The 57,671-nt window shown below is 44.3% G+C and carries 45 protein-coding genes and 2 tRNA genes (2 of these 47 running past the window's edge); 18 read left to right on the top strand and 29 right to left on the bottom strand.

What is annotated here, in order from left to right; translation table 11 throughout:
• From DXD78_RS07455 to DXD78_RS07440, 4 genes are all read left to right on the top strand, one after another.
• Window positions 1-181, top strand: partial view of an efflux transporter outer membrane subunit gene (locus DXD78_RS07455; protein WP_009038382.1) — the 3' end only. 1,253 nt of this gene lie to the left of the window's left edge; the window shows 181 of its 1,434 coding nt (coding positions 1,254-1,434); its start codon lies beyond the left edge, outside the window; its stop codon occupies window positions 179-181.
• Between the two features lie 25 nt (window positions 182-206).
• Window positions 207-1,310, top strand: coding sequence for an efflux RND transporter periplasmic adaptor subunit (locus DXD78_RS07450; RefSeq protein WP_009038381.1), 1,104 nt, complete (start codon window positions 207-209; stop codon window positions 1,308-1,310).
• 25 nt (window positions 1,311-1,335) lie between these two features.
• A complete protein-coding gene (locus tag DXD78_RS07445) occupies window positions 1,336-4,449 on the top strand; it encodes an efflux RND transporter permease subunit (protein WP_005827794.1) in 3,114 nt (1,037 codons plus the stop codon).
• Window positions 4,450-4,586: 137 nt separating this feature from the next.
• The gene (locus DXD78_RS07440; protein ID WP_005827792.1) at window positions 4,587-5,477 is read left to right on the top strand and encodes a CblA family class A beta-lactamase; all 891 of its coding nucleotides are present in this window, start codon (window positions 4,587-4,589) and stop codon (window positions 5,475-5,477) included.
• Between the two features lie 30 nt (window positions 5,478-5,507).
• On the opposite strand, the gene DXD78_RS07435 is transcribed toward DXD78_RS07440, so the two are convergent.
• Window positions 5,508-5,957, bottom strand: coding sequence for a type I restriction enzyme HsdR N-terminal domain-containing protein (locus tag DXD78_RS07435; protein WP_005827787.1), 450 nt, complete (start codon window positions 5,955-5,957; stop codon window positions 5,508-5,510).
• A 64-nt stretch (window positions 5,958-6,021) separates the two neighbouring features.
• Here DXD78_RS07435 and DXD78_RS07430 point away from each other — a divergent pair, with 64 nt between their 5' ends.
• The 5 genes from DXD78_RS07430 (at window position 6,022) to DXD78_RS07410 (ending at window position 11,023) form a co-directional block, all read left to right on the top strand.
• A complete protein-coding gene (locus DXD78_RS07430) occupies window positions 6,022-6,798 on the top strand; it encodes an AMP nucleosidase (protein ID WP_005827785.1) in 777 nt (258 codons plus the stop codon).
• Window positions 6,799-6,839: 41 nt separating this feature from the next.
• A complete protein-coding gene (holA, locus tag DXD78_RS07425) occupies window positions 6,840-7,859 on the top strand; it encodes a DNA polymerase III subunit delta (protein WP_005837183.1) in 1,020 nt (339 codons plus the stop codon).
• Window positions 7,860-8,768: 909 nt separating this feature from the next.
• Window positions 8,769-9,230 (top strand): helix-turn-helix domain-containing protein, encoded by a 462-nt coding sequence (locus DXD78_RS07420; RefSeq protein WP_005827779.1) that lies wholly within the window; start codon window positions 8,769-8,771, stop codon window positions 9,228-9,230.
• A gap of 117 nt (window positions 9,231-9,347) precedes the next feature.
• Window positions 9,348-10,124 carry a dihydroorotate dehydrogenase electron transfer subunit gene (locus tag DXD78_RS07415; RefSeq protein ID WP_005827777.1) on the top strand — a complete coding sequence of 259 codons (777 nt, stop codon included), beginning with the start codon at window positions 9,348-9,350 and terminating at the stop codon, window positions 10,122-10,124.
• Complete coding sequence (locus tag DXD78_RS07410) at window positions 10,112-11,023, top strand: dihydroorotate dehydrogenase (protein ID WP_009038379.1); 912 nt, start codon at window positions 10,112-10,114, stop codon at window positions 11,021-11,023. The genes DXD78_RS07415 and DXD78_RS07410 overlap by 13 nt, the downstream gene beginning before the upstream one ends.
• Window positions 11,024-11,116: 93 nt before the next feature.
• Here DXD78_RS07410 and trmD read toward each other — a convergent pair whose 3' ends face one another.
• On the bottom strand, window positions 11,117-11,794 hold the full coding sequence (gene trmD / locus DXD78_RS07405) for a tRNA (guanosine(37)-N1)-methyltransferase TrmD (RefSeq protein ID WP_005827773.1): 678 nt from the start codon (window positions 11,792-11,794) through the stop codon (window positions 11,117-11,119).
• Window positions 11,795-11,883: 89 nt separating this feature from the next.
• Between trmD and ligA the strand changes: the two genes are divergently transcribed.
• Window positions 11,884-13,881: an NAD-dependent DNA ligase LigA gene (gene ligA / locus DXD78_RS07400; RefSeq protein ID WP_009038378.1), complete on the top strand. Its 1,998-nt coding sequence runs from the start codon at window positions 11,884-11,886 to the stop codon at window positions 13,879-13,881.
• 103 nt (window positions 13,882-13,984) lie between these two features.
• Window positions 13,985-14,878, top strand: a complete 894-nt coding sequence (gene dapA, locus DXD78_RS07395; protein WP_005827769.1) for a 4-hydroxy-tetrahydrodipicolinate synthase — start codon at window positions 13,985-13,987, stop codon at window positions 14,876-14,878.
• Between the two features lie 494 nt (window positions 14,879-15,372).
• On the opposite strand, the gene DXD78_RS07390 is transcribed toward dapA, so the two are convergent.
• From DXD78_RS07390 to DXD78_RS07370, 5 genes are all read right to left on the bottom strand, one after another.
• Window positions 15,373-15,446 (bottom strand) — tRNA-Arg (locus DXD78_RS07390).
• A 23-nt stretch (window positions 15,447-15,469) separates the two neighbouring features.
• Window positions 15,470-15,543 (bottom strand) — tRNA-Arg (locus tag DXD78_RS07385).
• A gap of 75 nt (window positions 15,544-15,618) precedes the next feature.
• Window positions 15,619-17,916 (bottom strand): patatin-like phospholipase family protein, encoded by a 2,298-nt coding sequence (locus tag DXD78_RS07380; RefSeq protein ID WP_008664510.1) that lies wholly within the window; start codon window positions 17,914-17,916, stop codon window positions 15,619-15,621.
• Window positions 17,917-18,097: 181 nt separating this feature from the next.
• Window positions 18,098-20,146 (bottom strand): molecular chaperone HtpG, encoded by a 2,049-nt coding sequence (gene htpG, locus DXD78_RS07375; protein ID WP_009038377.1) that lies wholly within the window; start codon window positions 20,144-20,146, stop codon window positions 18,098-18,100.
• A 111-nt stretch (window positions 20,147-20,257) separates the two neighbouring features.
• A complete protein-coding gene (locus DXD78_RS07370; RefSeq protein ID WP_009038376.1) occupies window positions 20,258-22,786 on the bottom strand; it encodes an ATP-dependent Clp protease ATP-binding subunit in 2,529 nt (842 codons plus the stop codon).
• Between the two features lie 301 nt (window positions 22,787-23,087).
• Here DXD78_RS07370 and gyrA point away from each other — a divergent pair, with 301 nt between their 5' ends.
• Both gyrA and DXD78_RS07360 read left to right on the top strand, forming a co-directional pair.
• Window positions 23,088-25,616 (top strand): DNA gyrase subunit A, encoded by a 2,529-nt coding sequence (gene gyrA, locus DXD78_RS07365; RefSeq protein WP_005827761.1) that lies wholly within the window; start codon window positions 23,088-23,090, stop codon window positions 25,614-25,616.
• Between the two features lie 30 nt (window positions 25,617-25,646).
• Complete coding sequence (locus DXD78_RS07360) at window positions 25,647-26,888, top strand: M48 family metallopeptidase (protein WP_005837195.1); 1,242 nt, start codon at window positions 25,647-25,649, stop codon at window positions 26,886-26,888.
• A gap of 184 nt (window positions 26,889-27,072) precedes the next feature.
• Here the strand turns inward: DXD78_RS07360 and DXD78_RS07355 are convergent, their stop codons facing one another.
• From DXD78_RS07355 to tsaD, 19 genes are all read right to left on the bottom strand, one after another.
• Window positions 27,073-28,203, bottom strand: a complete 1,131-nt coding sequence (locus DXD78_RS07355) for a universal stress protein (protein ID WP_005827758.1) — start codon at window positions 28,201-28,203, stop codon at window positions 27,073-27,075.
• Between the two features lie 80 nt (window positions 28,204-28,283).
• Complete coding sequence (locus tag DXD78_RS07350) at window positions 28,284-28,559, bottom strand: DNA-binding protein (RefSeq protein WP_085929906.1); 276 nt, start codon at window positions 28,557-28,559, stop codon at window positions 28,284-28,286.
• Between the two features lie 249 nt (window positions 28,560-28,808).
• Entirely contained in the window at window positions 28,809-29,654 is an 846-nt protein-coding gene (locus DXD78_RS07345) for a tetratricopeptide repeat protein (protein WP_005827754.1), read from the bottom strand.
• Window positions 29,655-29,664: 10 nt separating this feature from the next.
• Window positions 29,665-31,509: a BatD family protein gene (locus tag DXD78_RS07340; protein WP_009038374.1), complete on the bottom strand. Its 1,845-nt coding sequence runs from the start codon at window positions 31,507-31,509 to the stop codon at window positions 29,665-29,667.
• 22 nt (window positions 31,510-31,531) lie between these two features.
• Complete coding sequence (locus DXD78_RS07335; protein WP_008664501.1) at window positions 31,532-32,242, bottom strand: tetratricopeptide repeat protein; 711 nt, start codon at window positions 32,240-32,242, stop codon at window positions 31,532-31,534.
• Window positions 32,239-33,267, bottom strand: a complete 1,029-nt coding sequence (locus tag DXD78_RS07330; protein WP_005827751.1) for a VWA domain-containing protein — start codon at window positions 33,265-33,267, stop codon at window positions 32,239-32,241. Before DXD78_RS07330 ends, DXD78_RS07335 begins: the two co-directional genes overlap by 4 nt.
• An 80-nt stretch (window positions 33,268-33,347) precedes the next feature.
• Entirely contained in the window at window positions 33,348-34,331 is a 984-nt protein-coding gene (locus DXD78_RS07325) for a VWA domain-containing protein (RefSeq protein ID WP_009038373.1), read from the bottom strand.
• Window positions 34,332-34,426: 95 nt separating this feature from the next.
• Window positions 34,427-35,506, bottom strand: a complete 1,080-nt coding sequence (locus DXD78_RS07320; RefSeq protein ID WP_009038372.1) for a hypothetical protein — start codon at window positions 35,504-35,506, stop codon at window positions 34,427-34,429.
• A gap of 7 nt (window positions 35,507-35,513) precedes the next feature.
• Complete coding sequence (locus DXD78_RS07315) at window positions 35,514-36,383, bottom strand: DUF58 domain-containing protein (protein WP_005827747.1); 870 nt, start codon at window positions 36,381-36,383, stop codon at window positions 35,514-35,516.
• A gap of 168 nt (window positions 36,384-36,551) precedes the next feature.
• Complete coding sequence (locus DXD78_RS07310) at window positions 36,552-37,547, bottom strand: MoxR family ATPase (RefSeq protein ID WP_005827745.1); 996 nt, start codon at window positions 37,545-37,547, stop codon at window positions 36,552-36,554.
• 193 nt (window positions 37,548-37,740) lie between these two features.
• A complete protein-coding gene (locus tag DXD78_RS07305) occupies window positions 37,741-38,922 on the bottom strand; it encodes an HU family DNA-binding protein (RefSeq protein WP_009038371.1) in 1,182 nt (393 codons plus the stop codon).
• A gap of 27 nt (window positions 38,923-38,949) precedes the next feature.
• On the bottom strand, window positions 38,950-39,222 hold the full coding sequence (locus tag DXD78_RS07300; RefSeq protein WP_005827742.1) for an HU family DNA-binding protein: 273 nt from the start codon (window positions 39,220-39,222) through the stop codon (window positions 38,950-38,952).
• A gap of 78 nt (window positions 39,223-39,300) precedes the next feature.
• Window positions 39,301-40,599: a 30S ribosomal protein S12 methylthiotransferase RimO gene (gene rimO / locus DXD78_RS07295; protein ID WP_009038370.1), complete on the bottom strand. Its 1,299-nt coding sequence runs from the start codon at window positions 40,597-40,599 to the stop codon at window positions 39,301-39,303.
• Window positions 40,596-41,555, bottom strand: coding sequence for a signal recognition particle-docking protein FtsY (gene ftsY / locus DXD78_RS07290; protein ID WP_005827738.1), 960 nt, complete (start codon window positions 41,553-41,555; stop codon window positions 40,596-40,598). Before ftsY ends, rimO begins: the two co-directional genes overlap by 4 nt.
• Window positions 41,556-41,806: 251 nt before the next feature.
• On the bottom strand, window positions 41,807-41,965 hold the full coding sequence (locus tag DXD78_RS07285; protein WP_005827735.1) for a DUF4295 domain-containing protein: 159 nt from the start codon (window positions 41,963-41,965) through the stop codon (window positions 41,807-41,809).
• 14 nt (window positions 41,966-41,979) lie between these two features.
• Window positions 41,980-42,168 carry a 50S ribosomal protein L33 gene (gene rpmG, locus DXD78_RS07280; protein WP_002560155.1) on the bottom strand — a complete coding sequence of 63 codons (189 nt, stop codon included), beginning with the start codon at window positions 42,166-42,168 and terminating at the stop codon, window positions 41,980-41,982.
• 20 nt (window positions 42,169-42,188) lie between these two features.
• The gene (gene rpmB / locus DXD78_RS07275; RefSeq protein ID WP_004291052.1) at window positions 42,189-42,449 is read right to left on the bottom strand and encodes a 50S ribosomal protein L28; all 261 of its coding nucleotides are present in this window, start codon (window positions 42,447-42,449) and stop codon (window positions 42,189-42,191) included.
• 121 nt (window positions 42,450-42,570) lie between these two features.
• On the bottom strand, window positions 42,571-43,038 hold the full coding sequence (locus tag DXD78_RS07270; protein WP_009038369.1) for a CinA family protein: 468 nt from the start codon (window positions 43,036-43,038) through the stop codon (window positions 42,571-42,573).
• A gap of 13 nt (window positions 43,039-43,051) precedes the next feature.
• The gene (gene tsaD / locus DXD78_RS07265; protein WP_005827731.1) at window positions 43,052-44,074 is read right to left on the bottom strand and encodes a tRNA (adenosine(37)-N6)-threonylcarbamoyltransferase complex transferase subunit TsaD; all 1,023 of its coding nucleotides are present in this window, start codon (window positions 44,072-44,074) and stop codon (window positions 43,052-43,054) included.
• Between the two features lie 204 nt (window positions 44,075-44,278).
• Between tsaD and DXD78_RS07260 the strand changes: the two genes are divergently transcribed.
• Window positions 44,279-48,751 (top strand): translocation/assembly module TamB domain-containing protein, encoded by a 4,473-nt coding sequence (locus DXD78_RS07260; protein WP_009038368.1) that lies wholly within the window; start codon window positions 44,279-44,281, stop codon window positions 48,749-48,751.
• Between the two features lie 157 nt (window positions 48,752-48,908).
• On the opposite strand, the gene dnaB is transcribed toward DXD78_RS07260, so the two are convergent.
• The gene (dnaB, locus tag DXD78_RS07255) at window positions 48,909-50,480 is read right to left on the bottom strand and encodes a replicative DNA helicase (RefSeq protein ID WP_008664493.1); all 1,572 of its coding nucleotides are present in this window, start codon (window positions 50,478-50,480) and stop codon (window positions 48,909-48,911) included.
• 297 nt (window positions 50,481-50,777) lie between these two features.
• On the opposite strand from dnaB, the gene ispE reads away from it, so the two are divergent.
• Window positions 50,778-51,611 (top strand): 4-(cytidine 5'-diphospho)-2-C-methyl-D-erythritol kinase, encoded by an 834-nt coding sequence (ispE, locus tag DXD78_RS07250; RefSeq protein WP_009038366.1) that lies wholly within the window; start codon window positions 50,778-50,780, stop codon window positions 51,609-51,611.
• An 83-nt stretch (window positions 51,612-51,694) separates the two neighbouring features.
• On the top strand, window positions 51,695-52,189 hold the full coding sequence (locus tag DXD78_RS07245) for a PepSY-like domain-containing protein (protein WP_005827722.1): 495 nt from the start codon (window positions 51,695-51,697) through the stop codon (window positions 52,187-52,189).
• 69 nt (window positions 52,190-52,258) lie between these two features.
• On the opposite strand, the gene purT is transcribed toward DXD78_RS07245, so the two are convergent.
• Window positions 52,259-53,425 carry a formate-dependent phosphoribosylglycinamide formyltransferase gene (gene purT / locus DXD78_RS07240; protein WP_005827720.1) on the bottom strand — a complete coding sequence of 389 codons (1,167 nt, stop codon included), beginning with the start codon at window positions 53,423-53,425 and terminating at the stop codon, window positions 52,259-52,261.
• Window positions 53,426-53,563: 138 nt separating this feature from the next.
• Window positions 53,564-55,081: a DUF4301 family protein gene (locus DXD78_RS07235; RefSeq protein ID WP_008664488.1), complete on the bottom strand. Its 1,518-nt coding sequence runs from the start codon at window positions 55,079-55,081 to the stop codon at window positions 53,564-53,566.
• Window positions 55,082-55,186: 105 nt separating this feature from the next.
• Between DXD78_RS07235 and DXD78_RS07230 the strand changes: the two genes are divergently transcribed.
• Window positions 55,187-57,406: a bifunctional (p)ppGpp synthetase/guanosine-3',5'-bis(diphosphate) 3'-pyrophosphohydrolase gene (locus tag DXD78_RS07230; RefSeq protein WP_005827714.1), complete on the top strand. Its 2,220-nt coding sequence runs from the start codon at window positions 55,187-55,189 to the stop codon at window positions 57,404-57,406.
• 16 nt (window positions 57,407-57,422) lie between these two features.
• On the top strand, window positions 57,423-57,671 hold the 5' portion of the coding sequence (locus DXD78_RS07225; protein WP_008664485.1) for a diacylglycerol kinase family protein. Its footprint extends 123 nt past the window's final position; only the first 249 of its 372 coding nucleotides appear in the window; its start codon is at window positions 57,423-57,425; the stop codon falls past the right edge of the window.

The raw sequence follows: 57,671 nt of genomic DNA, 5'->3' as shown, positions 1-57,671 counted from the left end.
TCTGAAACTCTCCCTCGATTTGTACAAACAAGGACTTACTCCCTTCCAGAACGTACTGGACGCACTACGCTCACTCCTGACATACGAAAATCAGCTGGTGCAGGCACAAGGCAGCTCCTTGCTGCATCTGATAGCCTTATACCAGGCATTGGGAGGTGGATATGAAATGAATCAGAAATAAGAATATAAACTAAACCGAACCGTATATGAAAAATCAAATGTACATCACCCTGCTCATCCTGCCATTGCTGGCAACGGGATGCGAGGGAAGGAAAGAAACGGCACAAACGATGCCCGTTCCCGAGATAAGCGTGACCCGTCCGACAGTGCAGAACATTACGCTGACGAAAGAATATCCGGGCTACCTGACTTCTGAAAAGACCGTAGACCTGGTAGGCAGAGTCAGCGGAACCTTACAGACCATCGCTTACGCTCCCGGCAGCCGGGTACGCCAGGGACAAGTACTTTTTGTCATCGAACCGACAGTCTATCAAGACAATGTGCGGCAGGCAGAAGCAGAACTCAACACTGCCCGCGCCAACCTGGAATACGCCCAAAACAACTACACACGTATGCAGGAAGCCGTGAAAAGCGATGCTGTAAGCCGTATACAAGTGCTACAAGCACAATCCAACGTGGCAACTTCGCAGGCTGCAGTGAGCAATGCGGAAGCAGCCCTGAACACAGCACGCACCAATCTGAGCTACTGCACCGTACGTGCTCCCTTCGACGGCACCGTAAGCCGTAACCTGGTGGATGCCGGAGGCTATGTAGGCGGCAGCGTGCAGCCCGTCACATTGGCAACCATCTACAAAGACGACCATTTGTACACCTACTTCAATGTGGCAGACAACCAATGGCTCTCCATGCTGATGCAGCAGGGAGACAGTATCCCCCGGCAAGTGAGTGTCAGCCTGGGTAAAGACGAACTCCTCACTTATCCCGCACAGCTGGACTATCTTTCGCCCAACGTAGACTTGAACACCGGAACTTTGAACATCCGCGCCCGTCTCGACAACCCTAAAGGACTGTTGAAAAGCGGCCTCTACGTCAGCATCACCTTGCCCTACGGAGAGCAACAGCAGGCCATCCTGCTGCCGGACGCCTCCATCGGTACCGACCAGTTGGGGAAATACATATACGTAGTCAACGATTCGAATATAGTGCGCTACCGCCATATAGAAACCGGACAACTGATAGGGGACAGCCTGCGCCAGATAAGGGCAGGCATCACTCCCCGGGAGCGCTACGTCACCAAAGCACTGATGAAGGTAAGGGATGGAATGAAAGTACATCCCATTGACAACTAATATGAATTGATTAATACCAAAGCCTATGTTTTCAAAATTCTTCATAGACCGTCCTATCTTTGCTACCGTATTGGCGCTGCTCATCGTCGTAGCAGGACTGGTCACACTGGGCATCCTGCCCATTGCCCAATATCCGGACATCACACCACCCACCGTGCAGGTCAGTGCCGTATATCCCGGAGCCAATGCGCAGACGGTGGCACAAACCGTCGGCATCCCCATCGAGCAGCAAGTCAACGGAGTGGACGGAATGCTTTACATGTCCTCCAACTCCAGCTCATCGGGCGCTTACTCTCTTACCATTACTTTTGCCGTAGGCACAGACATTGATATGGCTACCGTGCAGGTCCAGAACCGGGTAAGCGTGGCCCAGTCGTCACTGCCTACTCCCGTTGTGGTGCAAGGCGTCACTGTGCAGAAACAGTCATCGAACATCGTGATGTTCCTCACGATGACGTCGGACAGCAAAGACTACGACGGACTTTACCTCAGCAACTATGCCAAGCTGAATCTCGTAGACCAGTTAACACGCGTGCCCGGTGTAGGCGCCGTCAATGTGATGGGAGCAGGGGACTACTCCATGCGTATCTGGCTCGACCCTGCCGCCATGCGCATCCGCTATCTTTCGCCGGCCGATGTATACCAAGCTATCCAATCACAGAATGTGGAGGTCAGCGCAGGTAACGTAGGGCAACCCATCGGCACAGACAATAAAAATGCCTATCAATACAGCCTGACCGTAAAAGGGCGCCTTACCTCACCCGAAGAGTTCGGCAACATTATCCTGCGTACCGAAACCGGAGGGAAGATACTCCGTCTGCGCGACGTGGCGCATATCGACCTGGGCTCGGCCTCTTACAGCGTAGTATCCCAACTGGACGGGAAACCCACCGCTGCCATCGCTATCTATCAGCAACCTGGCAGCAACTCGCTGGACGTTTCCAAAGGAGTAAAGGCAAAAATGCAGGAACTCTCGCAAAATTTCCCTGCAGGCATACAATACAATGTAACCCTGGACACTACGGATGTCATTCATGCTTCCATAGACGAAGTGATGGTGACGTTCCTTGAAACAACCCTGCTGGTAGTTCTCGTCATCTTCCTGTTCCTGCAGAACTGGCGGGCGGTCGTCATTCCCTGCATCACTATTCCGGTATCACTCATCGGCACACTGGCCGTCATGTCCTTGTTCGGCTTCTCCATCAATACGCTGACACTATTCGGACTGATACTTGCCGTGGCCATCGTGGTAGATGATGCCATTGTGGTGGTGGAGAACTCCACGCGTCTGCTGGACACGGGGCGCTACACCTCCCGCCAGGCTGTGACCGAAGCGATGGGAGAGATTACCGGCCCCATTGTCGGGGTAGTGCTGGTGCTGCTTGCCGTATTTATCCCGACAACACTCGTCAGCGGCATATCAGGACAACTGTATAAACAGTTTGCCTTGACCATTGCAGCCAGCACCGTACTTAGCGGATTCAACTCATTGACCCTTACTCCGGCACTCTGTGCCTTGATGCTGCAACCTACCCGGCCTTCCAAAAATCCCCTATATCGGGGGTTCAACCATCTGTACGACAAGACACAAGGAGTCTACGACCGGATAGTGGAGTACCTGCTCCAACGCCCTGTCGCTTCCATCGTTTCATATGCGGTTTTCACATTGATTGCTGTCCTGCTGTTTGTCAAATGGCCGTCCACATTTGTTCCGGAAGAAGATGACGGCTATTTCCTCGCAGTGGTACAGCTTCCCCCTGCATCGAGCCTGGAGCGCACCCAAGCCGTAGGAAAGCAGATAAATAAGATTCTCGATTCTTACCCCGAAATAAAGGACTACATCGGCATATCCGGCTTCTCCGTGATGGGAGGTGGAGAGCAAAGCAATGCGGCCACTTACTTCATCGTACTGAAAAACTGGAATGAACGCAAGGGAAAGGAACATACGGCTGAAGCCGTAGTACAGCGCTTCAATATGGAAGTATATGGCATCCAGGAAGCAGAGATATTTGCCATGGTCCCGCCTGCCATCCCCGGACTGGGAGCTACCGGAGGCCTGCAACTCCAATTGGAAGACCGCCACAACCTCGGCGCCACCGAGATGCAGCGTGCTGTAGAGACCTTGATGGAGCATTACCGCAATTATCCGGCACTGGCATCGGTCAGCAGCCAGTACCAAGCCAATGTACCGCAATATTTTTTGAATATAGACCGCGACAAGGTACAGTTGATGGGTATCCCGCTGAACAGTGTATTCACCGCCTTGGGTTACTATATGGGGGAGGCCTACGTCAACGACTATGTACAGTTCGGACACATCTACCAAGTGAAATTGGGGGCGGGCGACCGTGCCCAGCGTGTCATCGACGATGTTCTGAAATTGAGCGTTCCCAATGCATCGGGAGAAATGGTACCTTTCTCTTCCTTCACCCGGGTGGAAGAGCAGTTAGGCATGGACCAGATAAACAGATATAACATGTACTCCACAGCAGCCGTGACCTGCAATGTGGCTCCGGGCAGTAGTTCGGGAGAGGGTATCCGGCAAATGGAAAGTCTAATCAAAGAGCATCTCGGAGACGAGTTCGGCTATGAATGGACTTCGGTAGCCTATCAGGAGACGCAGGCGGGAACCACGACGACTGTCGTATTCGTCATGGCACTGCTGGTTGCCTTCCTTGTACTCGCCGCACAATACGAAAGCTGGACCAGTCCGGTAGCTGCCGTAATGGGACTTCCGGTTGCACTGCTCGGTGCCATGCTGGGATGCTATGTCATGGGGACTCCGGTCAGCATCTACACACAAATTGGAATCATTCTGCTTGTCGCCTTGTCTGCCAAAAACGGTATTCTGATTGTGGAGTTTGCACGTGACTTTCGTGCACAAGGCAATTCAATCCGCGATGCGGCATTCCAGGCCGGACATATCCGCCTGCGACCTATTCTGATGACATCGCTTGCATTCGTATTCGGGGTTATGCCGCTGCTTTTTGCAACCGGAGCAGGGGCGGGAAGCCGTATTGCACTGGGAGCCGCCGTAGTGTTCGGTATGGCACTGAATACCTTGCTTGCCACGGTCTATATTCCTAATTTCTACGAATTGATGCAGAAGTTGCAGGAGAAGTTCAGTAAGAAACAATAGGGAGGATGAGCTACAAGTTATGGATTATGGGTTATAGGCTATCACACTTATAGCTCATAATCCATAACTCATTTTAGCAACTTGCTGCTAAAAGTTGTATCTTTGCGTGCGAATTGCCTCTTAAAGAAATTGAAGTTATGAAAGCATATTTCATCGCCATACTTACCTTATTCACTTGTATAGCTACCGTCGTCCGGGCGCAGCAAATGTCTGAACTTGAAAACCGGATTGACAGTCTGCTCAATGGCAAGAAAGCCACCGTTGGTATAGCCGTATGGACAGACAAAGGAGACATGCTCCGGTATAACGACCATGTACACTTCCCCTTGCTCAGTGTATTCAAATTCCATGTGGCACTGGCCGTACTGGACAAGATGGATAAGCAAAGCATCAGTCTGGACAGCATTGTTTCCATAAAGGCATCCCAAATGCCGCCCAATACCTACAGCCCCCTGCGGAAGAAGTTTCCCGACCAGGATTTCACGATTACGCTTAGGGAACTGATGCAATACAGCATTTCCCAAAGCGACAACAATGCCTGCGACATCTTGATAGAATATGCAGGAGGCATCAAACATATCAATGACTATATCCACCGGTTGAGTATCGACTCCTTCAACCTCTCGGAAACAGAAGACGGCATGCACTCCAGCTTCGAGGCTGTATACCGCAACTGGAGTACTCCTTCCGCTATGGTCCGACTACTGAGAACGGCTGATGAAAAAGAGTTGTTCTCCAACAAGGAGCTGAAAGACTTCTTGTGGCAGACCATGATAGATACTGAAACCGGTGCCAACAAACTGAAAGGTATGTTGCCAGCCAAAACCGTAGTAGGACACAAGACCGGCTCTTCCGACCGCAATGCCGACGGTATGAAAACTGCAGATAATGATGCCGGCCTCGTTATCCTTCCCGACGGCCGGAAATACTACATTGCCGCCTTCGTCATGGACTCATACGAGACGGATGAGGACAATGCGAACATCATCGCCCGCATATCACGCATGGTATATGATGCGATGAGATGAGAGAGGCAAGGGGGCTATTGGTAGCTCCTCCTATAAGTTTTGATACTCGGGTATATCCTGCAGAAAAGTATAGCTGTTGTGCTCGTAATCTATGCGGCAACAATAATGCTGAAGCCCGTTGCTGACAATCAGATAATCCACTTTCAGCACCATGTTGTAGCGGGTAATCTGGTCGAAAACCTTTTGGGTGATTTCTATTTCAGGCGCCTTGTATTCCACAATCATCCGGGCGGTAAGGTCGCGTCGATAGAGCACTGTATCACAGCGTTTCTTTGTACCGTTCAGCTGTACCTGCACCTCATTTGCCATAAGCGCCTGCGGATACCCCTTGTGAGCAAGAAGAAAGTGGACGAAGTGCTGCCGCACCCATTCTTCAGGGGTCAAGGCGACATAACGACGACGGATTACATCGAAAATAACATTTTTTCCGTTCCTTGCGGCAATTTTAGCATCGAATGCTGGTAGGTTTAACGATAACATTTACTACATTTGTAAGTTAAATAATGGTTCCCGTCTTTTGGGAACACAAATTTAATGAAATCTTATGAAAACAAAAGAAGAAATCGTAGCCAATTGGCTGCCCCGTTACACAAAGCGTAACCTGGAGGATTTTGGAGAGTACATTCTGTTGACCAACTTCAACAAGTACGTAGAGATTTTCGCAGAAAAGTTCAATGTTCCCATTCTCGGTAAAGATGCCAACATGATATCTGCCAGTGCAGAAGGAATGACCATCATTAATTTTGGTATGGGAAGTCCTAATGCCGCCATTATCATGGACTTGCTGAGTGCTATCAAGCCCAAGGCATGTCTGTTTCTGGGTAAGTGCGGCGGTATAGACAAGAAAAATAGAATAGGGGACCTCATCCTTCCCATTGCCGCCATCCGTGGCGAGGGTACCTCCAACGACTACTTCCCACCTGAAGTCCCGTCACTCCCGGCATTTATGCTGCAACGTGCCGTTTCTTCTGCCATCCGCGATTATGCCCGTGACTACTGGACCGGTACCGTATACACCACCAACCGCCGCATTTGGGAACATGACGAGGAATTCAAAGAATATCTGAAGAAAACCCGTGCCATGGCTGTCGATATGGAAACGGCAACCCTATTCAGCTGCGGTTTTGCCAATCATATTCCCACGGGAGCTCTTCTGCTGGTTTCAGACCAACCGATGATTCCGGAAGGTGTAAAAACCGATAAAAGCGACAATCTGGTGACCCAGAATTATGTAAAGGAGCATGTTGAAATCGGCATCGCATCCTTGCGCATGATTATTGATGAAAAGAAAACCGTAAAACACTTGAAGTTCGACTGGTAATCCGTTACGGGACATCCCTCGTATAGCACTTACTTTATTATATGGCAAAACAAGAAACAACCTGTGATGATATTCTAAAAGAGTTGAGAGCCAAGCAATACCGCCCCGTCTACTATCTCATGGGCGAGGAATCGTATTACATAGACCTCATCTCCGACTATATTGTAGACAACGTTCTCACTGACACCGAAAAGGAATTCAACCTGACCGTAGTCTATGGTGCAGATGTCGATATAGCCACTGTCATCAATGCGGCCAAGCGCTATCCGATGATGTCCGAACGCCAGGTCGTAGTCGTAAAGGAAGCGCAGGCCATCCGCAACATGGAGGAGCTTTCATACTACCTGCAAAAACCGTTGAACTCCACCATTCTTGTTCTATGCCACAAACATGGGGTGCTGGACAGAAGAAAGAAGCTGGCGGCCGAAATAGAGAAGGTGGGAGTTCTATTCGAATCCAAGAAGGTGAAGGATGCCCAGTTACCGGCATTCATCACCTCATACATGAAGCGCAAAGGTGTAGACTTGGATCCTAAAGCCACCTCCATGCTTGCCGATTTCGTAGGTACGGACCTCAGCCGCCTTACAGGAGAACTGGAAAAACTGATTATAACTCTTCCAAAAGGTCAGACACGCGTCACCCCCGAACAGATAGAACGTAACATCGGAATCAGTAAGGATTATAATAACTTTGAACTTCGCAGTGCCATTGTAGAAAAAGACATACTAAAGGCCAATAAAATAATAAAATATTTTGAAGAAAATCCGAAAACAAACCCTATCCAGATGACTTTATCTTTACTTTTCGGCTTCTTCTCCAACTTGATGTTGGCTTATTATGCACCCGAAAAGACGGAGCAGGGTATTGCCAGTTTCATAGGATTAAAGACTCCCTGGCAGTCGCGCGAATACCTAAGTGCCATGCGCCGTTACAGCGGAGTAAAGACCATGCAGATAATCGGAGAAATTCGATATGCAGATGCCAAATCCAAAGGAGTAGGAAATTCCTCCCTAAGCGATGGAGATATCCTCCGGGAATTGGTCTTTAAGATTCTACATTAACTTCCATACAGCATACTTTTCCATAAAAAGGGAAAAGCATAAAACAGACTGATTTGATATCATTATGTCATTTTTAGGGGGATTTATCCCCCTTTTTTCTATTTCGGCCCTTAGCATAGACAGTAAAATAGGAGATAATAATCATATTTACAGCAAATTACGTTCATTTATAAGCTCTGAGAATCGTGTTTTTATAACGAATCGACCAATTATACAGAAATAAAGCAAGGATTTAAGTCTTGAAGACTAGAAAATAAATAAAGCATCTTATTTTCTTATTTATGTCACATCTTTTCTCCTTTAGTAAAAAGAAGAGATGGAGCAATTCAGCTTTAAATCGTCATATATGAAATCTGTTACACTTTTCAAGAGTACAATAGTTGTAATACACAACTAGGATAATTGACTATTGTGAATTTAATACATTACATAAATATCTATATGACGGGTGTACTATAACATATGTGATATTATATTTGAAAACACAAATGTAATAAGTAATATTTAATATCGCAAACTGATGGTTTACAAAAATAATAGAGTAGGGGTTAACCCATGTAATTATAATCGATAAATATGTATATATCAATTATATACGATAATTAATCAAATCATTAAATTATATATTATATAAAATGAGCGACAAACAAATGTAATACAGCATTTACCATCAAAAAATAACTATATAATATGCTAATAATTAGACAAATATATTATTTTATTAAACTTACGATAAACACCTATTTTACTCGTAATTTGTATTATAGCATTTGTAATGATGAATATTGTAATAATAACATTTCATCTGTAAACTTTAAAATATCACATTTTTAATTTGCTTTTGTGATGTCGTTTTTTTACTTTTGTAATCCAATAAATAACATGTACAATTGTAATAACACATAAACCATGAGTATAAAAGACAGGTTCAAAATGGTTATGGACCGGGAGAAACTGACAGCAGGAGCTTTTGCCGAGAGTATCGGCGTGGCCCAAGCCACCATTTCTCACATCTTGGGTCCGCGTAACAAATATCCAAGTACGGAAGTCATTCTCCGATTGCATCAACGATACAACGACATAAACTTGGAGTGGCTGCTTACCGGAAAAGGTAATATGAGTAATAATCCGGATTCACCCGAAAACGATGGATTCGACTATCCTTTATTCGCCGAGAATCCGGAAAATCTGTCCAACGGGCCGGAAGAATCTAAAAATCGCAAGGAAATTGCATTAGAGACAGCCCTAAAATCGCCTAAAGAGATTGTAAAACAAGAGATTATCTACAAAGAAAGACCTCCCAGAAAAATCACAGAAATAAGAATTTTCTTTGATGACAATACCTACGAGACTTTCAAACCGGAAAATTAAGGAATGAGAATGGAAATAGACTAACGCCCCGGCATAAAAAAGAAACGGGTTCATTTTATTCTGCACTCGGTTTACACTATCTTTGCACCCGAAAGAAAAACATCCCTCTTTATAGATATGAAAAAGTATATTTTAGATCTGACAGTGACAGAGAACCTCCGCTTGCATGCCAACTACGTGTTGTTGAAGCTGACTTCTCCATCCCCACTTCCGGAAATGCTTCCGGGACAATTTGCAGAGATTCGCGTGGACGGCTCGCCTACCACTTTTTTGCGCCGCCCCATCTCCATCAATTATGTAGATAGACAACGGAACGAGGTCTGGTTCTTAATCCAACTTGTAGGCGACGGAACCAAGCGATTAGGAGAAGCAAAAGCAGGCGATATAATCAATGTAGTGCTTCCGTTGGGAAACTGCTTCACAATGCCTGAAAAGCCCTCAGACAAGCTCTTATTGGTAGGTGGAGGTGTAGGTACAGCTCCTATGTTATATTTAGGCGAACAGCTCGCCAAGAAAGGTTGCAAGCCAACATTCCTGCTGGGTGCCAGAAGTGACAAAGATTTGCTTCAATTGGAACAATTTGCCGCCTATGGCGAGGTGTATACCACCACCGAAGATGGCAGCCACGGAGAGAAGGGATACGTAACACAACACTCCATATTAAATAAGGTGTGCTTTGAGCAGATATATACTTGCGGCCCCAAACCGATGATGATGGCAGTAGCAAAGTATGCCAAAAGTAAAGGCATCAGTTGCGAAGTATCTTTGGAAAATATGATGGCGTGTGGCATAGGCGCTTGTCTATGCTGTGTAGAAAATACCACGGAAGGTCATTTGTGCGTATGTAAAGAAGGTCCGGTTTTTAATATAAACAAACTATTATGGCAGATTTAAGTGTAAATATTGGTGAATTACAAATGAATAATCCGGTGATGACTGCATCCGGAACATTCGGATATGGTGAAGAATTCGCCGATTTCATCGAACTATCGCGAATAGGCGGTATTATTGTAAAGGGAACCACTCTTCACAAACGTGAAGGCAATCCATATCCGCGCATGGCAGAGACTCCTTCGGGTATGTTAAACGCTGTGGGACTGCAAAATAAGGGTGTTCATTACTTTGTTGAACACATCTATCCCCGCATCAAGGACATTCAGACCAACATGATTGTGAATGTTTCGGGTTCTGCCATCGAAGACTATGCCGAAACAGCCGCAATCATTAATGAACTTGACAAAATTCCTGCCATAGAATTGAACATCTCTTGCCCCAACGTGAAGCAAGGAGGAATGGCATTCGGTGTTACCGCCAAGGGCGCCGAAGAAGTGGTGAAAGCCGTGCGCTCAGTTTACAAAAAGACACTTATCGTAAAGCTCTCCCCGAACGTTACCGACATCACTGAAATAGCCCGCGCAGCCGAAAATGGCGGTGCAGACAGTGTTTCCCTCATCAATACCCTGCTGGGAATGGCTATAGACGCGGAACGCAGGCGTCCGATACTCTCCACTGTAACCGGTGGCATGTCCGGTGCGGCCGTGAAACCCATTGCCTTACGTATGGTATGGCAAGTAGCCAAAGCGGTAAAAATCCCCGTCATAGGCTTGGGAGGTATCATGAACTGGAAAGATGCTGTGGAATTCATGCTTGCAGGTGCCTCTGCCATCCAGATTGGTACGGCAAACTTCATTGATCCGGCGGTTACAGTGAAAGTGGTAGAAGGAATAAATGACTATCTTGACAGACACGGTTATCAGTCTATAAAGGATATTATCGGTGCACTCGAGGTATAAAGAATAACAAGAGATTGCCATTCGCAATATATATTCATAAAAAAGGACATTCATTGACGAATGTCCTTTTTCTTTTTATTTACATCAGTAAACTTACTCTCCCAACAAATCCGGACGCAATCTACGGGTCCTTTCCAACGACTGTTGCAGCTCCCATTCCTTAATCTTGGCCTCATGTCCGGAGAGTAAAATATCCGGAACCTTCCATCCATTGTAATCAGCGGGACGTGTATAGACCGGTGCGGCCAGCAGATTGTCCTGAAAAGAATCTGAAAGTGCAGACTGCTCATCAGAAATCACTCCCGGAATGATACGGATGATGGCATCTGCCATGACAGCCGCCGCCAGTTCTCCGCCAGTCAACACATAGTCGCCGATACTGATTTCCTTGGTGATGAGATGCTCGCGAATCCGGTAATCTATCCCTTTGAAATGCCCGCAGAGAATGATGAGATTCTGGGCAAGGGAAAGAGTATTTGCCATCGGCTGATTGAACTGCTCACCATCGGGGGTCGTAAAGATAACCTCGTCGTAATCCCGCTCGGCCTTCAAGGCGTTGATACACCGCTCTATCGGCTCTATCTTCATGACCATTCCGGCAAAGCCGCCAAACGGATAATCGTCTACACGACGGTACTTATCTTCCGTATAATCACGAAGATTATGGATATGTATCTCTGCAAGCCCTTTATTTTGAGCACGTTTCATAATGGAGCAGTTAAAGAATCCCTCAATCATCTCCGGCAAAACTGTGATAATGTCAATGCGCATATAACTTTATTTTAGCTATTTCAAGCTGCAAAAGTACAAATATTCGGGGAGAAACCCGTATTTTTGCGTTCAAACAATCCGAAAACCCTATGACTGTAAAAGAAAAAATAGACCAGCTCCGTGCGGAATTACACCAGCACAACTACAATTATTATGTGCTGAATGCTCCTGAAATATCCGACAAGGAGTTTGACGACCTGATGCGCGAGCTACAAGACTTAGAGAAAGAACATCCTGAATACCAAGATGATAATTCGCCCACGATGCGTGTAGGGAGTGATTTGAATAAGAACTTCACACAAGTGGCACACAAATATCCCATGCTTTCATTGGGAAACACCTATTCTGAAAACGAAGTGACCGACTTTTACGAACGGGTAAAGAAAGCGTTGAATGAGGATTTTGAAATCTGCTGCGAGCTGAAGTATGACGGTACTTCCATCTCGCTGACTTACGAGGATGGCAAACTGGTGCGTGCCGTCACCCGTGGCGACGGCGAAAAGGGCGATGACGTGACGGACAATGTAAAGACAATCCGAACGATTCCACTGGTCCTCCATGGGGATTATCCTAAATCATTCGAAATCAGAGGGGAAATCCTGATGCCCTGGGTGGTTTTCGAAGAACTGAACCGGGAAAAAGAAGCACGTGAGGAACCGCTTTTCGCCAATCCGCGCAACGCTGCTTCCGGTACCTTGAAGTTGCAGAATTCCACCATCGTAGCATCCAGAAAGCTGGATGCTTATCTCTACTATCTATTGGGAGAGGAATTGCCCTGCGACGGCCATTACGAGAATCTGCAAGCCGCCGCCAGCTGGGGATTTAAAACATCAGAGCACACCAGAAAAGCTCACAGCCTGGAGGAAGTCTTCGAATACATCAATTATTGGGACACGGAGCGTAAGAACCTTCCGGTAGCTACTGATGGTATTGTACTAAAAATCAACAGCTTGAGACAACAAAAGAATTTGGGATTCACAGCCAAGTCCCCCCGGTGGGCCATCGCATACAAATTCCAGGCAGAACGTGCACTGACACGCTTGAATAGGGTTACCTACCAAGTAGGACGTACCGGCGCAGTCACTCCGGTTGCCAATCTGGACCCCGTACAACTGTCCGGCACCATTGTGAAACGTGCCTCCCTGCACAATGCAGATATTATCGAGGGGCTGGACCTGCATATAGGCGACATGGTGTATGTGGAAAAAGGCGGTGAAATCATCCCCAAAATAACCGGTGTCGATAAGGATGCCCGCAGTATGCTTATCGGTGAAAAAGTGAAGTTCATCACCCATTGTCCCGAATGCGGCAGCAAACTGATACGTTTTGAAGGAGAAGCAGCCCACTATTGCCCCAATGAAACCGCTTGTCCTCCGCAGATTAAAGGGAAAATAGAGCATTTCATCAGCCGCAAAGCCATGAATATAGACGGACTGGGACCTGAAACAGTAGATATGTTCTACCGATTGGGGCTGATAAAGGATACTGCAGATTTATACCAGCTCAAAACCGATGACATCAAGAACCTGGAACGGATGGGCGAAAAATCGGCAGAAAACATAGTCAACGGTATTGCGGCAAGTAAAGAAGTGCCATTCGAAAGAGTGCTCTTTGCACTGGGCATACGCTTCGTGGGAGAAACGGTTGCCAAGAAAATAGCCAAGTCCTTTACGGACATCGAAGAGCTGGAAAACGCAGACCTCGAAAAGCTGAAAAACATCGATGAAATCGGTGAAAAAATAGCGCAGAGCATTATAACCTACTTCTCCAATCCTGTCAACAGAGAGCTGGTGGAACGGCTGAAATCGAACGGTCTGCAACTCCACCGGACAGAAGAAGACCTCAGCGGATACACCGACAAACTGGCGGGCCAGTCCATCGTCATCAGCGGCGTATTCACCCACCACTCACGGGACGAATACAAAGAGATGATTGAAAAGAACGGTGGAAAAAACGTCGGCAGTATCTCCTCCAAAACCAGCTTTATCCTGGCCGGAGAAAATATGGGACCTGCCAAACTGGAGAAAGCGCAGAAACTGGGAGTAAAGATTATGAGCGAAGATGAGTTTTTGGCATTGATATCCTAACAAATTTCCACAAAAAGCTTTTTTATGGCTTATATTTGTAGGGTAAATCGAAAAAATTCGTACTTTTGCGAGTCATTTAATTAGAGATTACTTTATAATACTCATGATACAGACAAGATTGAAAGGAATGGGGGTAGCGCTGATTACTCCATTTAAAGAGGATGAAAGCGTTGATTACGATGCGTTGATGCGTTTGGTAGACTATCAACTTCAAAACAATACCGACTTTTTATGTGTGCTCGGCACCACGGCAGAAACTCCGACTCTGACTGAAGAAGAGAAAAAGAAAATCAAGAAAATGGTCATCGAGCGAGTGAACGGAAGAATTCCTATCCTGCTGGGCGTAGGTGGAAACAACACCCGGGCCATAGTGGAAACACTGAAAAATGACGATTTCACCGGAGTAGATGCCATTCTATCCGTCGTTCCATATTACAACAAGCCATCGCAAGAAGGTATATATCAGCATTATAAGGCCATTTCTGAAGCAACGGATTTGCCGATTGTGCTTTATAATGTCCCCGGTCGTACCGGCGTGAACATGAAGGCAGAAACAACCCTGCGCATTGCACGTGATTTCAAGAATGTGATAGCCGTCAAAGAAGCTTCGGGCGACATCACGCAGATGGACGACATCATCAAAAACAAACCGGCCAATTTCGACGTTATTTCGGGCGATGACGGCATCACCTTCCCTCTGATTACCCTGGGGGCCGTCGGCATTATCTCGGTCATCGGAAACGCGTTCCCACGTGAGTTCAGCCGTATGGTACGTCTGGCACTGCAAGGGGACTATGCCAATGCATTGACCATTCACCACAAATTTGCCGAATTATTCAAGCTTCTGTTTGTAGACGGCAACCCTGCCGGAGTAAAAGCCATGCTGAATGTAATGGGAATGATTGAGAACAAGCTCCGCCTGCCATTGGTGCCGACCAGAATCACTACTTTCGAAGCCATGCGCAAGATTCTGGATGAATTGAACATCAAATGCTAAGGCCTTATACCGCCCCTATAGGATATTAATTTCCAGTATACAACATATTAATATCAGATATGCAAGGAGTTAATTTTGTGGAAACACGGAATTAACTCCTTCTTTTTTTCCTATGTGACTATATTTATCAGTACAATAATCCCAAAACAGTCTACTGATTACGTTATAAAGCAAAAAGACATCTGGTTAAATCGAGAAAAAGACGTCTCTAGCTCAATCAAGACAAGACTATTATTTCAGCTAATCTATTAGTTCACAACACTGAACACTTTGTTTCAGCAGAGAAAAACACTTTGTTTTTATATGATGGAACAAAGTGTTCAGTCAAGGGAAACAAAGTGTTCTCCATAATGAAACAAAGTGTTTAGTTAAGGGAAACAGTTTGTTTCATTATGGAGAACACGCGCCAGTGCCATACAAGGGAAGAACATCAACTATATGCCATTGCTGTAAAAACAAAGAACCTCCGCAAGTTTTCTTGCGGAGGTTCTTTGTGATCGCGACAGGATTCAAACCTGTAACCGGCTGATCCGTAGTCAGCTACTCTATTCAGTTGAGCTACGCGACCCTTAAAAAAATTATGAAAACTTGTGACCGCGACAGGATTCAAACCTGTAACCGGCTGATCCGTAGTCAGCTACTCTATTCAGTTGAGCTACGCGGCCTCTTTGTTTAACGGGTGCAAAGATACGTACTTTTTCCGAATTAGCAAACGATATACAAACTTTTTTTGAAGAAATTTATTCGACAAAGCGATAATTAAACAACTGCCAGCCGATGGTCATCCCCACATTCCACTCCCTTCTCGGTGAGCTATAATGATTTACATAAGCAGAGATGGCTCCGAAGGGCAAATGACAAATAACAGAAACTTCTCCCATATACTCAAAGCGGGAGAATGCTTTTCCATAATATGCTTTATTCAATGCATTCTTTTTTATCGGAAAAATCGGTGTAAAGCCATAAAATTCTGTCCGGAACTGGAACATGTCGTTCAAAACATATATGGGTTTGATACCGGCAGCCACATACTGGTTGGCACGAAAAGCTTCATTGTACATCAGTTTACTATGCGGAGTCGGTGCAAATTCTCCTGCCTGCATCATGGTTGCCGTATAATTCTCAGAGAAATTTTTCGACGAATACAGTGCTTCTGCCATCCATCCCAGGGTGAACTTCGGCCCCATTGTGTGATATGCCTCTTTCATATAAGAAATTTGCAACCATGATTGCCGTTCTTGCGGAGAAGGACTGTACCCTTCTTGCGGATTCCCCGGTTCAAATCTTTCCCTCCCGGTAAATACCTGGGCTATCAGTTTCTCCAGATAGCCTTTTGTCGCGTATTGCCGCGTATTCAGGGTACTCCCATAGAAACCGATGGAACCTCCCAAAAGTTTGTAGGTACTTCTGTCCGAACGGTCCTTATCGAAATCTATTACGCTGGATTGAAAGTAGTTATCTTCCAGTTGGCCATATCCCAGACTGAACTCCGCACGCTTATTGGCCAAAAACGGCAAGGCAACCATCAACTTCACAAAACGTTCGTCCTTTGAATTGAATGAAGGTTTGTCATTCCTGGAAAACAGCTTGTCCTTCTTGTAGTAATCGAAGGTACTGATTGAAGCAATAAAACGAAAGGACGTAGATATGTGGGTAGGCAAATCAATCTTACCCATCAACTGGGCATTATTATAAATCTTACCCAACTGACCGTCAAAAGTGATTTCCTTGGAATAATAATTCAAGTTCTGATATCCTATTCCCAAATAGATTTGATTTGAGCTCGTGGTAGAGACACTGCCCCCCAGACGCACGGAAAAATTATCCTCCATCTTCACCTTCAAATGCAGCTCATACAAATCGGATTCCGAATCATACACAGCATGAGGAACTATTTCCGAAATCATATTATCTGCCAGCAAACGAAAATACCCGCGCTTCAAGTCTTCATAAGTAAAGACTTCATGCTCTTCATCATGGAACTCTTTTTTGATGTAGGCTTGCTGTTGGGCATTCGCCCCTTCAATAATGATATCCCGAAAACGGAATTGAGGCAGGTTACTCCGGAAGACAAGACGCCTCAAACGCACATTATCAGCATTCACCCTACGATGAACACGGCTTTTGATGGAATCCATCATATTAAGGGTACGATTGTAACCTATATCGTGCAATTCCTGCAGACGGTCAAAATCCAGCAAGTTGACATCATCATATTTGAAGGTCATGACTATACCCAACGAGTCCGGAATGGAGTAATCGGTCTTCTGCATAATCATATTCTCCAATTGGCTCATCAGGTCATTCTCCTTCGGCTTACCGGGATTGGCCGCTACCACACTGCCAATAATGACATCCGGATGAAAATCCTCCCGCATCACATCCGTAGGGAAATTATTGTAAATGCCGCCATCATAAGCAAGCGTACTGTCTATTTCTATCGGTTTGAAGACAAATGGAAAGCTCATGGAAGCACGTACCGCATCTCCCAAATCCCCTTTACTCAATACCAATGGCTTTTTATTGTACACATCGGATGCTATACAGCGAAAAGGAACAAACAGTTTGTTGAAATTACCGCCACATGCAGCCGTAGCACGTGCAAACAATTCCACAAATACCAGGTTCATCTGTATGGGGTTGACCATGCTTGTGGGAAGTATCTGGGGCTTTATATGCAGCGAGTCCCTAAAAGCAAAACGGATATTAAAAAATTCCGGTGAAGGACGATTCTTCTTAAAATAATACTCGTATTTAGGCTCCACTTTGCCCGAATACCAACGCTTAAAGTCGGGAGAGCGCAACAGCGCCTCCATATCGTCCGGGGAATACCCCATAGCATACAGAGAACCGATGATAGCTCCCATAGAGGTTCCGGTTATATAATCAATGGGGATATTATTCTCTTCCAAAGCCCGGATAATGCCTATATGAGTCATGCCTTTTGCTCCACCGCCACTCAGTACAAGCCCCACTTTCTGAGCTTGTAAAATAAAGCCACATAGAAGAAACGAAAAAAACAATAAAACTCTTTTCATAACTATGCTATTCCGAGTAAGATAAATGTTCATTGCCCCAAATATAAACAATAGTTTCTAAAAATGCCGTATTCAACGAAGAAAATCACACCCTAATTGGTGAAAATGAATAAAAAAAGGGTATTGCGACTCCGAAGAATCACAATACCCTTGCATATATTAAATGCAAATTTAAAGGGGCTTATTTTATCAGGTCAATGCTTCTCTTGACAAAGTTGTTCAAAGCTTCACCTTTCAACATACCATTCTGCAGCAGTGCCAAATCTATCAGTTGACGGACAACCTTATTCTTGGCAGCATAATCGGCGAAGATGCCTTCTTTCTGTGTTTTCAGTTCGTCCCACTTCTTATCCAGCTCATTCACTTTATCCTTTTCGGCAGTCGGTATATCCTCATCTTTCTTGCCTTCCTGCTTCTTTTTCAGGTCAGTACGCTGCTTGTTCACTTCATCCATCTCTGCCTGAACCGGAGCAACGGCAGCAGCACATTCCTTATCTTCATCTGCCAGAACTTCTTTTACCAGCTTATGGTCTGAATTCAATACCAGGTTAAACATATCCGGCATTTCGCCATAGAAGCTCATTCCAGCCTGGATATTCGCCATTTCCTTCATACGGCGCATGTACTCGCTCTGAGTTATCATGATAGGAGTGGCATTTTCGCCCAAAGCCTGCGCCGTGATGTTGAACTCCGTCTTATCCATCTTGGGCAACTGGCTCTTGAAGATGGAAGAAAGAACTTCCTGCTTGCCGGCTTCCAACGCTTCGTTCTTCTTGTCTTCCTTGACAATCAGATTATCAATAATATCGCTGTCTACACGAGTGAAGCGAACCTTTTCGAACTTCTGTTCCAACATGCTCACCACCGCAATGTCCAGCTGTCCATCCATCAACAGCACATTGTATCCTTTATTCGTAGCGGCCTCTATGTAGCTGTATTGTTCATCTTTATTGTTGGCATACAGATAAATCAGATTTCCATCCTTATCCGTCTGGTTATCTTTAATCAACGTCTTATACTCTTCGAAAGTATAATATTTGCTGTCTGTATCGGTGAAAAGGGCAAAATCCTTGGCTCTATCATAGAAATCTTCCTGCGTAAGCATTCCGTAGTTGATGAAGATTTTCAAGTCATTCCACTTTTCCTCAAACTGTTTACGGTCATTCTTGAAGATAGACTGCAAACGGTCTGACACCTTCTTCGTGATATATGTAGAAATCTTCTTCACGTTGGCATCGCTCTGCAAATAAGAACGGGAAACGTTCAATGGAATGTCCGGTGAATCGAGCACACCATGCAGCAGGGTCAAGAAGTCGGGAACAATACCTTCTACCGAATCCGTCACATATACCTGGTTGCAATAAAGCTGAATCTTATTCTTGTTCAACTCGATGTTGCTTTTCACTTTGGGGAAGTACAGAATACCGGTAAGGTGGAACGGATAATCCACATTCAGATGAATCCAGAATAAAGGTTCGTCGGACATAGGATAAAGGTCACGGTAGAACTTCTTGTAATCTTCATCTTTCAATTCGCTGGGTTTCAGCGTCCACAACGGGTTGGAGTCATTGATGATATTATCCTCGGCAGTTTCAACCTGCTTGCCGTCTTTCCATTCTTTCTTCTTGCCGAATGCAACCGGAATAGGGAGGAAGCTGCAATACTTCTTCAACAAAGAAGAAATGCGCGCTTCTTCAAGGAACTCCTTGCAGTCATCGTCTATATAGAGAACGATATCCGTACCACGTTCAGCCTTATCAGTGTCTTCAATCGTAAACTCCGGACTGCCATCGCAAGTCCACTTTACAGCCTGGGCGCCTTCCTGATAGGACTTAGTGATGATTTCGACTTTCTTGGCAACCATAAAAGCCGAATAGAACCCCAATCCAAAATGACCGATGATGGCATTGGCATCGTTTTTATATTTCTCAAGGAAGTCATTGGCACCAGAGAAAGCTATCTGGTTAATATACTTGTCTATTTCTTCAGCCGTAAGCCCAATACCATGATCGGACACCGTAATGGTATCTTTTCCCAGCGAAACATGTACGGTTAAATCGCCAACTTCACCCTTGAACTCACCGATAGAGGAGAGTGTTTTCAGCTTCTGTGTAGCATCAACCGCGTTAGAAACCAACTCACGGAGAAAAATTTCATGATCACTATACAAGAATTTTTTAATGACGGGGAAGATATTCTCAGTAGTTACCCCAATATTACCTTTTTGCATACTACATTTATATTTTTTAGATTTATATTTTTAATTATTCCGGCAGATATAGCACAAAAAAAATGCCAGCCCATAAGGACTGACATTTTGACGGTTTTTATAAAGAACAGCTTATGCCTTCCTGATGCTCAGCTCGTCTTTTTCTTTGTCTACTGATACGTTTACCGTATCACCCGGCTGTAACTCCTCCGCCACTATCAGCTCGGAAAGTCCATCCTCCAAGTGGTTCTGAATGGCGCGCTTCAATGGGCGCGCACCAAACTGTACATCGTACCCTTTCGAAGCAAGGAATGTCTTTGCATCATCCTCCACAACCAGCTTGTAACCAATTGCTTCAACCCGTTCGTACAAACCTTTCAGCTCAATGTCCACAATCTTTGTGATGGCCTCCAAAGAGAGCTGGTCGAAAGTAATGATTTCATCCAAACGATTCAAGAATTCGGGAGCAAAGGTCTTGTTCAGAGCCTTTTGTATCACGCTGCGCGAATGTTCATTGTCATCCGTGCGGTTTTGTGCCGCAAAACCTACGCCACGGCCAAACTCCTTCAACTGCCGCGTACCGATATTGGAGGTCATAATGATAACCGTATTCTTGAAATCGATGGTTCTGCCATAATTGTCAGTCAAACGACCTTCATCCAGTACCTGGAGCAAGATGTTGAACACGTCCGGATGGGCTTTCTCAATCTCATCCAGCAAGACAATGGAATACGGCTTGCGACGCACCTTTTCAGTCAACTGGCCGCCTTCCTCATAGCCCACATATCCCGGAGCGGCACCAATCATACGAGATACGGTGTATTTCTCCATATACTCGCTCATATCGATACGTATCAAGGCATCGGCAGAGCCAAACATATATTTTGCCAATTGCTTTGCCAAATGCGTCTTACCCACACCAGTAGGGCCAAGGAACATAAAAGTTCCGATGGGATGGTTCGGGTCTTTCAACCCTACACGGCTACGCAAGATTGCTTTGGTAAGTTTCTCTATCGCAGCATCTTGAGCTATCACCTTCGCCTGTAGTTCTTCCTTCATTCCGACCAGTTTAAGTCCTTCTGCCTGCGCCATGCGCTGTACGGGTACACCGGACATCATTGAAATAACATTGGCTATTTCCTCTTCACCTACCGTTTGGCGGTCATCCTTCAAACGGGCTTCCCACTCAACCTTCATCTCCTCCAAGCGGACAGAAAGTTCCTTCTCACGGTCGCGGTAGCTGGCAGCCAGCTCAAAATTCTGTGACTTTACAGCTTCAGCCTTCAGGCTACGTGCCTCTTCAATCAGCTTTTCCTGTTCCTCAATTTCTTTCGGAACATTAATATTCGTCAAATGCACACGCGAACCCGCCTCGTCCAAAGCATCAATAGCTTTATCCGGGAAGTTGCGGTCGGTTATATAGCGTGCTGACAACTTGACACATGCTTCCAAGGCTTCATCCGTGTAGCTCACGTTATGATGGTCTTCATACTTCTCCTTGATATTCTTCAATATCTGAAGCGTTTCTTCAGCTGTGGTAGGCTCTACAATCACCTTTTGGAAACGACGTTCCAAAGCACCGTCTTTCTCGATATTCTTTCTGTATTCATCGAGAGTGGTAGCTCCAATACACTGTATTTCACCACGCGCTAAAGCTGGTTTCAGCATATTGGCAGCATCCATGGAACCGGCAGCAGCACCGGCACCTACAATCGTATGGATTTCATCGATGAAAAGGATGACATTCGGATTTTTCTGCAACTCGTTGATGATAGAGCGGATACGTTCCTCAAACTGACCACGGTATTTTGTTCCCGCCACCACAGAGGCCATATCAAGCATCACCACGCGCTTTTCAAACAAAATGCGCGAAACTTTCTTTTGCACAATACGCAATGCCAAACCCTCTACGATGGCAGATTTTCCGACTCCAGGTTCACCGATAAGCACCGGATTGTTCTTCTTACGGCGGCTCAAGATTTGCGCCAGACGTTCAATCTCGCGTTCGCGACCCACAACCGGGTCCAGCTTGCCTTCTTCGGCAGCCCGCGTCATGTCTACGCCGAAATTGTCCAGCACAGGAGTATCATTGGACGGCTTTCTGGATGCAGCCTGTGCAGCCGAAGCCGAACCAGCTCCCCCAGTACGGGAGGAGCGGGACATATTCATATCTTCTTCATCCTCTTCATCATCCTCGGTGAATCCCATTCCCGCATTCGGATTGGTCGATTTCATCGAAAGCTGTTCAAATACAGCCTGATAATCCACCCGGTGTTCTTCCAAAACAGTTGCAGCAAGATTGTCGCCATCTTTCAAGATAGCCAGCAATACATGTTCCGTATCGGCAGTTGCACTTTTCAGCAAACGCGCTTCAAGCATACACATCTTCAATATCTTAGCCGTCATCGGGGACAAGGGCACTTCAGCGTCCGGCAAGAGAGTATCGTCCTCGGCATCCTTTAGGAAACCCTCCAGACGACTTTTTACTCGTTTTAAATCTATATCAAGTTTCAACAATATTTCAATAGCTTTTCCTCCGCCATCACGCAGCATGCCGAGCAGAAGGTGTTCCGGACCAATATAGCGATTTCTCAATCGATTGGCTTCTTCCTTGCTATAAGTAATTATGTCTGAAACTCTTTGTGAAAATTGATTGTTCATATTTTATAATTCTCCTCAATTAAAAAGGTTATCCACGACAAAGATACGCATTTATTAATTCAGCGTATCATATTTAACTGATTTAATAGTATACAAATCCCGTGCCATAAATTTCAAATCTGTTTTTCCACTTTATACCTTATATATTAATAGCAATTTGGTGAGGAAGGGAGGGAGTACTTCCATATTTATGTTGCAGGCAACAAAGTTTATGGAGGAAAACTTTTGTATATCGTAAAAAAGCAGTACTTTAGCGTGGTTTTTCACGAACCCGAAAATGTATAATTAATAATCTTTTTAAATGCTTGAACAAGACAGAATTATAAAGATTAACATCGAGGAGGAAATGAAGTCATCGTACATTGACTACTCTATGTCGGTCATTGTTTCACGTGCCCTTCCGGATGTTAGAGATGGTTTTAAACCCGTTCACCGAAGAATTCTTTTCGGAATGATGGGATTAGGAAATACCTCCGACAAACCTTATAAAAAATCAGCCAGAGTTGTAGGTGAAGTATTAGGTAAATATCACCCTCATGGCGACTCGTCCGTTTACGGAGCTCTTGTACGTATGGCTCAGCCTTGGGCAATGCGTTACATGTTGGTAGATGGACAAGGTAACTACGGTTCAGTAGACGGTGACAGTGCTGCTGCCATGCGTTATACAGAGTGTCGTTTGCGAAAAATTGGTGAAGACATGATGACAGACCTTGAGAAAGAGACTGTTGACATGCAGAACAATTTCGATGACTCTTTGCAAGAGCCTACCGTCATGCCGGCCCGTATTCCGAATCTTTTGGTAAATGGTGCATCTGGTATTGCCGTAGGTATGGCTACCAATATGCCGACCCATAATCTATCTGAGGTTATTGACGCTTGTATTGCATACATTGAAAACAATGACATCGATATAGAAGAGCTGATGACGTATGTCAAAGCTCCTGATTTCCCGACCGGAGGCTATATATACGGTATGAGCGGTGTTCGCGAAGCCTATCTCACGGGACGCGGACGTGTCATAATGCGTGCTAGAGCCGAAATTGAGACTGGTTCGACGCACGATAAAATCGTTGTGACAGAAATTCCCTATGGTGTCAACAAAGCTGAATTGATTAAGAATATAGCCGATCTGGCCAACGAAAAGAAAATTGAAGGTATTGCCAATGCTAATGACGAATCCGACCGTGAAGGTATGCGTATCGTTATTGATGTAAAACGTGATGCAAATGCCAGCATTGTACTCAACAAGCTCTACAAGATGACAATGCTGCAGACATCTTTTGGTGTGAACAATGTTGCATTGGTACATGGCCGTCCACGTCTGTTGAATCTGAAAGATTTGATAAAACACTTCGTTGAGCACAGACACGACGTAGTCATCCGCCGTACTCAGTATGATTTGCGCAAGGCCAAAGAACGTGCACATATTCTGGAAGGATTAATCATTGCATCTGATAATATCGACGAAGTAATCAAGATTATCCGTGCTGCTAAAACCCCGAATGATGCTATATCAGGTTTGATGGAGCGATTCCAACTCAGTGAAATTCAGTCACGTGCCATTGTTGAAATGCGTTTGCGTCAGCTCACAGGATTGATGCAAGACCAGCTGCACGCCGAATATGAGGAAATTCAGAAGCAGATTGCTTATTTGGAAGAAATCCTTGTCAATGACGAACTCTGCCGCAAAGTCATTAAAGATGAACTGATTGAAGTAAAAGAGAAGTATGGTGACGAACGTCGCTCGGAAATTGTCTATTCATCAGAAGAATTCAATCCGGAAGACTTCTATGCAGATGATGAAATGATTATCACCATCTCGCACATGGGATACATCAAACGCACACCGCTGAGCGAATTCCGTGCGCAAAACCGTGGTGGGGTAGGCTCCAAAGGTACCGAAACCCGCGATGCAGACTTTGTAGAGCATATTTATCCTGCAACCATGCATAATACCATGATGTTCTTTACACAGAAAGGTAAGTGTTACTGGCTGAAGGTATACGAAATCCCCGAAGGTACTAAGAATTCGAAAGGTCGTGCCATCCAGAATTTGTTGAATATCGACTCTGACGATGCTGTAAACGCCTATTTGCGCGTGAAGAACCTGAACGACCAAGAATTTATCAACAGCCATTATGTATTGTTCTGTACTAAGAATGGTGTCATTAAGAAAACATTGCTTGAGCAGTATTCACGTCCTCGCCAAAATGGTGTAAATGCTATCACTATCCGTGAAGACGACCGTGTAATCGAAGTGCGTATGACAAACGGCGACAATGAAATCATCATTGCCAACCGTAACGGACGTGCCATTCGTTTCCATGAAAGTGCTGTGCGCGTTATGGGACGTACTGCCACCGGTGTACGTGGTATGACATTGGATGAAGACGGTCAAGACGAAGTAGTAGGTATGATATGCATCAAAGATCCTGAAGCGGAAACAATTATGGTTGTATCGGAACAAGGATATGGCAAACGTTCGGATATTGAAGATTATCGCAAGACCAATCGTGGAGGTAAAGGTGTGAAAACAATGAATATCACCGATAAAACGGGTAAATTAGTAACTATCAAGTCTGTTACAGATGAAAATGACTTGATGATTATTAATAAATCCGGTATTACCATCCGTCTGAAAGTCGCCGATGTTCGTATCATGGGACGTGCTACACAAGGTGTGCGTCTAATCAACCTTGAGAAACGTAATGACGAAATCGGCTCTGTATGTAAAGTCACTTCAGAAAATGAAGAGGAACTTATAGAGGAGGGGGAAGAAAATACCCTTGAAAGCCCTCAGAACGAGGTAAACAATGAAAATGAAGAATAGACATAATATTAATTTAAATTTTCTACAATCATGAAAAGAGTATTATTTTCAATGGTTTTACTACTTGTCGCAAGCTTTACTTTCGCCCAAGAAAAGAACGTAAAAGAGGCTAAAAGTATTGCTAACGGAGTAAATCCTGACTTTGCCAAAGCAGAGGAACTGATAAATCAGGCTTTAACCAATCCCGAAACAAAGGACAATGCCGAAACGTGGGATGTAGCAGGTCTTATCCAAAGAAAAAGAAGTGAGAAAGAAATGGAAAATGCCTATCTGAGAAAACCTTATGACACTCTTCAGGTATATAATAGCGCATTGAACATGTGTAAATTCTACTTCAAATGTGACGAATTGGCACAAATTCCCAATGAAAAGGGCAAAATCAAGAATAAATATAGAAAATCTAATTCTGCTACAATTTTAGCAGAACGCGGTAATCTGATCAATGGCGGTATCCAATTCTTTAATTTGGCCTCACAGAAAGAAGGCGATGCAGCCAATGAAGACAATAAAAAAGCATTAGATTTCTTTGCAACATACATTGATATTGCTATCAACCCGATGTTTGAAAAGGAAAATCTATTACAAACAGATACTGTATTACCCCAAATAGCATATTATGCAAGTTTAGCAGCTGCTAAGATGGAAGATTATCCTAGTATTTTGAAGTATGCTCCTTATGCGCAAGATGATAAAGAAGTTGGGAAATACGCAATGGAATTTATCTCTACTGCATTGAAAGCTGAAGGTGATACTGTTAAATGGATTGCTTCTTTAAAAGAAGGTATCCAGAAATATCCTGAACATTCATTCTTCTTCGGTCACTTGATTGATTATTATAGCAATAACAACAAATATGACGAAGCTATGCAGTTTGCTGATGATATGTTGGCTAAAGATCCTAACAATACATTCTATTTGTATGTAAAAGGCTACCTTTATCACAATATGAAGGACTATGATAAAGCTATTGAATTCTATAAAAAAACTATAGAAGTAGATCCTAATTATGCAGAAGCATACTCTAATTTAGGCTTGATTTACTGCTTACAAGCACAAGATTTCTCAGAAAAAGCAACTACAGATATTAATGATCCGAAGTATAAAGAAGACCAGGCTACTCTGAAGACTTTCTATGAAAAGGCAAAACCTTATTATGAAAAGGCAAGAGAACTGAAACCTGATCAAAAAGATTTGTGGTTAAATGGTCTATATAGAGTGTATTATAATTTGCAAATGGGCCCTGAATTCGAAGAAATTGAAAAGTTGATGTAATACTTTATAATAAAAGCCTAATTAATAATTTAATTAGGCTTTTATTATTGTTATATCATTAAGTAAAGAATGTTATTTCTTAAGTGAGGGAGAGAAGAAATTAAAATTAGATTAAATTATTCCAGCGCCATATTAAACATAATGCTGATATTGGATAGAAACCATATATACCTATATTCAACACCTAATTCGGTCTTCCGTAAATTACCAACAATGGTGTATCAGAATGGAAAATCATCTTTCTGGCAATGCCAGGGTTAAATAAGCGCGAAAATATATTTCTTTTATAAGAAGTTAATGTTATAATATCAATATGATTACTTTTGATATAACTGTCTAAACTACTAAGCAGATTATCGTTCTTTACCACATCATAGTATATTTCCAATTGTGGATATTGTTTTTGAAAATATTCCTTAATACCAGCCAGTTTTATTTCATTCCATGTATTCTGAACATCTGAAAGATGTATCAGAGACACTGAAAACTTAAATGATTTCAGATTATTTATTAGCGAATCAAAAGCTATTAAATCACGTTGATCAAAATTAGTAATGAATGCAATACGCTTAGCCTCAGAAAATTGCTTGAATGGAGTATTTTCAGGAATGGCCAATACCGGTACACGGCTACGTTCAATCACTTCAGCCGTTACACTACCGATCAAATCAATATCCTTCTGACTTTTACCACGAGTTCCCATTATGATAATGCGTGGTCGATATTCCTTGGTATAGCGGAGTACCTCTTCTTCAGGAATACCTTCACGCAAAACACAAGTATATTTAATATCTGGAAACTCGCCGGAAGCTACCTTCTCTTTTACTTTATCAGATAATGCATTCAAATCAGCATGAACTTTTTGTAAGATACTCCTTACATTCTCCTCATCACTTAGCTGATAGTTAAATACGTCTCCGTATGGCAAAGAAGTTGCATATATAGGAGTAAAATAAACATGTAGCAAAACAACTTCTGCACCTATATTCTGAGCGAAATTGAAACCGAACTCGCAAGCCTTCAAAGAATAATTGGAAAAATCCACTGGAATCAGCACTTTATTACTAACCTTCTCCAGTTTAGGTGACTTCCCCCCCACTACCTCTTCAGATAACCACGCAGAGCTTTCAGTAATTTTCAGAGCATGAGGTAAGTCACTCTCCTTAATACGTACACGTACGCCAGAAGAAACAACCGGTTGTATCTGGTTTACATTGTGAATATAAGTCTCAATACCTTCATTTTCAAGAACATTTTTCAATATTTGAGCTTTCGCGTACGTTAAGATTGCCAAAGTAACTAATTTATCTTCCATATATCATTGATTTTGAGATTAAAACAAACAAGAAATCCCAATTGTTGTCAGCAATTGGGATTCTATCTAACTTTCTCTTCTTAAGCTCGAACAGCTTCTTCAGTCTTACCTGCCATTTCATCTAAAATTTTTAAAGCTCGCTCTAAAACAGTAGTATCATCAATCATAACCAATCCACCATCTGGTCCAGGTTCCAAGTGAATCCCAACACTTTTCCCCTCCTTAAAATTGTGTCCACCAAAAAAATTTCTTACAGTGTCAACATTCAGTCCAAGTTCATCGGCTATTCTATGCATACTACCACTAGGCAATGAGTCTTTAATCTTACGTAATTCATTAAATGTTATTGTTCTCATATTCATAAATTTAATGGTTAATACTCTGTACTTTTTATTATCACGCTATAAACTTAAGGAAAAAAAAGGATAAAACAAACTATTTCTTTATCTTTTTTCAAAAAGAATATTGCCTCTCCAAAAAATAATCATTTTCAAGTATGCAGAATTATAAGTACAGAGAAAAAGCTCCTAAAAATAGACAGAAACAGCTCGTATAAAGCAGAATTATCGGGTTTATACGAGCTGTTTTTAGAATACAGGGAAAATTTAAATACCTTCTATGGCAGAAGCTGGAACCCACCCTACTTTACCATCTTCCAAACGAATTTCTTTCCATTCACGCATAGAGTTGTCTTTTATCTCAACTTTACGTCCCTCATGAAGAATGAACAGACTTGTACCACTTTCACTGGGAGTACTACGCACTGTGACACTAGGTGCCAACACTATAGCTTCGTTACGTTCCATCAGTTCGCCTTTTTGCTGAGCAGCAAACACATTACTCAATATAACAAGAACCAGGAATACTATTCCTGCAATAAATCCCACTTTCTTTCCCGTAATCTGTTTTGAAAAGAAAAAGAGATAGAACGAAACGAGTAATAGTACAAAGAACACAATCCCCAACTTAGCCCATGCGTCTACGCTAAGACAATTAATCAACGATTTAGTCCAAGATACAAAGAAAACCTCAGGAACTGGGATTACCTTATCGATTGTCTTAGAACGTGCTATCTCCAAATTTGCACGAATATCAGCATTACCAGGTTCCAACAACAAGGCACGCTCATAATTCAATATAGCTCTTGCTATATCATCTGCCTTATAATAACTGTTGCCAAGATTATAATAGACCTCTGCAGCCTCTCCCTTCTTTAACAGATTCTCATATATTTGAATGGCAGAAGCATAATCATTCCGTATATAAGCGCTGTCACCTTCAGCCTTTGTCACATTGCTTTCTTGCCTTGCAGCAGAGAATTCCGCATGTGAACCGACGGATGTAGAGTCACTAGCAGTCTGTAATGTATCTACAGATGCAGAATTCTGCCCATAGGCAGTAATTGCCATCACTAGACTAAGAGTAAAAAACAATATTTTATTCATTACCATTTCCTCCTGATTAATGTTTTATCGAGTTTTCCATTTTACTGATAACTTCCAAAGAAGCTGAATATACCTTATCCATAGCCTGGTTATCATCACCCGGAGCAAAGCGGGCAAACTCACAGTTATTCAATGCATCGAGGAATTCCTTTATCAACGCATCATTCACACCATAATTACGAAGTTCCTCTTCGATATTATCCTTAGACAAACGGGATACCGGAATGTTCAGTTTATCACTGATATACCCCCAAAGAGCCTTCAAAACCTCATCATAAAACGCATCTTTCTTATTCTCAGCCAATAATTTACCAGCTTGCTTCATACGTTTCACCGCCACTTTATTGGCTTTCTTGGTACGCATCTTTGCTACATTTGCATTGGCTGCTATTTGCTTACGATAGATGATAAAGAATGTAATGAATGCAATACCCGGTATCAAATAAAGTAACCAATACGTCAACGAACCGAAGAAGAAATCACCTTTGGGAGACAGAGTTACGTTATTCTGCTTGATAAAACGAATATCCTCGTTCAATACTTTCAGTTCTTCCTTGCTTGTAAAGTTTGCAATAGTCTGAGCAGCATTGCCTGCTCCCTTTTCCACATGCAATTCATACTCTTCCGTAGTCAACGTTTTATACGAACGGGAATTAATATCAAAATAACTGAACTTTACGGCAGGAATCTTATAAGTTCCCGCATTACGAGGAATTGCCAGATACTCAATGACCTTACTACCGGAGAGGCCCGAATTTGTCAGACGAAATTTATTGTCCACCTTCGGATCATATACTTCAAAATCCTCGGGGAATTTAACTTCCGGATTAGAAAGCAATTTCAGATTACCAGTACCAGAAATGACAAGTTTGACAGTAACAGCATCATTGGTCTTGACATTTGTACTATTGATAGAAGAAGTTATATTGAACTCTCCCACTCCTCCCGAAAAATCGGCTGGCTTACCTGCCGGCAAGGGCTTTACGTCAATTGTCAGTTGCGGAGTCAAAATAGTCTTTTTCACCTCTACGTAATTGCTTCCTCCATTGAAAAACGCCTCGAACGGATCGGATACTTGTGTAGCCTTGGCTATAGAAGCGTCAAAACGTGCTGCATCAATTGTCAGTTTACCGGCTTGTTGCGGGAACAACACAAACTGACGATAGATTGTAGACTGATAATTTCTACCTTTATAATGCTCCAATCCCCATCTTCTGTCATTAGGCAATTCTACTTCCTGAGAATGGAATCCTTTGAAGTCGGGCAATTTCACATTATCAAACATACGTAAGTCCACCAAGGTATATATCTTGTATGTCAGCAGAAAAGCCTCTTGTTCATACACCGTCATCTTACTGGCAGTAGCTGTAATAAACAAATCACTATTCGATACAGATGTCCCGGAAGAAGCGCGGCTGGCAGTGCCCTCACTCTGTTTGCCACCATTTCCAGAAGCTCCATTAGCAGCCTGATCTGCCGGAAGAACCCTTACTTGTACAGAATTCGAAACCATTTGGTTACCATCAGCAGTGATAGTGGCTCCTGGAATAGTAAAATCACCTTCTGCAGTCGCCATTAAAATATAAGTGAATGTAATACTGCTGGTTGAAGTCGTCTGCCCATTAATCATCTGCACGCTACTCTGTTGCGAGCGGCTGGGCCCCATCAACACATCAAATTCCTTCATAGAAGGAGCACGAAAATCCCTTACCTTTTGTGTAGTCACCGTATACGACAGTCTGAACTGGTCTCCTACCGCCACAGCGTCAGGAGCAGACGCAGTAAACGATACCTTGCCATCGGCAAAGACATTCATACCGACTGCAATCAGTGCTATCCATAAGAAAACTATTTTTCTCATATATTATTTCCTATTATGTTTGTTACCAATCTTTTTCCAGACGACCTCCTTGAAGTACCTGCTGCTTTTTCACTTTATCCTGCACATCCTTCTCGTCTTGCATGACAGAGTTCAATAGCTGCTCGGCATTTTCCTTAGACATCTCATTATCTTTCTTTTCCGGCTGAGAAGGTTGTTGTTGCTGGTCTTGATTCTGTTGCTGGTCTTTCTGCTGATCCTGCTGTTTATCCTGCTCCTTCTGTTGGTCCTGTTTATCCTGATCTTGATTCTGATCCTGGTTCTGCTGCTGGTCTTGCAACTGTTTCTGTGCCAAAGCAAGGTTATAGCGCGTTTCATCATCTTTCGGATTATTACGTAACGACTCCTTATAGGCTTCTACCGCCTTTGCATAATCCTTCTGAGAATGAAAGATGACTCCCATATTATGATAAATCTGTGCTAAGTTCGATTTGTCCTTTTCTATCTTGGTAGCTCCCACATATTGCTCCATCGCTTCCTGCAGCTTGTTCTGCTGGGTCAATGTATTTCCCAGGTTGAACATGGAAACCGTTGACTTCGGGTTTACCTCCAAAGCCTTCCGATAGTTCACTTCTGCATCCACATATACGCTATCCTTAAAAAAACGGTTTCCCTTACGGATATAATCGCGTTCCGCCTTCTGTGCAGAAGCTGAAACTGCCACTAACAGCAGCAAAACTATTCCAATATATTTTTTCTGTAACATACGCATCATTTCTTATTAGAGAATAAATGAATGTTGCGGAACAGAGGATTCTTGCGCTCCAATATCAACATCTCAGCCAGTAACAACAGCAGAATAATCCATGCCACTGCCTGAAACTGTTCATTGAATTCCGTGTACACCTGTGTTTCCACATCTGCCTTTGCCATCTTGTTGATTTCCTGACTAATCGCTTTCTGTGCACCGTTGGTATTGTCTACGCGCACATAAATACCATTTCCTGCCTGAGCAATTTCCTGACACATCTGCTCATTCAAGCGAGTAACGATTACATTACCTTCACGGTCACGACGATAATCATTAGTACCCTCTATTGGAATGGGAGCACCCTCAGGCATACCTACCCCTAATACATTGACCTGGATACCTTTCTCTGCAGCAGCCTTAGCAGCTTCTACGGCACCACCTTCATGGTTTTCACCGTCGGTGATGACAATAACAGTACGTCCCACTCCTTCTTGAGGTGTAAAACTCCGGGCAGCCAGATTTATTGCAGCTCCAATTGCCGTACCTTGCTTGGAAATCAGCGAAGGATCGATGGACTCCAAAAACATCTTGGCAGAAATATAATCACTCGTAATAGGCAACTGGGTAAAAGCGTCACCTGCAAAAACAATCATACCGACCTTGTCATTCTGCATCTTATCTACCAACTGCGCCACCAGCCGTTTTGCCTTCTGCAAGCGGCTTGGCTGTACGTCTTGTGCCAGCATGGAATTGGATATATCCAACGCAATCATCACTTCCACTCCCTGGCGTTTTACCGTCTCCAGTTTGGAACCAAACTGCGGACGTGCCAGCAGTACCGTGAACAACCCGATAGCCGCAAAAACCAACCAAAACTTCACATCCGGACGGTATTTGGAAACATCCGGCATTAGCTGTGCCATCAGTATAGGGTCACCAAATTTACGAATGGCTTTCCTCCTCCGATAATTGGAGTACAAGTAGAAGGCCGCCAATAAAGGCAGCAGCAGCAACAAGTACAAATATGCAGGTTCTTCAAATCGAAACATCTTTTTATTTACAATTTAGCAATTTACAATTTACAATTTGGCTACGCAATGACTGATACACTAAAAGACATTCTCCGTTTTTACGGTATCTTCTTCAATATAGAGTTGCGTAACAGTACCTCCAGTAATACGCACAAGAAAGCAGCCAACGCAAACCAGCGGTACTCTTCCTGGCGCTTGCTGTATTCTTTTACATTCAATTTTGTTTTCTCCAGCTTGTCTATCTCTTCGTACACTTCCTTCAACTTCGAGTTGCTGGTGGCACGGAAATAGTTACCTTCCGTTGTTCCGGCAATCTGTGTCAAAGTCTTTTCATCAATTTCGACGGGCATATTGACATATTGCACTGTTCCGCCTACCGGATAAGGATAAGGAGCCATACCATTGGTTCCTACCCCAATAGTATAAACGCGAATGCCAAAACTCTTGGCTATTTCAGCAGCCGTCAAAGGAGAAATATCACCTTTATTATTGACACCGTCCGTCAGCAGAATAATGACTTTCGACTTTGCCTTGCTATCCTTCAAACGGGTAACGGCATTGGCAATACCCATACCGATTGCCGTTCCGTCTTCAATCAGCCCGCACTTCATATCTTTAAGCAAGTTCAACAATACGGCATGGTCTACTGTCAACGGACATTGCGTAAAGCTTTCTCCAGCAAACAAAGTTATACCTATATTGTCATTCGGACGTCCGTTAATAAACTCTGCCGCCACATCCTTCGCCGCTTCCAACCGGTTAGGTTTCAGGTCTTCGGCCAGCATACTGGTAGAAACGTCCATAGCAAGCATGATATCAATACCCTCAATCTCACTGTTCTGCCAGCTATCGGTGGTTTGCGGACGTGCCAAAACAAGAATAATCAGTATCAAGGCAATTATCCGCAATACAAACGGTACATGCAACAAATAGTTCTTATAGCTTTTAGGGGTATGGGCATACACACGGGCATCCGAAATCTGAAGCGTAGCTTCACTATTCGTCCGCTTCATAATATACCATACTATATAAGGTATAAGCAACAGCAGCAAAAATAAATATTCAATATTGGCAAAAACCATATTTATGTACGATTTAACGATTTACAATTCAGCTTCGCTCCAAACATCCTTCATTTTTCACTCATGTATATCCGATTGAAGTCACTTTTCCAGCATTAAGCAAAATAATTATACAACTCCAATCCGATATATATCAATGAACAGGCAAGAGCTACAGCCAACACCACAATACCCGCTCCCAGCAAAATCTTGGTACGCAAAGAACGTTTCTCGATAATGGTAATCTCAGTAGGTTGCGGCTTGGCATTCTCCTCTTCTTTCTCCTTGGTTTCATTAATAAAGTCAATGGCATTAATCAGGTTAGCGTCATTTTCGTTCATCAATGGATTATGCTTGGCAAATTTCACCAAATCAGCAGTCTGGAACAATTCACGCAAATCCGATATTGCTTCCTTATCTTTCATTTCCAGCAACTTATCTATGATTTCCGTAGAAGTCATTTCCAAAGCATTGAAACCAAAGCGGTCTTTTATATATGTACGAAGAGCATCAGTCAATTCCGTATAATATTCCTTCGGTTCCCCTTTCTGCCATACCTTCTCATTCTTGATACGTTCTATCTCCTGCATAGCCAACTGATGGGGAGGCAGCTTAGGTTCTACCTTCACCTTACGGATAATAGGCTTATTGTCGAAGAAGCGCATTATCAGATAGACAAGTAATATCCCTATCGGGATAATCAGCGCACCACAAGCCATAAGACCATACCAGTCTTCCCAGGCAAAAGGCGCTTGCATCACTGTTTTGGGACCGAAGAACTGTTCCGGATTCTCCGGGTCTAACGGGACATTCACCGAATATACTTTCAAGGCCAACGCTTTGGAGCGATACTTCTCATTATCCACTGTCACTTCCATAGGCGGCAGATAATAAAGAGCCGAGTCGAAAGAGGTAACTGTATACTCTTGAGTTATCAATGCACGCCGGCCATCATTCAGCAGTTGCGTATCCGGCTTGGCCACATCAATAATTTCAACCCCATTCACCAGCGTATCGGTATATACCGGGAATATGGCACGCTTATCGGCATCCAGAGATACTTGAAGCTTTATCTTTGCCTGCTCTCCAATAAGAATCTGCAAAGAGTCAATCGTAGCATCTACCGTTACCGACTGGGCTACTACCCTTCCCGACCATGCTATCAATAACGCTATCAGAAATAAATATCTTTTCATTTTCCGATTAATTTCGTTTCGCAAACAAATTCATCAATGCCTTGACATAATCCTGGTCGGTACGTACCGACACATTGTCGACATTACTCTTGGTAAACGTTTCATTCAATTCCGCCTGCTTGTTCACCCACCAATCATGATGGGCACGGCGCACGGCACGCGAGGAGGTGTCAATCCACTGCTCATGTCCCGTCTCGGCATCCCTAATCTTCATCAGTCCCACGGGTGGCAATTCTTCCACACGACGGTCGTACACCTGAACGGCAACCAGGTCATGCTTACGATTGGCAATGGTCATGGCGTTCTTGAAACTTTCCTGGTCGATGAAGTCGGACAAGACAAATGCCGTGCAACGGCGTTTCATCACATTCGTCAGATATTCCAATCCCAAACGGATGTTCGTCCTCCGGCTTTCCGCATGAAAATCTATCAGTTCGCGGATGATGTAAAGTATATGCTTACGTCCCTTCTTGGGCGGAATAAACTTCTCAATCCGGTCCGAAAAGAAGATGACACCAATCTTGTCATTATTCTGAATGGCAGAGAATGCCAGTGTAGCGGCAATTTCCGTCACCATATCCTTCTTCATCTGCTTTACCGTACCGAACTCCAAACTACCGGAAACATCTACCAACAACATCACTGTCAATTCGCGCTCCTCCTCAAACACCTTGACGTAAGGCTTGTTGAAGCGGGCGGTCACATTCCAGTCAATGTCGCGTATGTCATCGCCAAACTGATACTCGCGCACCTCGGAGAATGCCATACCTCTACCCTTGAAGGCAGAGTGATACTGCCCGGCAAAGATATTGTTGGACAATCCGCGCGTCTTTATCTCAATCTGACGGACTTTCTTCAAAAGTTCTGTTGTTTCCATTGATTTATTTTAATAATCTCATTTAAGCACACAAGCGCAATTTAGTTTATAACAGAAACTTCCCTATGAAAAGGGGTGAGGTTTTCGGTACTCAACCCTAAGGTTTACGACGCTAAGCCTCAGGTATAGGATTGTAAACCTCAAGTTTACGAAAACCTCTATTATGCGTTAGGGCACTTCAACCTTGTTCAGTATCTTGCTGACGATTTCATCAGATGTCATATTGCTGGCTTCCGCCTCGTAAGTCAAGCCGATACGGTGGCGAAGTACGTCATGTGCCACAGCGCGCACATCCTCCGGAATGACATAACCGCGACGCTTGATGAACGCGTAGCTACGGGCAGCCAAGGCCAAGTTGATGGAAGCACGGGGCGAACCGCCGAAACCAATCATGTCTTTCAGTTCTTTTAAATCATATTTTTCCGGATAACGGGTAGCAAATACAATATCAACAATATATTTTTCTATTTTCTCATCCAGATACACCTGGCGAACCACTTTACGAGCTTCAATAATTTCGTCTGCCTTCAAAATGGGCTTCACTTCAAATTTATCACCATTGATATTCTGACGGATAATCAGTTTCTCCTCTTCCAGCTTCGGATAGTCTATTACGACTTTCAGCATGAAACGGTCCACTTGCGCTTCGGGCAGCGGATAAGTACCTTCCTGCTCGATAGGATTCTGTGTGGCAAGCACCAGGAATGGTTTGGGCAACCCGAAAGTTTCATTGCCGATAGTAACTTGACGTTCCTGCATGGCTTCCAGCAAAGCACTCTGTACTTTGGCCGGAGCACGGTTGATTTCATCAGCCAAAACAAAGTTTGCGAAGACCGGACCTTTTTTTACTTGGAACGTTTCATCCTTCTGGCTGTAAACCATTGTACCTATTACGTCGGCAGGCAACAAGTCAGGCGTAAACTGAATGCGGCTGTATTGCGCATCAATCAACGAAGCAAGCGTCTTGATAGCTAAAGTCTTTGCCAAACCGGGCACACCTTCCAACAACACATGTCCATCGGACAACAAACCAATTAACAACGACTCTACCAGATGCTTTTGTCCTACAATGACCTGGTCCATACCTGTGGTAAGATTGGTAACGAAAGCACTTTGTCTTTCAATCCGCTCATTCAGTTCGCGGATGTCAATTGTTTCAGCCATAAATCAATCTATTTTTTAATGTTTAATTTCTTCATTTATCCGGTTTTGAACCGGCAATTATTTTTTTCGCTCCCAAAAGTACGGGAATAAATTAACCATACCAACTAATTTTTATTAAAAAACTATGCGAAACCTTTTAGATTAAACTACTTTCATAGAGTTTAGTATTTAACAAAAAAGAAGCAGTAATTTTTTACTGCTTCTTGGCTAATTTCGGTATCTTGATAGTGGTACCATAAGGTACATTATCCGGATTCTTGATTACGCCGGGATTATGCTTCACGATATAAGGCCAAAGAGCTTTTGTCCCATAAAAACGAAGCGCTACCCTAGTCAGCGTTTCCCCTTCCTTGATGGTATAAGTGGTTTCTGTTCCCACAATCGTATACCCCACAGAATCCGGTTCAAACGGTGCAACTGTCTTTTTCTGCTCTTTTTTAGGAGCGGGAGACTGTACCTGTACATTTTCCTTTGGAGTTGTTGTAAGCGCAGGAGTTGTTGTAGCAACAGTTTCTGCCACAGTATCTGTCCGGGCAGGAACTACAACATCTTTTGAAACAATGCTGTCTGTCAAGGCAATATTGTCTTGACCGGCAGGGACATCCACCTTTTCAGTAACAGATTCCTTCACATCCGAGTCTGCAACCTCTTCTACAAGAGGCTTTGCAGTAAGTTTGTCAAGCAAGTCCGGATAATACATGAAAGCTACGGCACCACCACACAACAACACTACAAATACAACGATGCCTATAAAATATTTCATAGTCGAAGAATCTGCCGTATCTTTTATCACTGGCTCAGACGGTTCCGGTTCAACAGCAACTATATTTTCAGGCATTGCTTCAGGTTCAGTTTTTTCCGGTTTCTCCTCTTCAACTTCCGGTTCGGGCTCAACTAACGGCTCTTCGACTACAGTTTCCACCAAAGGTTCTTCTATCGTGGCTTCTTCCACTAAGGCAACCTTCTCCTCCACCTCTTGTTCCGGAGTTTTGATTTCAGTATCTTCATCATCTTCACTGTCATTTTCCTGCAGGGTGTCCTCAAGCACCGTAGCGTCATTCAAAACTACAGTTTCAAAATGCGAAAATGGTCTATTGATAATATCTTTCAAAGCCGGTTCCGGTGTAAACGACACTTTTGTATGCCCTTGTATCTCAAACCTTTCCCCCGTATTCACATTAACGCTTTCACGACTCCCGACATCTATCAGCTTGAAAGTCCCCAAACCTCGTATCTTCACATACTTGTCCTTCTCCAAAGACTCCTCAATCAGCTGGAAGAATTCTTTCACAAAACTATCCGCATTCTTCTTGCTCATGCCATGCCTTTCAGCCAGCGTGTCAATCAGGTCTTGTATGTTCAGTTTCTCATTCATAATACGGGAGATTTTTTTAAAAGCCGGTTACTTAAACTTATCCTTTAACAATGTACTCGGCTTATAAGTCAACACCAATTTGGGAGGTACCAGCATACGCTGCTTTGTAGTCGGATTCACAGATATACGCTCTGCCTTCTTTTTCACTTCGAATGTACCGAACCCTTGTATAGAGATAATATTTCCCTCCTCCAACTGCCGTGTCATATCTGCCAGCAATGAAGCAACCAGTTCAGAAGTATCTTTCAATGTGTATCCTAACCTCCGCGACAATTCAGAAGTAAACTCTTTGTTATTCAAAATGTAAGCCTTTAAATTGAACTACGGTGCTATATTAGCAAATCTTCTTCACATATGCAAGAAGATAAGGAAAAATCTTTAAATTATTCGTCCAAAAAGGTCGAAATCATCGGAATTTACTATCTCTACGTGGTAAAAGTTACCTATATGCAACGCTCTGTCTCCACGCTCAATCAAAACCTCAGGATCCACTTCGGGAGAATCAAATTCTGTACGTCCAATATAATATTCGCCTTCCAGCCGGTCAATGATTACTTTCATCTGCCTGCCTACTTTCTCCGCACTCAACTCCCCTGAAATGCCTTGTTGAATAGACATTAACTCATCCAAGCGCGCTTGTTTCACTTCCTGGGGAATAGAATCCTCATATTCAGCAGCGGCATACGTCCCTTCTTCTTCCGAATACGCAAAAGCCCCCATTCTATCGAAACGCACTTTACGGACAAACTCTTTCAGCTCCTCAAAATCGGCTTCAGTTTCTCCTGGATGCCCCACCATCAGTGTAGTACGGAGATGGATACCGGGAACCTCCTCACGGAATTGTTCTATCAGCTTATACGTCTCATCCTTCGTCACATGGCGGCGCATCTTTTGCAGCATATTGTCGCTGATATGTTGCAGGGCAATATCCATATATTTGCATACATTGTCACGCTCGCGCATCACACGGAATAAATCAGTCGGAAAATGTGCCGGATAGGCATAATGCAAGCGTATCCACTCCACTCCGGGAATATCCGAAATCCGCTCAACAAGCTCGGGCAACATTTGCTTCTTATATAAATCTACTCCGTAATAGGTCAACTCCTGGGCTATAACCTGGAATTCCTTTACACCCCGTGCAACCAGATACTTCACCTCGTCAAGTATTTCCTCCATCGGGCGCGACACATGCCGTCCCGTAATGATGGGAATAGCGCAATAAGAACATTTACGGTCACACCCTTCGGATATCTTCAAATAGGCATAATGCTTGGGAGTGGTCAATGTGCGCTCTATGTGCAGCTCGTCATGATAGGCCTTTCCCAAATCCTGCAACAACTCTCTCCAATTGAATTTACCATAGAATTTATCCACCTGGGGAATTTCAACGGCCAATTCCTTCAGATAACGTTCCGAAAGGCAACCCATTACATAAAGCTTCTCCAAGTTTCCTTCCTCCTTGGCCTGCGCAAATTCCAGAATCATATTAATGGATTCCTCCTTGGCGTCACCGATGAAACCGCAAGTATTGATTACGGCAATCTGTCCCTTCGGTCTTTCCGCATCATGTGTCACATGGAATCCCACTTCCTCCAACTGACGCATCAAATGTTCCGAATCCACCAGGTTTTTAGAACATCCTAAAGTGATGATATCTATAGTCTTCCGTTTCATGCATTCTCCCCGAACAGTGAATCAACAAATTCCTTTTTACGGAACACCTGCAAATCTTCCATTCCTTCACCCAATCCAATATATTTAACCGGAATTTTAAACTGGTCTGAAATGCCGATGACTACGCCACCCTTGGCTGTTCCGTCCAACTTTGTAACAGCCATTGCCGTAACCTCCGTTGCCAGAGTGAACTGCTTGGCTTGTTCGAATGCATTCTGCCCGGTTGAGCCATCCAACACAAGCAACACCTCATTCGGAGCATCAGGAACAACCTTCTTCATCACATTCTTGATTTTCGTCAGTTCATTCATCAAACCGACTTTATTATGAAGGCGTCCTGCCGTATCTATAATTACCACATCGGCATTATTGGCAGTTGCGGAACTCAGTGTGTCAAAAGCGACAGAAGCCGGGTCAGCACCCATTTTCTGCTTTACAACAGGTACACCTACCCGTTCACCCCATATCACCAACTGCTCCACAGCAGCAGCACGGAAAGTATCGGCAGCACCCAGATAAACAGACTTTCCGGCTTTCTTGAACTGATAAGCCAGTTTGCCAATCGTAGTAGTCTTCCCTACACCATTGACGCCCACTACCATAATGACGTATGGTTTCTTCGCAATCGGTGCTTCAAAGTCATCCACATCCTCCGAATTATTCTCTGTAAGCAACGCTGCGATTTCATCACGTAAAATATGATTCAGCTCAGTGGCATTCATATATTTGTCGGCTGCTGCACGCTTTTCGATACGTTCAATAATTTTCAGTGTCGTTTCCACGCCCACATCCGAAGTTATCAACACCTCTTCCAGATTATCCAATACTTCATCATCAACTTTTGACTTTCCTGCCACGGCACGCGCAATCTTGCCAAACACACTTTCTTTGGTCTTAGATAATCCTTTATCTAATGTTTCCTTTTTTTCCTTGGAGAAAAAACTAAAAAATCCCATACACTAATTATTTTTATGCAACCTGTTTTCGCATTCCCTGCAAAGATAGTGCAAACCGGATGCAGAATAAAATGAACCCGTTCATTTTTTATGCCGAGGTGCAGCCTATCTTCGCATTTTCAGCAAAGATATAACAAAACTGACGAATATTAAAAACTTCGTCCTCTTTTTAAAAAGAAATCCCCTTACCGGAAATACCGACAAGGGGGATCTTTATAAGTCATCAGCGCTTTACAGCCACTGTATTTATCTTATTTCTTAAAGAAGTTCTGAACATCTTCATTACGGACCATCTGTTCATCAAAGATGTAAGCACCAGTCTTAGGAGACTTCACCATTTTGATAACCTTTGTATAAGAACGTCCTTCTTTGCTTCCTTCGTGCAAGGTTGCTACCGCTTTCTTTGCCATAAGTTATAGATTTATTATTTAATTTCTTTATGTACTGTCACTCTCTTCAGAATCGGATTGTATTTCTTCAACTCCAATCTCTCTGTGGTATTCTTTCTGTTCTTCGTCGTAATATAACGAGAAGTACCCGGCATACCGCTATCCTTGTGTTCTGTGCATTCCAGAATCACCTGTACTCTGTTACCTTTTGCTTTCTTTGCCATAATCAGTATTCTCCTCTACTTTAGCCAATAACTTTAATGCTTTTCCAATCACAATAACCTTTAGCTACCGCATCTTTCAAAGCAGCGTCCAGTCCTTTCTTATTAATAATGCGCAAACCATTAGCGCAAATGCTAAGGCTGATCCAGCAATCCTGCTCTACATAGTAGAACTTCTTGTTAAACAAGTTCAAATCAAAGGTTCTCTTTGTTCTTCTCTTTGAGTGTGAAACATTGTTGCCAATCATGGCCTTCTTTCCGGTAATTTGACAAATCTTTGACATTTCTATCTTAATTTTATAGTTTTCTTTTTTGCCTATTTCAAACAGAGCGCAAAGTAAGCACTTTTATCGTTACCAAACAAGTTTTTCTTAAAATAATTCACTGTATGATAGCATTTTTTCCTCATTTCAGCTTCTCACAAAGCAACAAAAGGGCATTTTGAATTGCTTTTTCCACATTTCCCTTTCTTCCCTCGTCCCCCTCCTGCTTCATGGCAACTATTTCATTTTTATAGGCAGCAGCTATCCACACCGTACCCACTGGTTTTTCCGGAGTCCCACCTCCAGGACCTGCAATACCGGAAGTAGCCACTGCACAATCTGTTTTCAGCGTTTTCATCGCACCTTTCACCATTTCTGTAACAGTTTCGCGGCTTACTGCTCCATGTTTTTCCAAAGTTTCGGCAGATACATGCAGCAAAGACATCTTTATTTCATTGGAATACGCCACTATACTACCATTAAAGTATTCCGAACTGCCGGGAACGGAAGTAATCAGAGCGGCAATCCCTCCACCCGTACAACTTTCTGCGGTGGAAAGGGACAATTTCTTTGCTTTCAGCAGCTCTCCTACCTTTTCTTCCAACTTCATACCTTATTATATATTATCCTAAAGTTACGCGTGAATAAGCAGGTGCTTCCATCGGACAAAAATCCTTATCCATATACTTGAAGTATCCGGTAATGGCAATCATGGCAGCGTTATCCGTTGTGTAGCTGAACTTCGGAATAAATATTTTCCAACCATACTTCCCGGCATGCTCACGGAAAGCATTACGCAATCCGTTATTGGCAGAAACGCCTCCTGCAACAGCCACTTCCTTTATTTTATATTGTTTGGCAGCTTTGCGCAACTTATCCATCAAGATATCTACAACGGTAGCTTCCAGTGATGCCGCCAAATCCGTCTTGTGATGTTCGATGAAATCGGGGTCGTCCTTCATCCAGTCGCGCAGAGAGTAAAGAAACGAGGTCTTAAGTCCGCTGAAACTATAATCCAACCCTGGAATATGCGGTTTGCTGAACGAGAAGGCTTTAGGATTACCTTGCCGAGCCAGTTTGTCAATAATCGGACCACCCGGATATCCCAATCCCATTACCTTCGAGCATTTGTCAATGGCTTCACCGGCGGCATCATCAATGGTCTGCCCCAAAATTTCCATATCGTTATAGGCTTTCACCAAGATAATCTGTGAGTTTCCACCGGAAACCAGCAAGCAGAGGAAAGGAAATTCCGGCTGCACATTATCTTCACCTTCTGCTTTAATGAAATGAGCTAACACATGACCAGTCAAATGATTAACATCAATCATAGGAATACCTAATGAACGGGCAAACCCTTTGGCGAAAGATACCCCCACCAACAACGACCCCATCAATCCCGGTCCACGCGTAAAGGCCACAGCACTCAATTCCTCTTTGGTTACTCCGGCGCGTTTCAATGCCTCATGCACTACCGGAACTATATTTTGTTGGTGCGCGCGGGAAGCCAGTTCAGGCACTACCCCGCCGTATGCTTCATGCACAGCTTGGCTGGCCACCACATTCGAAAGCAGATAACCATCTTTGATGACAGCTGCAGAAGTGTCATCACAAGAAGATTCTATTCCCAAGATTATTGTACTCATAATGTTTATTTACGTTTAAACGCTGCAAAAGTAGTGATAAAAGTACGATTCATAACGTATTATTTCATATTTTTGTTGGCTGATTATAAAAATTAACCGCCTATCAGAAAGCTAAAAAAAACAGTACGCTGGGTACTCGGTATTGTATTGGGATTGTATATCGGTACCATATTGTTGCTGAACATTCCATCCGTTCAGCGACAAATGTCTGTATTTGTTGCCAATGAACTGGCTTCCATACTGGACAGCAAGATTTCCATTGGGCGAATAAACATAGGATTGCTGAACCGCATCATCATCGACGACCTGCTCCTGGACGACCAGTCTGGCAAGGAAATGCTGAAGGTGACCCGTCTTTCTGCCAAATTCGATATTCTCCCCCTATTCAGCGGCAAAATATCCATCAGTAACATACAATTGTTCGGCTTTAACATCAATCTGAACAAGCAGACTCCCAAGGATAAACCTAATTTTCAGTTTGTACTCGACGCATTCGCATCCAAAGATACGGTTCAAAAGAAAAACAACCTGGATCTCCGTATCAATTCCTTACTGATACGCCGCGGAAAGGTTTCATATGATGTGCTGTCCGAGAAAGAGACTCCGGGAAAGTTCAATCCACAGCATCTCCGCTTGCGTAACATTATTGCAAACATCTCCCTAAAAGCATTGCAAAATGATTCTATCAATGCTGCCATCAAGCGTCTGAGCATCGAAGAAGAACATTCCGGATTTGAATTGAAGAAACTAAGCCTAAAGGTTATCGGCAATGACCAACGGATGAAAATCGAAAATTTCGCCATCGACCTCCCCAACACCTCTTTGGCAATGGATACTATACACATGGATTATGACAGTCTGGGGGCATTTGACAATCTTGCCCAAGATGTCCGTTTCTCATTCCATTTGCTGCCCTCTCAAATCGCCTTGCAGGATTTATCGGCTTTTGTTCCGGCTTTTGGTTCTTTCAAGGAAAAATTGCAAGTAGAGGTACAGACGGACGGCACTGTCAATCAACTGAATTGCCCGCACCTTTCCGTCTCTGTCGGAAATCATTTTTATCTGAGGGGAGACGTATCACTACAAGACCTTTCCCATCCGGAAAATGCTTATATATTCGGCAATTTGTCCAATTTGTACGCAGACCCGGAAGGAATTGCCTTCTTTGTCCGGAATTTCAGCAAGAACTATAATGGAGTACCTCCCGTCCTGCAACACTTAGGAACGGTTTCCTTCCGTGGAGAAGTATCGGGCTACTTCACAGACCTCGTAACTTACGGACAAGTACGCACTGACATCGGAACCATCCAAACTGACGTAAAACTAAGTTCTAACAAAGATAAAGGTTATTTTGCCTATTCCGGTGCAGTGAAAACCAAAGAGTTTGAGCTGGGCAAGATGCTGGGTAACAAAAAACTGGGTAAAGTAACTTTCAATCTGGATGTCAACAGCAGCCATTACGAAAACCAATACCCATCCGTACTGCTGAAAGGGCTGGTTGCCTCCATTGATTACAGCGACTACAATTACGAAAATATCACCCTGGATGGAGAATACAAGCAGGGAGGCTTCACGGGAAAAGTCGCCTTGGATGACACCAATGGTTCTGTTATTTTGAACGGTACCATCAATACCGCCAGTCGGGTACCGACTTTCAACTTTCAGGCAAGCATCGACAAATTTCGTCCTCATGCCCTACATCTGACACCCAACTATGAAGATACGGAAATATCAGTCAAAGTCAAGGCTGACTTCACCGGCGGTTCCATTGACGAGATGAACGGTGAAATCAACGTTGACAGCTTACTGTTCGCAGCTCCGGAAACACAATACTTCCTGGACAATCTGAAGATATCCGCCATCAGAGAAAGCGAAGACCAGAAACGGCTGACCATCCAATCCAACTTTCTCCAAGGTCGCATAGAAGGCGATTATTCTTATCGTACCCTGCCTGCCAGTGTACTGAATATCATGCGTCGTTATATCCCCGCCTTGATTCTGCCAGACAAGAAACCCATAGAGACGGAGAACAATTTCCATTTCGACATGCACATTTACAATACGGAACTACTCTCCACCGTCTTTCAGATTCCGGTAAAAGTATATACCCATTCCACCATTAAAGGATACTTCAATGACAAGGCACAGCGACTCCGTGTAGAAGGCTATTTTCCCCGTCTCCGCTATGAAAACAAATTCATCGAATCCGGAATGTTCCTTTGCGAGAATCCCGGTGACCAGTTCCATACACGCCTACGCTTCAGCAACCGCAAATCAAGCGGCGCTGTCAATATAGCTTTAGAAGCGCAAGCCCAGAACAACAGCATACAGACCACGCTGAACTGGGGTAACAGCAGCACTGTAACCTACAGCGGGAAACTCGCCGCCGTCGCCCACTTCATCCGTGAACAGAAAGAAGCGAATGAAAACAAGAGGAAACTTCCCCCCTTAAAAACCGTCATTGATGTCCAGCCCACCAACGTGATACTGAACGATACGCTATGGGATATACATCCCTCCCAAGTGGTACTCGACTCCGGCAAAGTGTATGTCAATGATTTCTACTTCAGCCATAAAGACCGGCACTTGCGTATCAATGGTATCGTTTCACCACAACCCGAAGATACAGTACGTCTGGATTTGAAGGAAATCAACATCGGTTATGTGTTCGACATTGCAGACCTCGGAGTCAATTTCAAAGGAGAAGCCACCGGTCCGGCTTTCGCCAGCGGAGTACTGGAAACCCCCGTCATGAGCACCGACTTGTTTATCCGCAATCTCGGATTGAACGAAGGCTTGCTGGGTGATGCCAACATACACGGAGAATGGCACCACGACGTGAAGGGCATCTATCTGGATGCCCATATCCGGGAGAAAGATATCGCCAAAAGCCATGTGTATGGCTATGTCTATCCCTTGAAGCCCACCAGTTCATTGGATCTCCAAATTGAAGCGGGCGGTACCAACTTGAAGTTTATACATCATTATATGAGCAGCATCACGCCCGAATTCAACGGACGTGCCACCGGCCATGTACATTTCTATGGCAAATTCAAGGCTCTCACCATGGAAGGGCGTGTATTCGGCGATGCTTCCATGAAGGTAGACGTGCTCAACACCACTTTCTCCGTCAAAGACAGCATCTACATCGAGCCCGGCGGGTTGACCTTCCGCAACAACCGCATTTTCGACACGCAAGGGCATCAAGGCAGCATGAGCGGCTATCTGCAATATCAGCATTTCAAGAACCTGGAGTACCGTTTCAATTTCAATGTCAACGACATGCTGGTGATGAATACCAAAGAATCACCGGACTATCCCTTCTACGGCACCGTCTACGGTACGGGGAATGCCACTATTGCCGGTAATGCCCAAGATGGCGTTAACATTGACGTTGCAATGACTACCAATCGTAACACCACCTTTACCTATATAAAGGATAACGTATCTACAGCAGTCAGCAACCAGTTCATCAAGTTTGTGGACAAGACGCCACGCCGTGCCGTACAAGACTCTGTTCGCCTTTCCGACTACGAGATTGCCCAAAAGGAAATCGAGGAAGAGAAAGAGAGCGACACTGACATCCGGCTGAATCTCTTGGTAGACGCCACCTCCGACGCTACCATGAAGATTATCATGGACCCTATCGCCGGCGACTATATCAGTGGACGGGGAACCGGAAATATCCGTACTGAGTTCTTCAATAAAGGAGATGTAAAAATGTTCGGCAGTTACCGGATAAACCAGGGAGTCTATAAATTCAGTCTGCAAGAGGTTATCCGAAAGGACTTTATTATCAGGGATGGAAGTACCATTACATTCAACGGTTCGCCGCTGGATGCCACTCTGGACATAAAAGCAGGCTATACGGTCAACTCAGCATCCTTAAATGACCTAATGCCCAACGAGGCAACCTCCGGCTACATCAGCCAGACAAATGTAAAAGTGAACTGTATGATGGACCTTACCGGACAATTGACTTCACCCGATGTAAAATTCGACATCGAGCTGCCCAACGAACGCGATGAAGTGCAGGCCATTGTCCGTAACTATATTCCTACTGACGAGCAAATGAACATGCAGATACTCTATCTGTTGGCTATCGGCAAGTTCTATACCCCGGAAAACTTGGGAGCCACCCAGAATTCGAATATGATGTCCAGTGTTGTTTCATCCACCCTTTCCGGACAGTTGAATAACGCTTTATCGAACATTCTCGATGTTAATAACTGGAACTTCGGCACCAATTTCAGTACCGGTGAAAGAGGCTGGACAGACATGGAGTTCGAGACCATGCTTTCGGGGCAATTATTGAATAACCGACTACTTATCAATGGTAATTTTGGCTATCGTGACAATCCGATGGCAAATACCAATTTTGTGGGAGACTTTGAAGCAGAATGGCTCGTCAACCGTTCCGGAGACATCCGCCTGAAAGCGTACAACGAAACGAACGACCGCTACTACACCCGGACAAATCTGACAACACAAGGTATTGGCATTATCTTCAAAAAGGATTTCAACAAATGGAGTGAGCTCCTTTTCTGGAACAGATGGAAACTCAACCGGCTGAGAAAGGAACAAAAAATAAAACAAGATACTCTATCCACTGATAAAATAAACACAGAACAGCAGATGCCCGAGACACAATCAAAACGGAAAAGGGAGCAAAAGTAAGATTGACGTTCTTACTGTCCACATTGAAGATTTTAGAATAAGTAAATAGGCTCAAATACAGTATTTAACATGGCTACACCCTTTGTACCTAAAGGTGTAGCCATCACTCTACGATGGTATAGGCATTCAAGGCAAAGGGTGTAGCCATAAAAATACATCAGAAAGGTAATGGCCCGTCCGACCCCACACCTCCAAACGGGTTGTCCGTCTGTGGCGGAAAATCAGCAGCCGATGGAGGAGGCGGTGTTGCCGTACTTCCGATAGGCGCATTCATACGTGAACCGAATGTAGCTCCTCCACCCTCCGTCGGAGGTGGGATAACCATATCATCCTCCGGATTCTGGAAACGGGTGTACTGTCCGATAAATCTCAGACGCACATCCCCCACGGCACCGTTACGGTGCTTTGCTATGATGATTTCCGCCATACCGCGCAAGTCACTGCCATCGGCAGAAGTATAAATCTTGTAATATTCGGGACGGTGGATGAAGCACACCATATCGGCATCCTGCTCGATGGCACCGGATTCACGAAGGTCACTCAACTGGGGACGCTTGCCTTCCTCGCCTTCACGGTTCTCCACACCACGGTTCAACTGCGACAAGGCGATGATAGGAATGTTCAGCTCCTTGGCCAAACCTTTCAATGAACGCGAAATGGTACTAACTTCTTCCTGACGGCTACCGAAAGACATTCCGCTTGCATTCATCAGCTGAAGGTAGTCGATGATGATAATCTTCACTCCGTGCTCACGTACCAGACGCCGTGCCTTCGTACGGAGTTCGAATACCGACAAAGAAGGCGTATCGTCCACATAAAGCGGAGCATCCAGCAAGTCACGCAGTTTGTAATCCAACTGCTGCCATTCATAGTCTGCCAACTGGCCACTCTTGATTTTCTCACTCGGAATCTCGCACACGTTGGATATCAGACGGTTCACCAGCTGCACGTTACTCATTTCAAGCGAGAACAGTGCTACGGGATTGCGGAAATTCACGGCAATGTTTTTTGCCATGGAAAGTACGAACGCCGTTTTACCCATGGCAGGACGGGCCGCAATAATGATGAGGTCGGACTTCTGCCATCCGGAAGTCATCTTGTCCAGCTTGGTATACCCACTTTCCAAGCCACTCAAACCATCGGTACGGGCAGCAGCTTTCTGAATCAAATCATAGGCTTCGGCAATGACAGGATTAATTTGTGTATAATCCTTCTTCATGTTCTGCTGGGAAATCTCGAACAGTTTTCCTTCGGCCTCCTGCATCAGGTCGTCCACATCCAGCGTCTCGTCGAAAGCCTTGCTCTGGATATTGCTGGTAAAAGTAATCAGTTCACGTGCCAAAGCTTTCTGTGCAATGATACGTGCATGGTATTCGATGTGTGCAGAAGATGCCACCTTACTGCTGAGTTGGGTAATATAGAACGGGCCGCCCACTTCCTCCAATTCTCCCCGCTTGGAAAGTTGCTCCTTCACGGTGAGGATATCGACCGGCTTCTGATTCACGGCCAAATCGGTAATAGCGGAATATATCAACTGATGTCTATGCTCATAGAATGACTCCGGACGAAGAATTTCACTTACCAGCGAATAAGCGTCCTTCTCAATCATCAAGGCTCCCAAGACAGCTTCTTCCAGCTCCGGCGCTTGCGGCTGGATACGTCCGTAGTCTGTTACGGGCTGTGGTGCCTTTCCTTTCGGAGTACGGGATGTTCTTCTTTGTTCTGCCACTTTAAGAATTAAAAATTGAAAATTAAAAATTAAATGAATTTCCCTTTTAGAAAGGGAAAGCAAAGATAGTGCAAACCGAATACATAACTTTCATGCTTGCATGAAAAAGTTATGTTGAGGTGCAGCCTATCTTCGCTCGTATGGCAAAGATAAGCGAATTTATTTATAAGCAGTAAATAAATCATTGTTAAGTTTTCAATCTACTATGAACAGAAATCACTAACTTTGTCTTCGGAAGCTGCACTCCAATAGCTTCTCCTTTTAATTTTAAATTATTAATTCTTAATTTTCAACGCCATGCTGACTTTTCCAAATGCCAAAATAAACCTGGGACTGAATATCACAGAAAAGCGTCCGGACGGATACCATAATCTGGAAACCATTTTCTATCCGGTTCCCATAGAAGATGCTTTGGAAATAAATATCTTGAACGAAGGAAACGGAAAGTTCCGTCTGCATCAAGCAGGTCTGGAAATTGAGGGAGAAGCAGAGAGTAACCTGGTAGTGAAAGCCTACAAGTTACTGGATGACCGGTTCAACCTTCCTCCGGTAGATATTCATCTCTTCAAGCATATTCCCTCGGGAGCCGGACTGGGTGGCGGTTCGGCCGATGCAGCCTTCATGCTGAAGCTTCTGAATAATAAGTTTGAACTCGGACTGCCGGATGACACTCTGGAAGAGTATGCCGCCAAGCTGGGTGCCGATTGTGCCTTCTTCATCAAAAACCGTCCGACTTACGCAGAAGGTATCGGAAACATATTTTCTCCCCTTCCCCTCTCACTGAAAGGATATCGGATATGGTTGGTGAAGCCGGACATTTTCGTCTCTACACGGGATGCCTTTGCAAAAATAAAACCGCATCATCCGGAAATGTCCCTGAAAGAAATTGCCCAACTTCCCGTAGAAGAATGGAACGGACGAATGGTCAATGACTTTGAAGAAAGCGTATTCCCCCAATTCCCGGCTATTGGAGAAATCAAGGAAGAGATGTACCGGCAAGGAGCTGTATATGCCTCCATGAGTGGTTCGGGGTCATCTGTTTACGGATTATTCAAGGAAGATGCCGTATTACCGGAAGTGGATTTCGGAGAAAAAGCTTTTGTATACAAAGGCCGGTTCACTGATATTTAAAAATGTATCAACCAATATACTGATTTCCGGAAACAAAAATACAACAAGGTTGTTCTTACAGAAAACTCAAAACAACCTTGATTATGAAAAAGTTCAAATTCTGTATTCTGGCAGGACTACTTGCCTTGCTGTCGGTGTCCGCTTTTGCGGAAGGACGTCTTCCTGCAAATATACAAACAGCTTTTCAAACGCTCTATCCTCAAGCAACGGATGTAGAATGGGAGCAAATGGCCGGTTGCTACGTGGCAGAATTTATTGCAGATGGTCAGGAAATTGATGTCTGGTTCAATAAACAAGCGGAGTGGGTTATGACTGAAACGGATGTAGAGTCACTGGAAAAAGTGCCGGCTCCCGTGGCAGAAGCATTCATGAGCAGTACAATGACCGGCATGAGATTAAGGGATATAAGAATCATCACCTTTCCCAAACATCCCACAGTGATAATAATTGAGGTGGAACAATACAATTCCGATGAAGAATTCCAACTGTTCTATGCTCCGGATGGAAAACTATTACAAAGCCTCGATGTAACAGAACTTGGAGGAGAGATTTATCCCGGACTCTTTTTCAATGATTAATACTGACGATTGGTGATTTGTTAATGATATCCATTCATCAACAAATCACCAATCATACATCACTAATCATTAATATACCTCTACCCTATCAGCAATACGCTTCGCTTTGTCGCGCAGCGTGTCAAGATCACTGTCAAGAGGTGCATAACACAGCACTACACCCATACGGCGGTTTACGCGGGTAGTAGGCTTACCAAAAATACGCAGATAAGTATCCTCTTCTTTCGTAACCTCTTCCATGCCACGATAATTGGGACGTTCCTGACTGGCTATCGGAGAAAGGATGACAGCACTGGCTCCTATACGCTCCTGCTTGATGCCAGGGATAGGCAGACCAAGCACCGCACGACAGTGCAATTCAAACTCATTCAGATTCTGGGTTCCGGCCAGGGTTACCATACCCGTATCGTGCGGACGTGGAGAGAGTTCGGAGAAATAGACACCGTTCTCATGGCTGAGAAAGAATTCCACTCCCCACAATCCGGCACCGGTCAAGGCACGGGTCACTTTCTCTGCCATATCCTGCGCCTCCCTTAGATGGGCAGGGTCAATATGGGCAGGCTGGAAGCTTTCACGATAGTCCCCACCCTTCTGTACATGGCCGATAGGCGGGCAGAACAAGGTCGGACCATTCTTCTGTGTTACGGTGAGCAGTGTTATCTCACTGTCGAACTTGATGAACTCTTCAATGATAAGTTCTTTGATGTCTCCACGGCTACCATTACAGCCATACTCCCAGGCATGCTCCAGTTCGTCGGCACTCTTTACGAGAGACTGGCCTTTACCGGAAGAGGACATCAGCGGTTTCACCACACACGGGAAACCTATCTTTTCAGCAGCAGCTTTCAGTTCATCCAAAGATTTGGCATAAAAATATTTAGCAGTCTTCAATCCCAGCTCTTTAGCTGCAAGGTCACGTATGGCTTTACGGTTCATGGTAAAGTTCACGGCGCGTGCACTGGGCACTACCTGAATGCCTTCTTTCTCGAAATCATACAGACGTTCCGTACGGATAGCCTCAATTTCCGGAACAATAATATCCGGCTGGTGTTTGCGTACTACACGTTCCAAAGCATCTCCATCGAGCATGCTGAATACCTCACATTCATCTGCCACTTGCATGGCAGGCGCTCCGGCATACGAGTCGCAAGCAATGATATACTGGCCCTTACGTTGGGCGGAAATAACAAACTCCTTGCCCAACTCACCGGAACCTAACAATAAAATCTTTTTCATCAATTCTTTTATTTACAATTTTATATATTTACGATTTGACGACGTACGATGTACGATTAGAGTTACTTTAGACAATAAACCGCCACAAGCCAAAGCAATCCCAATCGTACATCGTAAATCGTCTAATAGTAAATCCTCTTATTGGTGCTGGTCTCTCAACAAGTCATTCACCGTCTTTACCGGATTGAATGTAGTCAGAGGCACTTCTACAAATACTGTGTTCCAATCACTCATGGCTCCGTTCCACAAACCGGGAAGTTCAAGCGCTTTCAGGTCCTTGCCGTTCTTGGACTTATAGGAGATGAACCCCGTCGCTTTATCCACATACTTCACAAGATTGAACTTATGTCCTTTATAGTCACGTACGGCGCAAACCAAATCCACCGGATTGAAATGGGTACCTTTTTCAAACATTTCCTTCTTTTCCGGGTCGTCCATATCAATCTGCGAACTTTCCAGAATCTGCAGAGAGATAGTACCGTCACTGTTGTATGCCAAGAACGGACCTCCGCCCGGTTCGCCTACGTTCTTCACCATACCGCAAACACGCATCGGACGGTTCAGCTTCTCTTTCAGATATATAACCAACTCGGCATCTTCCAGATTCTTTGTCTCCGGATTCTTGCAATAGAGTTGTTTCTGCAGGAATTGCAGAACTTCAAGAATTTGCTCGTGTGTATACTTCCCGCTGTCAAGCAACTGCAGATAAGCAAACGCTCTCTGCTGTAACGCTACCAGCACACCGGCAATCAGTTTCTTATATAATACGGTGTCACCTTTCAGCTTGTCGGGTACCACATTGTCTATATTCTTTATGAAGATAATATCCGCATCAAGGTCATTCAAGTTTTCAATCAAGGCGCCATGACCGCCGGGACGGAACAACAATTTGCCATTGTCGCGGAAGGGTTTGTTTTCCATATCGGCGGCAATGGTATCGGTGCTCGGTTTCTGTTCCGAAAAAGAGATGTTATAATCCACCCCATACTTCTTTGCATAAGCGGCAGCCTTTTCGTCTACCAAAGCCTTGAACAAGGCACGATGTTCGGGCGAAACCGTGAAATGCACATTCACCTTACCGTTCTTATTGGCAGCATACAATGCTCCTTCTACCAAGTGCTCTTCCAGCGGCGTGCGGCTACCGTCTTCATACTTATGGAACTTAAGCAATCCTTTGGGCAGAGCACCATAGTTCAGTCCGGCCCCTTCGAGTAAGGCAGCAACAACCGCCTTGTAGTTTCCAGCGGCAACCAAAGTCGGTATATCCTTTCCGGCAGTCCTCTGGCAAGCGGTATTCAAGTCATCATAGAAGGCAAACTTCTCTATTTTCTCAAAGAAAGTCTTTTCAAAGTTTGTCTGGGGAGTGTCATAGTCTGCCCCGAGAAATTCAAACAAGTTCTTGAACATACGGCTGGCAGCACCCGAAGCAGGCACAAACTTCACCACCACTTTATCGGTTTGTGTATATGCCTCCCAGGCATCCAGGTATTTCTTCTGTTCATCCGTATTCGGAGCCAGTATACCCTTTTCTACAGAAGCGGCGGCAGACAGCTTCAAGTATGGAAAACCTTTTTCGAAACAAGCCAACTGTTCGGTTATTTGTTCTTCGGAGATGCCTTTATTTTCGAGCAACTCTTTGTCTTGCGGTGTTATCATAATATCTTGTTTTATTAATTCATGCCCAAAAATACAAAAAAAGCAGAACTGCCGTCAAGAAAATGAAGAAAAAACTTACCTTTGAAGCATAAAATACGGACGATTATGGAAACTGATGAATTTTTCACTATCAAAGAGAAAGATTTACTCTTCTCGCTCTACCGCAAACTGTTGCAACTTTCCGGAGAAACCCTCCAGAAGGGGGACTGCAAAAAGCTGAAAACACATCTTGTCAATACTATACAGAACAACCGTATCCAGCGTGATATATTCGGTTTGAATCCCGTCATCAAAGATATGCAGACGGCTGTCATTGTAGCGGAAGAAATCGGAATGAAGCGTGCTTCTATCCTGGGGCTCATGCTGCACGACTCCGTGCGCTGCGGCACTTGCACCGCTTTGGAAGTGGAGCAAATCTATGGCGAGGATGTGGCAGGCATCATCCGGGGATTGATACGTGTAAACGAACTTTATTCCAAAAGCCCTACCATCGAGTCCGAGAATTTCCGCAACTTGTTGCTGACTTTCGCTGAGGACATGCGTGTCATTCTCATCATGATTGCCGACCGCGTAAACATCATGCGGCAGATAAAGGATTGCAAGAACGATGAAGCCCGTCGGCAGGTAGCCAACGAAGCGGCTTATCTCTATGCGCCCCTTGCCCATAAGCTGGGTCTGTACAAATTGAAGTCGGAACTGGAAGACCTCTCATTGAAATATACAGAAAAGGAAGTTTACTACCATATCAAGGAAAAACTGAATGAGACCAAGGCATCGCGTGACAAGTACATTGCCGCCTTCATTGCACCGGTACAGAAGAAGCTCGAAGAAGCCGGACTGAAGTTCCATATCAAAGGACGCACCAAGTCCATCCACTCCATCTACCAGAAAATGAAGAAGCAGAAATGCCCCTTCGAAGGCGTGTATGACCTGTTCGCCATCCGCGTCATCCTGGACTCTTGCCTGGAAAAGGAGAAACTGGAATGTTGGCAGGCCTACTCCATCGTAACAGATATGTACCAGCCTAACCCGAAAAGGCTACGCGACTGGCTGTCCGTACCTAAAAGCAACGGATATGAATCACTGCACATCACCGTGATGGGCCCCGAAGGCAAATGGGTGGAAGTACAAATACGTACCGAACGCATGGATGATATTGCCGAACGAGGCCTGGCCGCCCATTGGCGATACAAAGGAGTGAAAGGTGAATCTGGTCTTGACGAATGGCTGACTTCCGTACGCGAAGCCTTAGAGAGCTCGGACAGCAACGGACTGGAAACGATGGACCAGTTCAAACTGGATTTGTACGAAGACGAGGTATTTGTATTTACCCCCAAAGGTGATTTGTTCAAACTTGCCAAAGGCTCCACCGTGCTCGATTTTGCGTTCCACATCCATAGCAAACTGGGCTGCAAATGTATCGGTGCAAAAGTGAACGGCAAGAATGTACAGCTGAAGCAAATGCTGCATAGCGGTGACCAGGTGGAGATAATGACATCGAATACGCAGACGCCCAAGCAGGACTGGCTGAACATCGTAACCACCTCCAAGGCACGCACCAAAATACGCCAGGCATTGAAGGAAATGGCTGCACGCCAGCACGCCTTCGCTAAGGAAACCCTGGAACGCAAGTTCAAGAACCGGAAGATAGAGTATGATGAAGGAACCATGATGCGCCTCATCAAGCGCCTCGGTTTCAAGATAGTGACCGACTTCTATCAAGCCATAGCCGATGAAGAACTGGATGTCAACGAGATTATAGACAAATACCAGGAACAGCAAAGACGGGAAAATGATACGCGCGACGATATTGTCTACCGCAGTGCTGAAGGCTATAACCTTCAACAAGGCATACCGGAAGAGATAGGTACCAAAGAAGATGTACTGGTCATTGATCAAAATCTGAAAGGATTGGATTTCAAGTTGGCACGCTGCTGCAATCCCATCTATGGAGATGATGTATTCGGCTTTGTCAGTGTGACGGGAGGCATCAAGATACACCGTTGCGACTGTCCCAATGCCAGCGACTTGCACTCACGTTTCGGCTACCGTATCGTGAAGGCACGCTGGGCCGGAAAGTCACAAGGTACACAGTACCCCATCACCCTGCGCGTAGTGGGACACGATGACATCGGCATCGTGACCAACATCACTTCCATCATTTCCAAAGAAACGGGTATTACTTTGAGAAGCATCGGCATTGACTCGCATGACGGGCTGTTCTCCGGAACACTGACCATCATGGTGAGCGATACGGGACATCTGGAAGCGCTCGTCAAGAAACTGAGAACAGTAAAGGGAGTGAAACAGGTTTCAAGGAATTAAGCAACAACTATAATCCATGAAGTACGACTTTAAAAAGCAGTTGCGCAGTTTCGGATATGCTTGGAAAGGTATCCGGTGTTGCATAGGAAAAGAACAGAACCTGAGCTTCCATCTGATAGTTACGGCTGTGGTAGTCATTGCAGGATTCGTTTTAGGCATTACCCGCATGGAGTGGATGATAATCATTCTCTGCATCGGAGTGGTGATAGCAGCCGAACTGTTCAATACCGCCATTGAGAAGCTGGTCGACCTGGTGTCTCCCCAA

The organism is Bacteroides sp. D20 (genome assembly GCF_003436255.1).
Lineage (GTDB): Bacteria > Bacteroidota > Bacteroidia > Bacteroidales > Bacteroidaceae > Bacteroides > Bacteroides uniformis.
This window is presented reverse-complemented; position numbering and strand designations above follow the sequence as displayed.

Bases quoted from the DNA above. Each gene is read 5' to 3' on its own strand.
- DXD78_RS07450 (WP_009038381.1), top strand. From the start codon at position 207: ATGAAAAATCAAATGTACATCACCCTGCTCATCCTGCCATTGCTGGCA.
- DXD78_RS07445 (WP_005827794.1), top strand. From the start codon at position 1,336: ATGTTTTCAAAATTCTTCATAGACCGTCCTATCTTTGCTACCGTATTG.
- DXD78_RS07440 (WP_005827792.1), top strand. From the start codon at position 4,587: ATGAAAGCATATTTCATCGCCATACTTACCTTATTCACTTGTATAGCT.
- DXD78_RS07435 (WP_005827787.1), bottom strand. From the start codon at position 5,957: ATGTTATCGTTAAACCTACCAGCATTCGATGCTAAAATTGCCGCAAGG.
- DXD78_RS07430 (WP_005827785.1), top strand. From the start codon at position 6,022: ATGAAAACAAAAGAAGAAATCGTAGCCAATTGGCTGCCCCGTTACACA.
- holA (WP_005837183.1), top strand. From the start codon at position 6,840: ATGGCAAAACAAGAAACAACCTGTGATGATATTCTAAAAGAGTTGAGA.
- DXD78_RS07420 (WP_005827779.1), top strand. From the start codon at position 8,769: ATGAGTATAAAAGACAGGTTCAAAATGGTTATGGACCGGGAGAAACTG.
- DXD78_RS07415 (WP_005827777.1), top strand. From the start codon at position 9,348: ATGAAAAAGTATATTTTAGATCTGACAGTGACAGAGAACCTCCGCTTG.
- DXD78_RS07410 (WP_009038379.1), top strand. From the start codon at position 10,112: ATGGCAGATTTAAGTGTAAATATTGGTGAATTACAAATGAATAATCCG.
- trmD (WP_005827773.1), bottom strand. From the start codon at position 11,794: ATGCGCATTGACATTATCACAGTTTTGCCGGAGATGATTGAGGGATTC.
- ligA (WP_009038378.1), top strand. From the start codon at position 11,884: ATGACTGTAAAAGAAAAAATAGACCAGCTCCGTGCGGAATTACACCAG.
- dapA (WP_005827769.1), top strand. From the start codon at position 13,985: ATGATACAGACAAGATTGAAAGGAATGGGGGTAGCGCTGATTACTCCA.
- DXD78_RS07380 (WP_008664510.1), bottom strand. From the start codon at position 17,916: ATGAAAAGAGTTTTATTGTTTTTTTCGTTTCTTCTATGTGGCTTTATT.
- htpG (WP_009038377.1), bottom strand. From the start codon at position 20,146: ATGCAAAAAGGTAATATTGGGGTAACTACTGAGAATATCTTCCCCGTC.
- DXD78_RS07370 (WP_009038376.1), bottom strand. From the start codon at position 22,786: ATGAACAATCAATTTTCACAAAGAGTTTCAGACATAATTACTTATAGC.
- gyrA (WP_005827761.1), top strand. From the start codon at position 23,088: ATGCTTGAACAAGACAGAATTATAAAGATTAACATCGAGGAGGAAATG.
- DXD78_RS07360 (WP_005837195.1), top strand. From the start codon at position 25,647: ATGAAAAGAGTATTATTTTCAATGGTTTTACTACTTGTCGCAAGCTTT.
- DXD78_RS07355 (WP_005827758.1), bottom strand. From the start codon at position 28,203: ATGGAAGATAAATTAGTTACTTTGGCAATCTTAACGTACGCGAAAGCT.
- DXD78_RS07350 (WP_085929906.1), bottom strand. From the start codon at position 28,559: ATGAGAACAATAACATTTAATGAATTACGTAAGATTAAAGACTCATTG.
- DXD78_RS07345 (WP_005827754.1), bottom strand. From the start codon at position 29,654: ATGGTAATGAATAAAATATTGTTTTTTACTCTTAGTCTAGTGATGGCA.
- DXD78_RS07340 (WP_009038374.1), bottom strand. From the start codon at position 31,509: ATGAGAAAAATAGTTTTCTTATGGATAGCACTGATTGCAGTCGGTATG.
- DXD78_RS07335 (WP_008664501.1), bottom strand. From the start codon at position 32,242: ATGATGCGTATGTTACAGAAAAAATATATTGGAATAGTTTTGCTGCTG.
- DXD78_RS07330 (WP_005827751.1), bottom strand. From the start codon at position 33,267: ATGTTTCGATTTGAAGAACCTGCATATTTGTACTTGTTGCTGCTGCTG.
- DXD78_RS07325 (WP_009038373.1), bottom strand. From the start codon at position 34,331: ATGGTTTTTGCCAATATTGAATATTTATTTTTGCTGCTGTTGCTTATA.
- DXD78_RS07320 (WP_009038372.1), bottom strand. From the start codon at position 35,506: ATGAAAAGATATTTATTTCTGATAGCGTTATTGATAGCATGGTCGGGA.
- DXD78_RS07315 (WP_005827747.1), bottom strand. From the start codon at position 36,383: ATGGAAACAACAGAACTTTTGAAGAAAGTCCGTCAGATTGAGATAAAG.
- DXD78_RS07310 (WP_005827745.1), bottom strand. From the start codon at position 37,547: ATGGCTGAAACAATTGACATCCGCGAACTGAATGAGCGGATTGAAAGA.
- DXD78_RS07305 (WP_009038371.1), bottom strand. From the start codon at position 38,922: ATGAATGAGAAACTGAACATACAAGACCTGATTGACACGCTGGCTGAA.
- rimO (WP_009038370.1), bottom strand. From the start codon at position 40,599: ATGAAACGGAAGACTATAGATATCATCACTTTAGGATGTTCTAAAAAC.
- ftsY (WP_005827738.1), bottom strand. From the start codon at position 41,555: ATGGGATTTTTTAGTTTTTTCTCCAAGGAAAAAAAGGAAACATTAGAT.
- DXD78_RS07285 (WP_005827735.1), bottom strand. From the start codon at position 41,965: ATGGCAAAGAAAGCGGTAGCAACCTTGCACGAAGGAAGCAAAGAAGGA.
- rpmG (WP_002560155.1), bottom strand. From the start codon at position 42,168: ATGGCAAAGAAAGCAAAAGGTAACAGAGTACAGGTGATTCTGGAATGC.
- rpmB (WP_004291052.1), bottom strand. From the start codon at position 42,449: ATGTCAAAGATTTGTCAAATTACCGGAAAGAAGGCCATGATTGGCAAC.
- DXD78_RS07270 (WP_009038369.1), bottom strand. From the start codon at position 43,038: ATGAAGTTGGAAGAAAAGGTAGGAGAGCTGCTGAAAGCAAAGAAATTG.
- tsaD (WP_005827731.1), bottom strand. From the start codon at position 44,074: ATGAGTACAATAATCTTGGGAATAGAATCTTCTTGTGATGACACTTCT.
- DXD78_RS07260 (WP_009038368.1), top strand. From the start codon at position 44,279: ATGTCTGTATTTGTTGCCAATGAACTGGCTTCCATACTGGACAGCAAG.
- ispE (WP_009038366.1), top strand. From the start codon at position 50,778: ATGCTGACTTTTCCAAATGCCAAAATAAACCTGGGACTGAATATCACA.
- DXD78_RS07245 (WP_005827722.1), top strand. From the start codon at position 51,695: ATGAAAAAGTTCAAATTCTGTATTCTGGCAGGACTACTTGCCTTGCTG.
- purT (WP_005827720.1), bottom strand. From the start codon at position 53,425: ATGAAAAAGATTTTATTGTTAGGTTCCGGTGAGTTGGGCAAGGAGTTT.
- DXD78_RS07235 (WP_008664488.1), bottom strand. From the start codon at position 55,081: ATGATAACACCGCAAGACAAAGAGTTGCTCGAAAATAAAGGCATCTCC.
- DXD78_RS07230 (WP_005827714.1), top strand. From the start codon at position 55,187: ATGGAAACTGATGAATTTTTCACTATCAAAGAGAAAGATTTACTCTTC.